Origin of the sequence: Paraburkholderia nodosa (assembly GCF_001718195.1) — a bacterium.
Taxonomy (GTDB): domain Bacteria; phylum Pseudomonadota; class Gammaproteobacteria; order Burkholderiales; family Burkholderiaceae; genus Paraburkholderia; species Paraburkholderia nodosa_A.
Window position 1 is genome coordinate 226,401 of the sequence record NZ_MCNV01000008.1, and the last position, 56,477, is coordinate 282,877.

At 66.9% G+C, this 56,477-nt stretch carries 51 protein-coding genes and 1 other RNA gene (2 of these 52 cut by a window edge); 25 read left to right on the forward strand and 27 right to left on the reverse strand.

Annotated features, from left to right (window positions below):
* The 3 genes from hemDX to BFD71_RS42180 form a co-directional block, all read right to left on the reverse strand.
* Positions 1-1,220, reverse strand: the 5' portion of a protein-coding gene (gene hemDX / locus BFD71_RS16695; protein ID WP_305120832.1) for a fused uroporphyrinogen-III synthase HemD/membrane protein HemX. Its footprint begins 982 nt before the window's first position; 1,220 of the gene's 2,202 nt are visible here — the first part of the coding sequence; it begins with the start codon at positions 1,218-1,220; its stop codon lies beyond the left edge, outside the window.
* Entirely contained in the window at positions 1,217-2,269 is a 1,053-nt protein-coding gene (gene hemC / locus BFD71_RS16700; protein WP_069265424.1) for a hydroxymethylbilane synthase, read from the reverse strand. Before hemC ends, hemDX begins: the two co-directional genes overlap by 4 nt.
* Positions 2,270-2,689: 420 nt before the next feature.
* Complete coding sequence (locus tag BFD71_RS42180) at positions 2,690-2,935, reverse strand: hypothetical protein (protein WP_256094746.1); 246 nt, start codon at positions 2,933-2,935, stop codon at positions 2,690-2,692.
* Between the two features lie 7 nt (positions 2,936-2,942).
* Between BFD71_RS42180 and ppc the strand changes: the two genes are divergently transcribed.
* Positions 2,943-5,804 carry a phosphoenolpyruvate carboxylase gene (gene ppc / locus BFD71_RS16705; protein ID WP_256094747.1) on the forward strand — a complete coding sequence of 954 codons (2,862 nt, stop codon included), beginning with the start codon at positions 2,943-2,945 and terminating at the stop codon, positions 5,802-5,804.
* A gap of 79 nt (positions 5,805-5,883) precedes the next feature.
* On the opposite strand, the gene BFD71_RS16710 is transcribed toward ppc, so the two are convergent.
* Positions 5,884-6,648 carry a class I SAM-dependent methyltransferase gene (locus BFD71_RS16710; protein WP_069265426.1) on the reverse strand — a complete coding sequence of 255 codons (765 nt, stop codon included), beginning with the start codon at positions 6,646-6,648 and terminating at the stop codon, positions 5,884-5,886.
* 200 nt (positions 6,649-6,848) lie between these two features.
* On the opposite strand from BFD71_RS16710, the gene BFD71_RS16715 reads away from it, so the two are divergent.
* The 3 genes from BFD71_RS16715 to BFD71_RS16725 all read left to right on the forward strand — a co-directional run bounded on the left by BFD71_RS16715 (position 6,849) and on the right by BFD71_RS16725 (position 10,410).
* Positions 6,849-7,679 carry a helix-turn-helix transcriptional regulator gene (locus tag BFD71_RS16715; RefSeq protein WP_069265427.1) on the forward strand — a complete coding sequence of 277 codons (831 nt, stop codon included), beginning with the start codon at positions 6,849-6,851 and terminating at the stop codon, positions 7,677-7,679.
* Positions 7,680-7,818: 139 nt separating this feature from the next.
* On the forward strand, positions 7,819-9,225 hold the full coding sequence (gene argH / locus BFD71_RS16720; protein WP_069265428.1) for an argininosuccinate lyase: 1,407 nt from the start codon (positions 7,819-7,821) through the stop codon (positions 9,223-9,225).
* A 255-nt stretch (positions 9,226-9,480) separates the two neighbouring features.
* Positions 9,481-10,410, forward strand: coding sequence for a bestrophin family protein (locus BFD71_RS16725; RefSeq protein ID WP_069265429.1), 930 nt, complete (start codon positions 9,481-9,483; stop codon positions 10,408-10,410).
* A 10-nt stretch (positions 10,411-10,420) separates the two neighbouring features.
* On the opposite strand, the gene BFD71_RS16730 is transcribed toward BFD71_RS16725, so the two are convergent.
* The 5 genes from BFD71_RS16730 to apbC form a co-directional block, all read right to left on the reverse strand.
* Complete coding sequence (locus BFD71_RS16730) at positions 10,421-11,146, reverse strand: lysozyme inhibitor LprI family protein (protein WP_069265430.1); 726 nt, start codon at positions 11,144-11,146, stop codon at positions 10,421-10,423.
* Positions 11,147-11,164: 18 nt separating this feature from the next.
* A complete protein-coding gene (locus tag BFD71_RS16735) occupies positions 11,165-13,444 on the reverse strand; it encodes an arginine/lysine/ornithine decarboxylase (protein ID WP_069265431.1) in 2,280 nt (759 codons plus the stop codon).
* An 88-nt stretch (positions 13,445-13,532) separates the two neighbouring features.
* A complete protein-coding gene (gene dcd, locus BFD71_RS16740) occupies positions 13,533-14,102 on the reverse strand; it encodes a dCTP deaminase (protein WP_028207739.1) in 570 nt (189 codons plus the stop codon).
* 143 nt (positions 14,103-14,245) lie between these two features.
* Complete coding sequence (locus tag BFD71_RS16745; protein ID WP_256094763.1) at positions 14,246-14,752, reverse strand: superoxide dismutase family protein; 507 nt, start codon at positions 14,750-14,752, stop codon at positions 14,246-14,248.
* Positions 14,753-14,948: 196 nt separating this feature from the next.
* Entirely contained in the window at positions 14,949-16,037 is a 1,089-nt protein-coding gene (apbC, locus tag BFD71_RS16750) for an iron-sulfur cluster carrier protein ApbC (RefSeq protein ID WP_069265433.1), read from the reverse strand.
* Positions 16,038-16,355: 318 nt separating this feature from the next.
* On the opposite strand from apbC, the gene BFD71_RS16755 reads away from it, so the two are divergent.
* Both BFD71_RS16755 and metG read left to right on the forward strand, forming a co-directional pair.
* Positions 16,356-17,009 (forward strand): OmpA family protein, encoded by a 654-nt coding sequence (locus BFD71_RS16755; protein WP_069265434.1) that lies wholly within the window; start codon positions 16,356-16,358, stop codon positions 17,007-17,009.
* 464 nt (positions 17,010-17,473) lie between these two features.
* Complete coding sequence (gene metG, locus BFD71_RS16760; RefSeq protein ID WP_069265435.1) at positions 17,474-19,627, forward strand: methionine--tRNA ligase; 2,154 nt, start codon at positions 17,474-17,476, stop codon at positions 19,625-19,627.
* Between the two features lie 538 nt (positions 19,628-20,165).
* Here the strand turns inward: metG and BFD71_RS40575 are convergent.
* The 4 genes from BFD71_RS40575 to BFD71_RS16785 form a co-directional block, all read right to left on the reverse strand.
* A complete protein-coding gene (locus BFD71_RS40575; RefSeq protein ID WP_176732897.1) occupies positions 20,166-20,975 on the reverse strand; it encodes a hypothetical protein in 810 nt (269 codons plus the stop codon).
* On the reverse strand, positions 20,972-21,802 hold the full coding sequence (locus BFD71_RS16775) for a nucleotidyl transferase AbiEii/AbiGii toxin family protein (protein WP_069265438.1): 831 nt from the start codon (positions 21,800-21,802) through the stop codon (positions 20,972-20,974). The genes BFD71_RS40575 and BFD71_RS16775 overlap by 4 nt, the downstream gene beginning before the upstream one ends.
* A gap of 382 nt (positions 21,803-22,184) precedes the next feature.
* Positions 22,185-26,654: a translocation/assembly module TamB domain-containing protein gene (locus BFD71_RS16780; protein ID WP_083245306.1), complete on the reverse strand. Its 4,470-nt coding sequence runs from the start codon at positions 26,652-26,654 to the stop codon at positions 22,185-22,187.
* A gap of 61 nt (positions 26,655-26,715) precedes the next feature.
* Positions 26,716-28,401, reverse strand: coding sequence for an autotransporter assembly complex protein TamA (locus BFD71_RS16785; RefSeq protein ID WP_083245310.1), 1,686 nt, complete (start codon positions 28,399-28,401; stop codon positions 26,716-26,718).
* A gap of 471 nt (positions 28,402-28,872) precedes the next feature.
* On the opposite strand from BFD71_RS16785, the gene BFD71_RS16790 reads away from it, so the two are divergent.
* The 4 genes from BFD71_RS16790 to panD all read left to right on the forward strand — a co-directional run bounded on the left by BFD71_RS16790 (position 28,873) and on the right by panD (position 31,604).
* Positions 28,873-29,058, forward strand: coding sequence for a DUF3460 family protein (locus BFD71_RS16790; RefSeq protein WP_069265440.1), 186 nt, complete (start codon positions 28,873-28,875; stop codon positions 29,056-29,058).
* On the forward strand, positions 29,058-29,972 hold the full coding sequence (locus BFD71_RS16795) for a segregation and condensation protein A (RefSeq protein WP_256094748.1): 915 nt from the start codon (positions 29,058-29,060) through the stop codon (positions 29,970-29,972). Before BFD71_RS16790 ends, BFD71_RS16795 begins: the two co-directional genes overlap by 1 nt.
* Positions 29,973-30,276: 304 nt before the next feature.
* Positions 30,277-31,119 (forward strand): pantoate--beta-alanine ligase, encoded by an 843-nt coding sequence (gene panC / locus BFD71_RS16800; protein WP_069265441.1) that lies wholly within the window; start codon positions 30,277-30,279, stop codon positions 31,117-31,119.
* 98 nt (positions 31,120-31,217) lie between these two features.
* On the forward strand, positions 31,218-31,604 hold the full coding sequence (panD, locus tag BFD71_RS16805; protein WP_069265442.1) for an aspartate 1-decarboxylase: 387 nt from the start codon (positions 31,218-31,220) through the stop codon (positions 31,602-31,604).
* 66 nt (positions 31,605-31,670) lie between these two features.
* Here the strand turns inward: panD and BFD71_RS16810 are convergent, their stop codons facing one another.
* On the reverse strand, positions 31,671-32,297 hold the full coding sequence (locus tag BFD71_RS16810; RefSeq protein ID WP_069265443.1) for a ParA family protein: 627 nt from the start codon (positions 32,295-32,297) through the stop codon (positions 31,671-31,673).
* A gap of 208 nt (positions 32,298-32,505) precedes the next feature.
* Between BFD71_RS16810 and BFD71_RS16815 the strand changes: the two genes are divergently transcribed.
* The gene (locus BFD71_RS16815) at positions 32,506-32,925 is read left to right on the forward strand and encodes a PaaI family thioesterase (protein ID WP_069265444.1); all 420 of its coding nucleotides are present in this window, start codon (positions 32,506-32,508) and stop codon (positions 32,923-32,925) included.
* Between the two features lie 29 nt (positions 32,926-32,954).
* Here the strand turns inward: BFD71_RS16815 and BFD71_RS16820 are convergent, their stop codons facing one another.
* Positions 32,955-34,490, reverse strand: coding sequence for a cobyric acid synthase (locus BFD71_RS16820; RefSeq protein ID WP_256094749.1), 1,536 nt, complete (start codon positions 34,488-34,490; stop codon positions 32,955-32,957).
* Between the two features lie 128 nt (positions 34,491-34,618).
* Here BFD71_RS16820 and cobU point away from each other — a divergent pair, with 128 nt between their 5' ends.
* The 4 genes from cobU to BFD71_RS16840 are packed head-to-tail and all read left to right on the forward strand — an operon-like array spanning position 34,619 to position 38,034.
* Complete coding sequence (gene cobU / locus BFD71_RS16825) at positions 34,619-35,173, forward strand: bifunctional adenosylcobinamide kinase/adenosylcobinamide-phosphate guanylyltransferase (protein ID WP_069265446.1); 555 nt, start codon at positions 34,619-34,621, stop codon at positions 35,171-35,173.
* The gene (gene cbiB, locus BFD71_RS16830; RefSeq protein ID WP_069265512.1) at positions 35,173-36,108 is read left to right on the forward strand and encodes an adenosylcobinamide-phosphate synthase CbiB; all 936 of its coding nucleotides are present in this window, start codon (positions 35,173-35,175) and stop codon (positions 36,106-36,108) included. Before cobU ends, cbiB begins: the two co-directional genes overlap by 1 nt.
* Positions 36,101-37,126: a threonine-phosphate decarboxylase CobD gene (cobD, locus tag BFD71_RS16835; RefSeq protein ID WP_069265447.1), complete on the forward strand. Its 1,026-nt coding sequence runs from the start codon at positions 36,101-36,103 to the stop codon at positions 37,124-37,126. The genes cbiB and cobD overlap by 8 nt, the downstream gene beginning before the upstream one ends.
* Entirely contained in the window at positions 37,126-38,034 is a 909-nt protein-coding gene (locus tag BFD71_RS16840; protein ID WP_069265448.1) for a cobalamin-binding protein, read from the forward strand. Before cobD ends, BFD71_RS16840 begins: the two co-directional genes overlap by 1 nt.
* Positions 38,035-38,055: 21 nt before the next feature.
* Here BFD71_RS16840 and cobC read toward each other — a convergent pair whose 3' ends face one another.
* Genes cobC through BFD71_RS16865 form a run of 5 tightly spaced genes read right to left on the reverse strand, consistent with a single transcriptional unit; the run spans position 38,056 to position 42,427 of the window.
* Positions 38,056-38,643, reverse strand: a complete 588-nt coding sequence (gene cobC / locus BFD71_RS16845; protein WP_069265449.1) for an alpha-ribazole phosphatase — start codon at positions 38,641-38,643, stop codon at positions 38,056-38,058.
* Entirely contained in the window at positions 38,628-39,404 is a 777-nt protein-coding gene (locus BFD71_RS16850; RefSeq protein WP_069265513.1) for an adenosylcobinamide-GDP ribazoletransferase, read from the reverse strand. Before BFD71_RS16850 ends, cobC begins: the two co-directional genes overlap by 16 nt.
* A gap of 10 nt (positions 39,405-39,414) precedes the next feature.
* Positions 39,415-40,479 carry a nicotinate-nucleotide--dimethylbenzimidazole phosphoribosyltransferase gene (gene cobT / locus BFD71_RS16855; RefSeq protein ID WP_069265450.1) on the reverse strand — a complete coding sequence of 355 codons (1,065 nt, stop codon included), beginning with the start codon at positions 40,477-40,479 and terminating at the stop codon, positions 39,415-39,417.
* 41 nt (positions 40,480-40,520) lie between these two features.
* On the reverse strand, positions 40,521-41,354 hold the full coding sequence (locus tag BFD71_RS16860) for an ABC transporter ATP-binding protein (protein WP_069265451.1): 834 nt from the start codon (positions 41,352-41,354) through the stop codon (positions 40,521-40,523).
* Positions 41,351-42,427 carry a FecCD family ABC transporter permease gene (locus tag BFD71_RS16865; RefSeq protein ID WP_069265452.1) on the reverse strand — a complete coding sequence of 359 codons (1,077 nt, stop codon included), beginning with the start codon at positions 42,425-42,427 and terminating at the stop codon, positions 41,351-41,353. The genes BFD71_RS16860 and BFD71_RS16865 overlap by 4 nt, the downstream gene beginning before the upstream one ends.
* 373 nt (positions 42,428-42,800) lie before the next feature.
* On the opposite strand from BFD71_RS16865, the gene BFD71_RS16870 reads away from it, so the two are divergent.
* The 5 genes from BFD71_RS16870 (at position 42,801) to BFD71_RS16890 (ending at position 45,205) form a co-directional block, all read left to right on the forward strand.
* Positions 42,801-43,154 (forward strand): ATPase, encoded by a 354-nt coding sequence (locus tag BFD71_RS16870; RefSeq protein ID WP_069265453.1) that lies wholly within the window; start codon positions 42,801-42,803, stop codon positions 43,152-43,154.
* Complete coding sequence (locus BFD71_RS16875) at positions 43,151-43,465, forward strand: cell division protein ZapA (RefSeq protein ID WP_042268772.1); 315 nt, start codon at positions 43,151-43,153, stop codon at positions 43,463-43,465. The genes BFD71_RS16870 and BFD71_RS16875 overlap by 4 nt, the downstream gene beginning before the upstream one ends.
* Before the next feature lie 128 nt (positions 43,466-43,593).
* Positions 43,594-43,775, forward strand: a non-coding RNA gene (ssrS, locus tag BFD71_RS16880) — 6S RNA.
* A 113-nt stretch (positions 43,776-43,888) separates the two neighbouring features.
* Entirely contained in the window at positions 43,889-44,347 is a 459-nt protein-coding gene (locus BFD71_RS16885; RefSeq protein WP_069265454.1) for an EVE domain-containing protein, read from the forward strand.
* Between the two features lie 123 nt (positions 44,348-44,470).
* Positions 44,471-45,205 (forward strand): SIMPL domain-containing protein, encoded by a 735-nt coding sequence (locus BFD71_RS16890; protein ID WP_069265514.1) that lies wholly within the window; start codon positions 44,471-44,473, stop codon positions 45,203-45,205.
* A 100-nt stretch (positions 45,206-45,305) separates the two neighbouring features.
* Here BFD71_RS16890 and lgt read toward each other — a convergent pair whose 3' ends face one another.
* Both lgt and BFD71_RS16900 read right to left on the reverse strand, forming a co-directional pair.
* Positions 45,306-46,229, reverse strand: coding sequence for a prolipoprotein diacylglyceryl transferase (lgt, locus tag BFD71_RS16895; protein ID WP_069265515.1), 924 nt, complete (start codon positions 46,227-46,229; stop codon positions 45,306-45,308).
* Between the two features lie 236 nt (positions 46,230-46,465).
* Positions 46,466-47,425: a LysR family transcriptional regulator gene (locus BFD71_RS16900; RefSeq protein ID WP_069265455.1), complete on the reverse strand. Its 960-nt coding sequence runs from the start codon at positions 47,423-47,425 to the stop codon at positions 46,466-46,468.
* 171 nt (positions 47,426-47,596) lie between these two features.
* On the opposite strand from BFD71_RS16900, the gene ilvD reads away from it, so the two are divergent.
* Together ilvD and BFD71_RS16910 are read left to right on the forward strand one after the other, a co-directional pair.
* Complete coding sequence (ilvD, locus tag BFD71_RS16905; RefSeq protein ID WP_069265456.1) at positions 47,597-49,270, forward strand: dihydroxy-acid dehydratase; 1,674 nt, start codon at positions 47,597-47,599, stop codon at positions 49,268-49,270.
* Between the two features lie 122 nt (positions 49,271-49,392).
* Positions 49,393-49,752 (forward strand): c-type cytochrome, encoded by a 360-nt coding sequence (locus BFD71_RS16910; protein ID WP_069265457.1) that lies wholly within the window; start codon positions 49,393-49,395, stop codon positions 49,750-49,752.
* 60 nt (positions 49,753-49,812) lie between these two features.
* Here the strand turns inward: BFD71_RS16910 and BFD71_RS16915 are convergent, their stop codons facing one another.
* The 3 genes from BFD71_RS16915 to BFD71_RS16925 are packed head-to-tail and all read right to left on the reverse strand — an operon-like array spanning position 49,813 to position 52,254.
* Positions 49,813-50,214, reverse strand: coding sequence for a DUF2486 family protein (locus tag BFD71_RS16915; protein ID WP_069265458.1), 402 nt, complete (start codon positions 50,212-50,214; stop codon positions 49,813-49,815).
* A gap of 59 nt (positions 50,215-50,273) precedes the next feature.
* On the reverse strand, positions 50,274-50,690 hold the full coding sequence (locus BFD71_RS16920) for a DNA polymerase III subunit chi (RefSeq protein ID WP_069265516.1): 417 nt from the start codon (positions 50,688-50,690) through the stop codon (positions 50,274-50,276).
* Between the two features lie 52 nt (positions 50,691-50,742).
* Positions 50,743-52,254 carry a leucyl aminopeptidase gene (locus tag BFD71_RS16925; RefSeq protein WP_069265459.1) on the reverse strand — a complete coding sequence of 504 codons (1,512 nt, stop codon included), beginning with the start codon at positions 52,252-52,254 and terminating at the stop codon, positions 50,743-50,745.
* Positions 52,255-52,388: 134 nt separating this feature from the next.
* Here BFD71_RS16925 and lptF point away from each other — a divergent pair, with 134 nt between their 5' ends.
* From lptF to BFD71_RS16940, 3 genes are read left to right on the forward strand one after another with little or no spacing between them, the layout of a single operon-like run.
* Positions 52,389-53,489, forward strand: a complete 1,101-nt coding sequence (lptF, locus tag BFD71_RS16930; protein WP_069265460.1) for an LPS export ABC transporter permease LptF — start codon at positions 52,389-52,391, stop codon at positions 53,487-53,489.
* Between the two features lie 15 nt (positions 53,490-53,504).
* Entirely contained in the window at positions 53,505-54,653 is a 1,149-nt protein-coding gene (gene lptG / locus BFD71_RS16935) for an LPS export ABC transporter permease LptG (protein ID WP_069265461.1), read from the forward strand.
* A 54-nt stretch (positions 54,654-54,707) separates the two neighbouring features.
* Complete coding sequence (locus BFD71_RS16940) at positions 54,708-55,085, forward strand: sirohydrochlorin chelatase (protein ID WP_069265462.1); 378 nt, start codon at positions 54,708-54,710, stop codon at positions 55,083-55,085.
* Between the two features lie 76 nt (positions 55,086-55,161).
* Here the strand turns inward: BFD71_RS16940 and cobA are convergent, their stop codons facing one another.
* Positions 55,162-55,935: a uroporphyrinogen-III C-methyltransferase gene (cobA, locus tag BFD71_RS16945; protein ID WP_069265463.1), complete on the reverse strand. Its 774-nt coding sequence runs from the start codon at positions 55,933-55,935 to the stop codon at positions 55,162-55,164.
* Between the two features lie 53 nt (positions 55,936-55,988).
* Positions 55,989-56,477, reverse strand: partial view of a sulfate adenylyltransferase subunit 1 gene (locus BFD71_RS16950; protein WP_069265464.1) — the final stretch only. 828 nt of this gene lie beyond the right edge of the window; 489 of the gene's 1,317 nt are visible here — the last part of the coding sequence; its start codon lies beyond the right edge, outside the window; the stop codon is at positions 55,989-55,991.

A 56,477-nucleotide genomic window follows, 5' to 3' on the forward strand; every position in this document is an offset into this window, starting at 1 on the left:
ACGAGCCACAGCAGCGCCGAGCCTGCGCCGCGCCGCCCGTTGCCCGCGCCCGGCGGTGGCGTCAGCGGCGCGGAAGAGCCCGCGCCCGACGACGCATACGAAGGCCGCGCCGATGCGCTGCCCGAAGCCGACGCGCTGCTGGAAGCGGCCGCGCCCGTGGCGAGGGCGCCCTGGTTTGTTGTGCTGCTTGAGTTGTTCGAATCTGTCATGCGTGGGTTGGCCGGCGCTTGGGCCGGAGTGTTCTGAACCGGTTGAACAACGGAAGAAGCGAGGCTTAGCAGCGTCTCGACGATGCGTTCGTCGCCCGCGCCGGACACCGTAATCCTATCAAAACCCATTGAGCGCGCCGTCTCGGCGATCCGCGGGTGCGGCGCGACAAGCGGCGCATGACGCAGCTCGACGATCTCGCCCGCCGTGAGGTGCTCGCGCGCGAGTTCGTCGAGGTTGCGCACGCCCTCGGAGCTCGTGACGAGCCACGCGTGCGGCGCGCCTTCGAGCAGCGCGTGCACCCGCGTCCAGGCGGCAATGGGCGGCTCGGGCACGACGCGGCGGTAGGCCGCCACGGTCTCGACCTCGGCGCCCGCTTCGCGCAGACGCTCGGCGAGCCACTCGCGGCCGCCGTCGCCGCGCACGATCAGGACGCGCTTGCCCGCGAAGGCATCCACGCCGAAGGTCTTTTCGAGCGCGGCGTAAAGCGACTCGGAATCGAAGCGCGCGGGCTCTTCCTCCCCCGCGCCCGCAGGGCTCACCACGCGATGCTCGGGGGCCGCCACGCCGTGCCGCTCGAGTGCGGCCACGCTCGCCGGGCCGACCACGGCCACGGGCAGCGCGGGCGGCCAGATCGACGAGACCGAGGCATAGCATGCGAACGCGCGATCGACGGCGTTCGGCGAAACGAACACGACGAGCGCATAGCGTTCGAGCGCGCCGAGCGCGGCGCGCAGCGGCGCTTCGTCGGTCACGGGCGCAATGGCGATGAGCGGAAAGTCGAGCGTGCGCATGCCGTGCTGCGCGAGTCGCCCCGCCAGGCCATCCGACTGACCGGCCGGCCGGGTCATGACGACGGTGAATGGCTTACCGTCGCCATTGCCGTTGCCACCATGGCTGTTATCGCCGCTTGCCGGTGACGCGCGCTTCGCGCCGGTAGAGGCGTCGCCCGGGCCGCCCCAGTCGTCGGGCTGGTCGGGGTTGCCGTATGGTTGCCTCGGGCCGGCCATCATCTGGAGGCCGGGCCTTCGCCCGCGCCGGTAGGGTTGTGGGCGGCGCCGCCGCTGGCGGGCGCCGCATTCGGACCATCGGCGGCCTGGGCCGCGTCCGCGAGTGCGCGCACGATCTCGAGCGCGCCTTGCGCGATAAGGTCGTCGGCAACGCGGCGGCCGAGCGCCATGGCATCGTCGAGCGTGGATGCCGCGGTGGCCTCCTGCGCCGCGAGCACCCGGCTCGCGTCGGGCATGGCGATCGTGCCGCGCAGCGCAAGCTTGCCATCGTGCCACTGCGCGTAGGCCGCGAGCGGCACCGTGCAGCTGCCGCCCAGTGCGCGCGAAACCATGCGCTCGGCTTCGACGGCCTTCGCGGTGGCGTCGTCGTGCAACGGCGCGAGCCATGCGGCAATATCGGCGCGATCGGCGCGGATCTCGATGCCGAGCGCGCCCTGCCCCGCCGCCGGCAGGCTGTCCTCGGGCTCGATGAGCGCGCGGATACGCGCGCCGAGGCCAAGGCGCTTCAAGCCCGCCGCCGCGAGAATGATGGCCGCGTAATCGCCGCGGTCGAGCTTGGCGAGGCGCGTGTCGAGATTGCCGCGCAACGGCTTCACGTCGAGATGCGGATAGCGCGCGCGGATCATCGACTCGCGGCGCAGGCTCGACGTGCCCACCACGCTGCCCGCCGGCAACGCGGCGAGCGAGTCGTAGTCGTTGGAGACGAACGCGTCGCGCGGGTCCTCGCGCTCCATGATGGCCGCGAGCGTGAAGCCTTCCGGAAGCTCCATCGGCACGTCCTTGAGCGAGTGCACGGCGAGATCGGCGCGGCCCTCGGCCAGCGCCTGCTCCAGTTCCTTGACGAAAAGACCCTTGCCGCCCACCTTCGAGAGCGTGCGGTCGAGAATTTGATCGCCGCGTGTCGTCATTCCAACAATTTTCACGTCGCAGGCTGGATATAATTTGTGCAGCGCAGCTTGCACATGCTCGGCCTGCCACATCGCGAGGCGGCTCTCCCGCGAAGCGATCACCAGGGTGCGGGGCATGGGCGCGGATAACGTCTCGGAGTTCATGGCAAGTACATCGAATGACGGGATGAAAAGCAGGATCGGATAACAGGCAATGTTAGCACGCGCCCTTTTTACCGCCTCCCCGCTGGGACAGGCTGACAGGGCGCGGGCGGCGGCAAGGAAGAGACTCAGGCGTTGCAGCGGCGCTTACTGTACCCATCGTAGGCAAACTGGCGCGCGTCTGGCATGCGGCTGGCACAAACGCGGCCCGCGCGGCCGCGGCGCCGCTTCGGCTTGCGCTCGCCCTCGCGAGCGGCGCACTCTCCAGCAAGGCCTGCACCCGGCGCACCGCCATTGGCGAGCCGCGCCGCCTCTGCCCTATCCGCACGGCTCGCACCGGGTGGCACCTTCCGCCCTCTCCAGGTTGCACCCGCAGTACACGGCCCGGCACGCGCCGCGGTCATGCAGTTGGCAGTTCTCCGACTAACCTGCCCATATCCTGGCAAGCCTCAAGGAAAACATCGTGAAGTCTTCCGGCTCGGCGCGCGCAGAGCGCCGCAACACCGCATCGCAGAACGCAACTTCGAAGGCCGCATCGGCCGCGCCGTCCACGAAACCGGCGAAAACGACGAAGACCACGAAGACCACGAAATCCGCGACGACGAAACCGGCCGCCGAGGCTGTCAAGGCGGCGAAGAAGCCGAAGGCCGAAAAAGCGACGAAGGCCACGAAGGCGGTGAAGGCTCCGAAAACGCCCGCCGGCGCTTCGCGCAATGGTCGCGCGCGCGACGACAAGGACCAGCCGCTCTTCGAAGACATCCGCTACCTGGGCCGCCTGCTCGGCGAAGTGCTGCGCGAGCAGGAAGGCGACGCGGTATTCGACGTCGTGGAATCCATTCGTCAGACCGCCGTGCGCTTTCGCCGCGAGGACGACAGCGCCGACGCGCTCGCGCTGGAAAAGCAGTTGCGCGCGCTCTCGCCCGAGCAAACCGTGAGCGTCGTGCGCGCGTTCAGCTACTTCTCGCATCTCGCGAACATCGCTGAAGATCGCCACCGCAACCGCCGCCGCCGCATTCACGACCTCGCGGGCTCGGCGCCGCAGGCGGGCACCATCGCGCATTCGCTCGAACGTCTCGCACTGGCGGGCGCGGCCGCGACGCCGGTGCTCCAGCAGTTCTTCAACGACGCGCTGATCGTCCCCGTGCTCACCGCGCACCCCACGGAAGTGCAGCGCAAGAGCACGCTCGACTCGCAGCACGACATCGCGCGCCTGCTCGCCGAGCGCGACCAGCCGCTCACGCATCGCGAGCTCGAGCACAACGAGTCGCTCCTGCGCGCGCGCGTGACCTCGCTCTGGCAAACGCGCATGCTGCGCGAGTCGCGCCTGACCGTGGGCGACGAAATCGAGAACGCGCTTTCGTATTACCACACGACCTTCCTCACCGAGATCCCGGCGCTTTACAGCGAGATCGAAACGCAGCTAAAGGAGCACGGCCTTTCGGCGCGCCTGCCCGCGTTCTTCCAGATGGGCAGCTGGATCGGCGGCGACCGCGACGGCAACCCGAACGTCACGGCCGCCACGCTCGAAGAAGCGAGCGAGCGCCAGGCGCAGGTGATCCTGCAGCATTACCTCGACGAAGTGCACCGACTCGGCGCCGAGCTTTCGGTGTCGAACCTGCTCGCGGGCGCAAGCGAAGAACTGAAGGCGCTCGCCGAAGCCTCGCCCGACCAGTCGCCGCACCGAGTGGACGAGCCGTATCGCCGCGCGCTGATCGGCGTATATACGCGCCTCGCCGCGAGCGCGCGCGTGCGTCTGGGCGAAGGCGTGGTGGCCGTGCGCAGCGCGGGCCGCAACGCCGCGCCCGTGCGCGCCAAGCCCTATGCCGATGCCGACGAGTTCTCGCGCGACCTGCATATCCTGATGGATTCGCTCGCCGAGCATCACGGCGCGTCGCTCGCCACCACGCGGCTTGCGCCGCTCATGCGCGCCGTCGACGTGTTCGGCTTCCATCTCGCCTCGATCGATCTGCGCCAGAGTTCGGACATCCACGAAGCCGTGATTACGGAGCTGCTCGCGCGCGCCGGTGTCGAAGCCGACTACGCGGCGCTTTCCGAAGAAGACAAGCAGATCGTGCTGCTCGCGCAGCTCGCCGATCCGCGCACGCTGCGCTCGCCGTACCTCGACTATTCCGAGCTCGTGAAAAGCGAGCTGGGCGTACTGGAAATGGCGCGCGTGACGCGCGAGAAGTTCGGCGCGCGCGCCGTGCGCAACTACATCATCTCGCACACCGAAACGGTTTCCGACCTGCTCGAAGTGATGCTGCTGCAGAAGGAAACCGGCCTCATGAGCGGGCGCCTCGGCCACGCGGAAGACCCCGCGAAGGCCGCGCTGATGGTGATCCCCCTTTTCGAGACGATTCCCGACTTGCGCCACGCGCCGGGCATCATGCGCGACCTGCTCGCGCTGCCCGGCATCGACGCCATCGTCGAGCACCAGGGCAACGAGCAGGAAATCATGCTCGGCTACTCGGACAGCAACAAGGACGGCGGCTTCCTCACCTCGAACTGGGAGCTGTACCGTGCGGAACTGGCGCTCGTCGCGCTATACAAGCAGCGCGGCATCACGCTGCGTCTGTTCCACGGCCGCGGCGGCACGGTGGGCCGCGGCGGCGGCCCGACCTACAACGCGATCCTCTCGCAGCCGCCGGGCACGGTCGAAGGCCAGATCCGCCTGACCGAGCAGGGCGAAGTCATCGCGAGCAAGTTCGGCAATCCGGAGATCGGCCGCCGCAACCTCGAAACGGTGATCGCCGCGACGCTCGAAGCGACGCTGCTGCCGATGGGCGGGGCGAGCAACGCGCCCGACCAGCTGCCCGCGTTCGAGCAGACGATGCAGTCGCTCTCCGACGCCGCGATGGCCGCGTACCGCTCGCTCGTCTACGAGACGCCCGGCTTCACCGACTACTTCTTCGCCTCCACGCCGATCACGGAAATCGCCGAGCTGAACATCGGCAGCCGCCCGGCCTCGCGCAAGCTGCAGGACCCGAAGAACCGCAAGATCGACGATCTGCGCGCGATTCCGTGGGGCTTCTCGTGGGGCCAGTGCCGCCTGCTGCTCACGGGCTGGTACGGCTTTGGCAGCGCGGTGGCCTCGTATCTCGACGATGCGGGCAGCGACGCCGAGCGCGCGCGCCGTCTCGCGATGTTCAAGAAGATGTACAAGACCTGGCCGTTCTTCTCGAACCTGCTCTCGAACATGGACATGACGCTCGCGAAGACCGACCTCGCGGTGGCCTCGCGCTACGCGCAACTCGTCGCGGACAAGAAGCTGCGCAAGCTCGTATTCGAGCGCATCGTGGCCGAATGGGAGCGCACGACGAAGGTGCTCGGTGAGATCACGGGCGCCCCCGGACGACTCGCCGACAACCCGCTGCTCGCGCGTTCGATCAAGAACCGCTTCCCGTATCTCGATCCGTTGAATCACTTGCAGGTGGAGCTGATCAAGCGCTATCGCGCCGGCGACCCGAGCCCGCGCGTGCGGCGCGGTATTCATCTGACGATCAACGGGATTGCGGCGGGGCTGCGCAATACGGGTTGAGCGTTCGCGCTGTGCTCCGGTGCAAACGGCGTCGTGCCCTCGCGGTCACGACGCCGTTTTTTATTGCCTCAGGCGAACTTCAATCGCGCCGCGTCGCGTCGATCATCAGTGCATCGAGCTTGAACGACATATCGCTCTGCACATCGAAGTATTGGCGCACTTCATCGGGCGCGCGCTCCCACATCGAGCGGATCGCCGTCACGCGCTCCGGCGGCGTGCGCATGCGCGCGACCCACGAATCGAAGTCGAGCGCGATGCGCCACCGCTCGCTCACCTTCGCGTCGAAGCCGGCGGCGTCGAGCATCGCGATCCACTCGTCGGCGCGGTAGTCGCGAATGTGCGACGCATCGCGCAACAGTTCGATCGCCTGAATATGCGTGTCGTAAAGCGGATCGTCGATGCCCGCGATGTCGATGAACTTCAGCCGTCCGCCCGGCTTGAGTACGCGGTGCACTTCGGCAAGCGCGCGCGGCACGTCGCGCCAGTGGTGCGCGCTCATGCGGCTCACGGCCCAGTTGAAGCTCGCGTCGGCGAACGGCAGCGTTTCCGCCGCGCCCTGCTGCGTGCGCACGGTCGTCAAGCCGCGCTCCTTCGCGGCGGCTTCGACCGTGGCGAGCATCTGCGGAGCGATGTCGTAGGCCACGACTTCGCGCACGTGCGGCGCCACGGCGAAGCTCGCGTGGCCCGCGCCGCAGCCCATGTCCAGCACCGTCGCATTGCCGCAGGTGGCCGCGAAGGTCGCGGCGAGGTTCTCCAGATCCGCGCCGCTCGCGTGGACCTGGCTCGTGAGGTAGGCGGCGGCGGTCGAGCCGAACGCGTCGGCGACCTGATCGTGATGCTTCATCGCATGCTCCTTTTGCGGGTTCTTATGCGGTGCTTTATGTGGGGCGCGAAGCGGCGAGCGCCGCGCGCCGAGGGTTCTGCAATCTCCGGGCTGGCTGACGTGGCGGCCCGTCGCCGCGTCAAACGCTACAATAGAGTCCGTTTTGTACCAGTACAAGTTAAGCGATTATTCTGGTATCGCTGCCACTAGCCCCACGCCCAATGAGCCTCGATACGCCCTCCCCGGCTTCACCCGCCGCCGCCGGCAAAACCCTCGACGCAACGCCCGCCCGCGCGCTGGGCGAATTCGTCCGCGCCCATCGCGAGCGTCTTTCGCCCGCGGAGGTCGGCCTGCCGCCCGGCCCGCGCCGCCGCACGCCTGGCCTGCGCCGCGAGGAAGTCGCACAGCTGTGCGGCGTGAGCCCGACCTGGTACACGTGGATCGAGCAGGGCCGCCCCGTTTCGGCTTCGGCGGACGCGCTCGCGCGCATCGCCGTCGCACTGCGGCTCTCGCGCGCCGAGCGCGCCTATCTGTTCGAGCTGGCCGCGCAGCGCGACCCCGCCGAGCCCGATCCGGCCACCGCCGCGGACGCGCCCGCCACGCTGCTGCAAACGGTGAAGCTCGTGGACGCCCCCGCGTACGTGCTCGACCGCCAGTGGACGGCGCTCGCCTGGAACGCGCATGCGGCGGACCTCTTCACGGGCTGGCTCGACGGCGAGCACGACCGCAACCTGCTGCGCTTCACGTTCACCGAGCCGCTCGGGCACGAGCTGATCGTGGACTGGGAAACGCGCGCGCGGCGCCTGGCCGCCGAGTTCCGCGCCGACTCCATCCGCCACCTCAACGACGCGCCCACGCGCGCGCTGATCGACTCGCTGATCGCCGCGAGCGACGACTTCGCGCGCTTCTGGGCCTCGCAGGACGTGTTCGAGCGCGAGGGCGGCCGGCGCGAGTTCAACCATCCGCGCCACGGCCGCATCGCCTGCGACCAGATCACCTTCAAGCCCGCGCATCGCGAAGATCTCAAGCTCGTGGTGCTGGTGCGGCTCTGAGCGGCGCGGGCCGCCTGGCGGCGTTGCGGCAGACCGCCAATGTTAAAATCGTGATCTTTCCCGCCGTGCTTGACGCAATGCAGCGCAATGCGCCGCGCGGCACGCCTTCTCACCGCTTGCTCGTTCACGCCCCATCACCATGACGTCCCAACTGCACAAAAAAGGCGAAGCCTGGTCGGCTCGCTTCTCCGAACCCATGTCGGAGCTGGTCAAGCGCTACACGTCGTCGGTCTTCTTCGACAAGCGCCTCGCGCTCGTCGATATCGAGGGCTCGCTCGCACACGCGTCGATGCTGGCCGCGCAGAAGATCATCTCCGCCGACGACCTCGCCGCCATCGAGGGCGGCATGGCGAAGATCAAGGGCGAGATCGAGCGCGGCGAATTCGAATGGCTGCTCGACCTCGAAGACGTGCACCTGAACATCGAAGCGCGCCTGACCGCCCTGATCGGCGATGCGGGCAAGCGGCTGCACACGGGCCGCTCGCGCAACGACCAGGTCGCGACCGACATCCGCCTCTGGCTGCGCGGCGAGATCGACCGCATCGGCGGCCTGCTCGGCGACCTGCGCGGCGCGCTGCTCGACCTGGCCGAACAGCACTCGGGCACGATCATGCCGGGCTTCACGCACCTGCAAGTGGCGCAGCCGGTCACCTTCGGCCATCACCTGCTCGCCTATGTGGAAATGTTCACGCGGGACGCCGAGCGCATGGTGGACTGCCGCAAGCGCGTGAACCGTCTGCCGCTCGGTGCGGCGGCGCTCGCGGGCACGAGCTTTTCCGTAGACCGCTTCGCCGTGGCGAAGACGCTGGGCTTCGACGGCATCTGCGCAAACTCGCTCGACGCCGTGTCCGACCGCGACTTCGCCATCGAATTCACGGCGGCGGCCGCGCTGGTGATGACGCACGTCTCGCGCTTCTCGGAAGAGCTGGTGCTGTGGATGAGCCCGCGCGTGGGCTTCATCGATCTGGCCGACCGCTTCTGCACGGGCTCGTCGATCATGCCGCAAAAGAAGAACCCGGACGTGCCGGAACTCGCGCGCGGCAAGACCGGCCGCGTCAACGGCCATCTCATGGCGCTCCTCACGCTCATGAAGGGCCAGCCGCTCGCCTACAACAAGGACAACCAGGAAGACAAGGAGCCGCTGTTCGACACGGTCGATACCGTGGCAGACACGCTGCGCATCTTCGCGGAGATGGTCGCGGGCATCACGGTCAAGGAGCAGGCGATGCGCGCGGCGGCGCTGCAGGGCTTCTCCACGGCCACGGATCTGGCCGACTACCTCGTCAAGAAGGGCCTGCCGTTCCGCGACGCGCACGAAGCCGTGGCGCACGCGGTGCGGATCTGCGTGGACCGCAACTGCGATCTGGCCGACCTCACGCTCGACGAGATGCGCCGCGAACTGCCGGCCGTGTCGAACCTGCTGGCCGAAGACGTGTTCGCAGTGCTGACGCTCGAAGGCTCGGTCTCGGCGCGCAACCATCCGGGCGGCACCGCGCCCGAGCAGGTGCGTGCGGCCATCGCGGCGGCGCGCGCGGCGCTCAAGTAAGCGCAGCGCAACGGGCGGAAAACGCCCGCACTCTAAAGCCCAACCGGGCGCGCGACGGACAACGTCGCGCGCCCGGTTTGCTTTTGGGCGGCGCACAAGGTGACCATGCCCATGAGGACACACATGACAGCGCGCTGTACCCGCAGCAAAATGCCGGAAGTGTGCGCCCGGCAGCCGCGCGTCATGGCCTACGATCCCGCGCCATACTGACGACTTGCTCCGTCAGGTTTCGTCTTCGCCCCCAACACCTGCCCCATGATCGTCCGCCCTCACCTCCACTGGTTCCGCATGCTGCTCGCGTGGCGCGGCTCCGTGCTGCCGCAACTTCTGCCGCGCCTTTTCATCGTGCTGGTACTGTCGATCATCGCAGTGGCCGCGCACGATCACATCCTCAAGCTCACGGTCAACCTGAGCACCGTGCCGTTCTCGCTGATCGGTATTGCGCTCGCGGTGTTTCTCGGCTTTCGCAACAGCGCGAGCTACGACCGGTACTGGGAAGGCCGCAAGCTCTGGGGGCAAATGCTCAATGAGACGCGCTCGCTGGTGCGCCAGGCGCTGACGCTCCCGCGCAGCGGCGACGAAACCGCCACGCGCGAGCGGGCCCGCGAACTCACGAGTCTGCTCGCTGCGCTGCCGCATGCGCTGCGCCATCAACTGCGCAACACCGACCCGCGCGCCGATCTCGAGTCGCGCCTGGCGCCCGCGCTGTTCGCGCGCGTGATGGCGGCGCGCTACCGCCCGGCCACGCTCCTGCTGTGCGCTTCGGAATGGGTCCAGCGCGAGACGCGCGAAGGCCGCCTCGACGGCTACGCGGTGCTCGCGTTCGAACATAATCTCAATGGCATTTCGGATGTGATCGGCGGGTGCGAGCGCATCGTCTCCACGCCGCTGCCGTTCGCCTATACGGTGATGATTCATCGCACCGTGTACTTCTTCTGCGCGATGCTGCCGTTCGGCCTCGTCGACAGCATCGGCGGTTTGACGCCGATCTTCGCCGTGTTCGTGGCCTACGCGTTCATGGCCCACGAGGCGATCGCCTCGCAGCTCGAAGACCCGTTCGGCACCGAAGACAACGACCTCGCGCTCAACCTGATGTCGACCGGCATCGAGGTCGCGTTGCACGACCTGATGGGCGAGCCGACTGCGCTGCCGGCGCGCGCGCCGGAGCAGTTCATCCTCGACTGAAGGCGCAGCCTCAGTGGTTGTTCACCGTTTCGGCGAGGCGCTTCAAGGTCGCGAGGCGCCCGCCTAGCAGATCGAGCCGCGCATGCTCGTCGATGAGCGGCGTGGTCGCGTCGCGATACGCGCGCCATTCGCTTTGTGCGCGTGCAACCGTAGGCCGGGCGTGCTTCGGCATGCGCGCATAGAGCTGACGGTAGTAGCGATTGAGGTCATAGCTCACGTGCTCGCAGCGCGCATCGGCGCTGCAGGCGCGCACCTTTGGCGCGTCGCCGTCGTACGTCGTCGCCTGGTTGCGCAGCGCGAGCGCGCGATCGCGCACCGGCTGCAGGCGCATGTCCGCCTCGTAGAGCTGGTAGGTGCTGCCGCTCGTGGTCGCGAACGCGGCGCCGAGCATGGTGTCCTCGGCGTCGCGCCAGGCCACCCACTTCTGCTGGCTCAGTTGCCAGCGCTTTTGCTGCGCGGCCGGCAGCTTCGCGAGCAGTTGCGCGAGCGCGTTGTCGGCGGCCTTGCGCCATGCGGTGCGCGCGTCGTCCATGCACTGGATCTGGCCAGCCGTCGACGACCGGTCCGCGCGCGCGAGACAGGTGCGCATGGCCGTATCGATCGGATCGGCCGCCGCGACCTCGGCGCGCGCCGCCGGTGCCACGGCGAACAGCACCGTGGCGGTCGAAATCACCGACAGCGTCGACACCATCGCAGCAAAATAACGCGCTAGCCGCGCCGAAGAACCCCCCAACATTCCCCTCCCCTCGCGCGTTCAGTCGCGCACGCAATCCACGAAATACTCGATGCGGCCGTTGATGGTCTCGCCCACGAGCCCGTGGATGTCGGTATGGAAGCCCGGGAAGCGCTCGTTGAACTCGCGCGCGAACTTCAGATAATTCACGATCGTCTTGTTGAAGCGCTCGCCCGGAATCAGCAGCGGAATACCCGGCGGATACGGCGTGAGCAGGATCGACGTGACGCGGCCTTCGAGTTCGTCGACAGGCACGCGGTCGATCTCGCGGTGGGCGAGCTTCGCGAACGCATCCGACGGCTTCATCGCAGGCTCCATGCTCGAGAGGTACATCTCGGTCGTGAGGCGCGCGATATCGTTGGCACGGTAGACGCTGTGGATCTGCTGGCACAGGTCGCGCAGGCCCACGCGCTCGTACATCGGATGCTGCGCGACGAATTCGGGCAGCACGCGCCAGAGCGGCTGGTTGTTGTCGTAGTCGTCCTTGAACTGCTGGAGCTCGGTCACCATCGAGTTCCAGCGGCCCTTCGTGATGCCGATCGTGAACATGATGAAGAACGAGTACAGCCCCGTCTTCTCGACGATGATGCCGTGCTCGGCCAGGTACTTCGTCACGATCGCGGCCGGAATGCCGGTTTCGCCGAATTCGCCGTCCACGTCCAGGCCCGGCGTGACGATGGTCGCCTTGATCGGGTCCAGCATGTTGAAGCCTTCCGCCAGCGCGCCGAAGCCGTGCCAGTGGTCGTTCGGGCGCAGCATCCAGTCTTCGCGCGAGCCGATGCCTTCTTCGGCCAGCTCGTCCGGGCCCCAGACCTGGAAGAACCAGTCGTCGCCGTACTCGGCGTCCACCTTGCGCATGGCGCGGCGGAAGTCGAGCGCTTCGGCGATCGACTCTTCCACCAGTGCCGGGCCGCCCGGCGCTTCCATCATCGCGGCGGCCACGTCGCACGACGCGATGATCGCGTATTGCGGCGACGTGGACGTGTGCATCAGATACGCCTCGTTGAAGCGGTGGCGGTCGAACGCGCTGTCTTCCGAATCCTGCACGACGATCTGCGAGGCCTGCGAGATGCCGGCGAGCAGCTTGTGCGTGGAGTGCGTCGCGAACACCAGCGCCTTGGTGCGCGGACGGCCCGCGCCGATCGCGTGCATGTCCTGATAGAACTCGTGGAATTCGGCGTGCGGCAGCCAGGCTTCGTCGAAGTGCAGCGTGTCGAGCATGTCGCCGAGCAGATCCTTGATCATCTCGACGTTGTAGACCACGCCGTCGTACGTGCTCTGCGTGATCGTCAGAATGCGCGGCTTCACGTTCGGATTCTTCGCGAGCGCCTCGCGGGCGAACGGATTCGCCTCGATCTTCTTGCGGATGTTCTCCGGCTTGAACTCGTCGCGCGGAATCGGGCCGATGATGCCGAAGTTGTTGCGCGTCGGCGTGAGGAACACGGGAATCGCGCCCGTCATCGTGATCGCGTGCAGGATCGACTTGTGGCAGTTGCGGTCGACCAGCACGATGTCGCCGGGCGCGACCGTTGCGTGCCAGACGATCTTGTTCGACGTGGACGTGCCGTTGGTCACGAAGAACACGTGATCCGCGCTGAAGATGCGCGCCGCGTTGCGCTCCGAGGCCGCGACCGGGCCGGTGTGATCGAGCAGCTGGCCGAGTTCCTCGACCGCATTGCAGACGTCGGCGCGCAGCATGTTTTCGCCGAAGAACTGGTGGAACATCTGGCCGAGCGGATTCTTCAGGAAAGCGACGCCGCCCGAGTGACCCGGGCAGTGCCACGAGTACGAACCTTCGTCGGCGTACTTGACGAGTTCCTTGAAGAACGGCGGCGCGAGCGCGTCGAGATACACGCGCGCTTCGCGAATCACGTGGCGCGCGACAAACTCCGGCGTGTCCTCGAACATGTGGATGAAGCCGTGCAGCTCGCGCAGGATGTCGTTGGGCAGATGGCGCGAGGTACGCGTCTCGCCGTACAGGAAAATGGGGATGTCCGAGTTGCGCTTGCGCACCGCTTCCATGAACGCGCGCAGCGCGACGATGGCGGGCGCGTGCTCGGGCGCTTCCTCGTCCGAGCCTTCGACGTAGGGCAGCAGCTCGTCGTCGTCGATCGAGAGGATGAAGCACGCGGCGCGGCTCGACTGCTGCGCGAACGACGTGAGGTCGCCGTAGCTCGTCAGCCCGAGGACTTCCGCGCCCTCTTTCTCGATGGCTTCGGCGAGCGCGCGGATGCCGGAACCCGAGATGTTCTCGGAGCGAAAGTCTTCGTCGATGATGACGACGGGAAAACGAAACTTCATGGGCGATTCTCCAAAAGAAACGACCGCTGCATATGACGCGCAGCGGTCCCCGTATGTCGTTGAATCCGGTAGTGTTGTGCGCTGGAACTCAGGTCTTCGGCAGGGTGACGCCGTGCTGGCCTTGATACTTGCCGCCGCGATCCGCGTACGAGACCTCGCAGATCTCGTCGCTTTCGAAGAACAGCACTTGCGCCACCCCTTCGTTCGCGTAGATTTTCGCAGGCAAAGGTGTCGTATTTGAGAATTCGAGCGTGACATACCCTTCCCACTCGGGCTCGAACGGCGTGACGTTCACGATGATCCCGCAGCGCGCGTAGGTCGACTTGCCCAGACACACCGTCAGGACGTTGCGCGGAATGCGGAAATACTCGACCGTGCGCGCGAGCGCGAACGAATTGGGCGGGATGATACAGACGTCGCCCTTGAAGTCAACGAACGACTTTTCGTCGAAGTTCTTCGGATCGACGATGGTCGAATTGATGTTCGTGAAGATCTTGAATTCGTCGGCGCAGCGGATGTCGTAGCCGTAGCTCGAGGTGCCGTAGCTCACGATCTTGCGGCCGTCTTCCGACATACGGACCTGATCGCGCACGAACGGCTCGATCATCTTCTGCTCTTCGGCCATGCGCCGGATCCACTTGTCGGACTTGATTGCCATGTTCGCTACTTGACGAGAAATTCGGGTCGGGAAAGCATGCGGACGGACCCACCGGGCGCGCGCCGCGTGCGAAAGGCGCCTATTTTACGCGATGTGGATCGCCATGCCTGGAACTGCGTTTCGCGCCGGCGCCAACGCCGCGCTCACTGGGCGCGGATCAGGCCGCAGGCGAGCGCCGGGCCCGTGCCGCGCTGCGGGTACGCGTAGGGGTCGATGGCGTCCCGGTGCACGATCACCGCGCGTTGCAGGACGGAGCGCACGCCGTCGAGCGAGACGTCGGGGGCGACGATAAAGCCCGACGCCACGCCGTTCGAATCCGCATGGATATTGCCGAGGTCGCCTTCCACGCGCGCGCCGGGCTTCAGGCGCTCCGCGGCGGGCGCGAACACGGCGCCGGCGCTCGAGGCGTCGGTGGCGTTGCAGTCGCCGCGCTCGTGCACCTGCAATGCGTGATCGCTGTCGGGCTGCAGGCCCGCGAGGTTGTAGCTCACCTGCACGCCGTCCGAATGTTCGACGAACGAAACCGTGCCGCGCACCTGGCTGCCGACAGTGGGCAGCAACTGGGCGACCGCGCGCTTTTCCTGCTGCCCCATGAAGCTCGTGCAGCCCGCCATCAGCGCGCAGCCGCAGAGCGTGACGAGGGCGATCATCCTGACGACCTGCGCATTCCCCGCTTGCCTGTCGTGTCCTTTATCCATGCGATCCTCTTGCCGGGCGGCGGCAGCCCCGTTGCTGCCGCCATACCGGACCCGATGAAGCCCACATGATACCGCGCAGGCGGCGCGGCGCGCGCCTATCTGTCCCCATGCGCGGGGCGCCGCACGAGCGCTGCGGCCGCACCGGCGCTCAGGTGTTCTGCACGACGATGGTCGGGAACTTCGAGGTCATGTCGCGGGCGCGCTCGGCGATCTGGATCGCCACGCGCCGCGCAATCGCGCGATAGGTTGCCGCCACCGGCCCCTCGGGTGCGGCCACCACGGTGGGGTTGCCCGAATCGGCCTGCTCGCGAATGGCGATGTCGAGCGGCAGGCTGCCGAGCACTTCCACGCCGTACTCCTTGGCCATGCGCTCGCCGCCGCCCGCGCCGAAAATATGCTCGGCGTGGCCGCAGTTCGAGCAGATATGCACGGCCATGTTCTCGACGATGCCGAGAATCGGAATGCCCACCTTCTCGAACATCTTGAGGCCCTTCTTCGCGTCGAGCAGCGCGATGTCCTGCGGCGTCGTGACGATCACGGCGCCCGTGACGGGCACGCGCTGCGAGAGCGTGAGCTGGATGTCGCCGGTGCCCGGGGGCATGTCGACCACGAGATAGTCGAGCTCGCGCCAGTTGGTCTGACGCAGCAGCTGCTCGAGCGCGGAAGTGGCCATCGGGCCGCGCCAGACCATCGGGTTGTCCTGCTCGATCAGAAAGCCGATCGAGTTGGCCTGCACGCCGTGGCCTTCGAGCGGATTCATCGACTGCCCGTCGGGCGATTCGGGGCGGCCTTCGATACCGAGCATCATCGGCAGCGAAGGGCCATAGATGTCCGCGTCGAGCACGCCGACCGAAGCGCCTTCGGCGGCGAGCGCGAGCGCGAGATTCACGGCGGTCGTGCTCTTGCCCACGCCGCCCTTGCCCGAGGCGACGGCGACGATGTTCTTCACGTTGGGCAGCAGTTTCACGCCGCGTTGCACCGTATGCGCGGTAATCTCGCTTCTGACCGCGACGCGGCTCGCCTTCACGCCCGGCACGGCGGCAAGCGCCGCTTCGACCTGCGCGCGCACCGCGTCGAACTGGCTCTTCGCCGGATAGCCGAGCACGATCTCGACGCCGACCGTATCGCCATCGACGGTCACGTTGCGCACGCCCTTGGCCACCGTGTAGGGATGGCCCGTGTTCGCGTCCGTCAAGGCCGCGAGCGCGGCGTCGACCAAAGCCCGATCTATGCTCATTGAAACTCCGTGGGGAGAATGCCGGTCTGCGTTAGCGCCGATCCGAGTGAGGACTGATCGCCTACGCGCCGGAAATCGAAAGAAATTGTTAAGCTGCATTGCGCAAAATTGCCCGAAAGGGCACGCTTCGCGGCAGCATCGATTTTGTATGCCGACCAGGCGGTCTCGAAGCCGCGACCCAGCGGCCTTTCGCCTGGCGGCGCAAACCTCAAGGCGTCATTGTAGTAGCTGCCGCCGCGCACCGTTCGAAGACCCTGTTCGCAAGCGGGGCCGCGAACGCCGCAGGCAGCGTCCGTTCCACTCAAGAAAGGAAAGCAAATGAACACAAGAATCCTGACTCGCCTGTCCGTCTTCGCCATCGCCGGCGCGCTCGTCGCCGGCTGCGCGACGCAGCAGGGCACCAACACGGCTGTCGGCACCGGTGTCGGCGCAGGCACGGGCGCGGCGATCGGCGCCATCTTCGGCGGCGGCAAGGGCGCGGCAATCGGCGCGGGCGCGGGCGCACTGGTCGGCGGCATCACCGGCTACAACTGGCAAAACATCCACAACAAGCTCTCGGGCGCCACCAAGGGCACCGGCACGAAGATCACCGAGCAGCCGGACGGCTCGCTCAAGCTCGACATCCCGAGCAATGTGACGTTCGACACCAGCAGCTACGCGATCAAGCCGTCGTTCGCGCCGGTGCTCGACCAGGTCGCGCAGACCCTCCAGCAGAACCCGGAAGTGGTTGCGCAGGTGGTCGGCCATACGGATAACACGGGCTCCGCCGCCTACAACCAGACGCTGTCGGTCAACCGCGCACAGAGCGTCGTGAACTACCTCGCGTCTCGCGGCATTCAGATGCAGCGCATGGCGGCGGAGGGACGCGGCGATACGCAACCGATCGCCGACAACAACACCGAAGCGGGCCGCGCCGCCAACCGCCGCGTGGAAATGTACCTGCGCGCGACGTCGCAGCACCAGGGCGGTTAAGCTCGCCCGACGCAGTCGCCGGGAACGCAGTGCCGGCGACTGCGCAGAAAAAACAGCGACACATTGACGGGGCGGCAGTCATGCCGCCCCGTTTGCATTTGGAGTTGCTCGAACACGCGCTCCGATACCCTTGCTGGACGGCCCTCTCAAGCCTGCTTCAATGCGCTTGCAGAGAATCGAAAAAATTTTCGAACTCTCGGGAAGCCGTGCTGTCTGTCTTTACGGTACGTGTGCGGCAGTGCCGCCGCGTCACCATTCTCCTCTTGTCGTTGTTGCTCCGGGGCCAATCTTGCCCCGGTTTTTTTTTGGCCGCAATTTGTGCGTCGCAGCATCCCCGCGACTCACGCAGCCCGCGCCCCATCCAGGCATTGCGCATACGAGCGTCCACCGGCTCGCCGAACGGCGCTGCGCCTGCCCTGCTAAAATCGCGCTTTCCCCCCGCAACATCGGACTTCCCCTCACTTATGTCAGCACCCGCCACCGACCTCGCAGCAGCCGGCGCGCATGCCAATGAAAGCGGCCGCCGCCAGATTCTCGTTACGTCTGCTCTGCCGTACGCCAACGGTCAGATCCACATCGGCCACCTGGTCGAGTACATCCAGACGGACATCTGGGTTCGCGCGCTGCGAATGCATGGTCACGAGGTTTACTACGTCGGTGCCGACGACACGCACGGCACGCCCGTCATGCTGCGCGCGGAGAAGGAAGGCCTCACGCCGCAGCAGCTGATCGCGCGCGTGTGGCAGGAGCACAAGCGCGACTTCGACAGCTTCGGCGTGTCGTTCGACAATTACTACTCGACGGACTCCGAAGAGAACCGTGTGCTCTCCGAGTCGGTGTATCTGGCGCTCAAGGAAGCGGGTTTCATCGAGACGCGCGACATCGAGCAGGCCTACGACCCGGTCAAGAACATGTTCCTGCCGGACCGCTTCATCAAGGGCGAGTGCCCGAAGTGCGGCGCGAAGGACCAGTACGGCGACAGCTGCGAAGTATGCGGCTCGACTTACGCGCCCACTGACCTGAAGAATCCGTACTCGGTGGTCTCGGGCGCGACGCCGATCCGCAAGACCTCGACGCACTACTTCTTCCGTCTCTCGGACCCGCGCTGCGAAGACTTCCTGCGCGGCTGGGTGAGCGGCCTCGCGCAACCGGAAGCGACCAACAAGATGCGCGAGTGGCTGGGCGAATCGGGCGAATCGAAGCTCGCCGACTGGGACATCTCGCGCGACGCCCCCTACTTCGGCTTCGAGATTCCGGGCGCGCCCGGCAAGTACTTCTACGTGTGGCTCGATGCGCCCGTGGGCTATTACGCGAGCTTCAAGAACCTGTGCGAAAAGCGCGGCCTCGATTTCGAGGCATGGGTGAAGGCCGGCTCGAAGACCGAGCAGTACCACTTCATCGGCAAGGACATCCTGTACTTCCATACGCTGTTCTGGCCGGCGATGCTGCAGTTCTCGGGCCACCGCACGCCGACCAACGTCTTCGCACACGGCTTTTTGACCGTGGACGGCGCGAAGATGTCGAAGTCGCGCGGCACGTTCATCACGGCGGAAAGCTATGTGACCATGGGCCTGAACCCCGAGTGGCTGCGCTACTACTTCGCCGCGAAGCTCAACAGCACGATGGAAGACCTCGACCTGAACCTCGAAGACTTCCAGGCGCGCGTGAACAGCGACCTCGTCGGCAAGTACATCAACATCGCAAGCCGCGCGGCGGGCTTCCTGATCAAGCGCTTCGACGGTCGCGTGCAGGACAGCGCGATGCACCATCCGCTGCTCGAGCAACTGCGCGGCGCGATTGCGCAAATCGCTGCGCACTACGAAGCACGCGAATACAGCCGCGCGCTGCGCCAGACGATGGAACTCGCCGACGCCGTGAATGGCTACGTCGACACGGCCAAGCCGTGGGAACAGGCCAAGGATTCGGCCAACCCGGTGGCGCTGCACGAGACCTGCAGCGTGAGCCTCGAGGCGTTCCGCCTGCTTTCGCTTGCGCTGAAGCCGGTGCTGCCCACGCTCGCAGAAGGGGTGGAACAGTTCCTCGCGATCGAGCCGCTGACCTGGGCCGATGCCGGCAAGGCGCTTTCGTCGCAACAGCCGATCAACGCGTACAAGCACCTGATGACGCGCGTCGATCCGAAGCAGATCGAAGCGCTGCTTGCCGCCAACCGCGATTCGCTGCAGGCAACCGATGCACCCGCCGCTGCGGCTGCGGATGCGAACAAGAAGTCGAAGGCTGCCAAGGAAGCGAAGAAGCCTGCCGCCGATGAAACGCCGGAAGTCATCTCCATCGACGACTTCGCGAAGATCGACCTGCGCGTGGCGCTGATCGTCGACTGCCACTTCGTCGAAGGGTCGGACAAGCTGCTGCAGCTCACGCTCGACGTGGGCGAGGAAAAAACCCGCAACGTGTTCTCGGGTATCCGTTCGGCGTACAAGCCGGAGGACCTCAAGGGCAAGCTCACGGTGATGGTCGCGAACCTCGCGCCGCGCAAGATGAAGTTCGGCATGTCCGAAGGCATGGTGCTCGCGGCGTCTTCGGCCGACGAGAAGGCCGAACCGGGTCTGTACATTCTCGAGCCGCATAGCGGCGCGAAGCCGGGCATGCGCGTGCGTTAATGCGACACAAGCGCAAACGCCATGGCGTTGCACCACTCGCAAAAAGGCACACCCCGGAGGTGTGCTTTTTTTATGGCGCCGACGCTACGGCATCAGCACGTGGGGCCATACAAACGCCGGAGAGCGGCACTATCGGTAGCGTCGCGCCGGCTGCCCCAGGACCTTCACCGGGCTCACGCGAATCACATTCGCATTCATCCATGGCAAGGTAATCCTGCTGGAAAACGCGTGCATGAAGTCGTTGATGTTTGTCCGGGACGTCGCAGACGAACCGGGCGTTCACCGCAACGCCGCGTTTCGTTATCCTCACCGGATGATGCCGATGCTGGAGACGAACCCGCGCGATGAGCTCCCAGGTCAACTTCTGCCCAATTCGCCGATGTGGCGGGCCTTCGGCCGCGCTGCGTTTGAGAAGCGTCCATATCGGCGCAAAGGCACGCCGACGGTGGAGGGTGACTGCAGCGTCACCCGCTTGGATAAAAACGACCCAGGATTCCAGTGCGGGTTCTGCGAGAGATTGCGCCGCGCATCTGGGGGTTCAGGTAGTGTTGGGCTTGCGCCTTGCCATGAGCCGCTGACGCGCCGCAAGGCCGCGTTGCCGATGTGCTTCCGAGACCGGAGCGATTGTCTGAGAGGGCTCCTGAATGTCGCCAGCCAGGTTAATCTTCTCTTTCCATTCCTCGAGCGCATGTGAGAGTTCCCACCGCCATGCGAGGTCCCTGAGAAGCTCGGCATCCAAAACACTGAAATCCACATCCTGCGGCGGCATCCGCATCGAGCTGCGGGGCGACAAAGCCAGATGCAACCAGTGCAAAGCTGCTACCTCAGGTCTAACCACCGGACAGTGGCGGCCGGCTTGGAGCAGCAGGCGCGTCTCCTCCTGGGAGGACGGGAAGAATCGAGGTGGCAGGGCGTTGAATCGAAGCACCTGTCCGCCACTGGTCTTGACGGAACCAACACGGGGGACGGAGTCGGGGCGTTGCGGCACCACAGCCGTCACAATAGCTGGCGGGTTATTTAGAAAACCGCACTCTCCAAGCACCGATTCGAGTGAGACAACGGCACCTTGTCGAATATGCTGTGCAGCTTCGGCTACTTCAACAGCAGGCCGACTGCGACGATTCAAATAGAGCCCGCGACTCACCTTTTGCAGGGCACCCGCCTTCATCAGGCCGCCAATAGCTTTGTGGACTGTATCGGCGTTGGCGCGCGGCCGTACGCGACGAACCAGACGCGCCAGCTCTTCCGTGGTGCAAACGCGAGGTGCTTCGTTTGACTCGAGAAGTCCCAGGAGTTCATATCTCCACTCAGTGCGAGCGCGCTCGTAATCGAAACCTATATCCATCATTTGGCTCCCGGTCGTTCCGGCTTGACGTCCGCAACCCCTTCTTCTTTCTGGAGCGCGCGCGCGTCCTCTAGCCATTGTTCAACGTTCGTACCGACGTTGACCTGCATTTCTTCGTAGACTTCTTCGGTTACCGCTGCTGCTGTCTCTGGCGGCAGGTACGGCACTACGTCCGTTTTGAAACGCTCGTAGTCCATGCTTTCGACTTTTGCCCACAGTTCGGTGAGCGCCTGCTCGAGCCGGTCGGGAGATTGACTGGCCAGCAGCTGAGCCGGGGCATCGAGCTCTGTCTCGAGCAACACACTCAAGTCGAAGAGGTCACGCGGTGCATCGCGTTTGGGGTCTGTCAGAGCGAGCACTTTGCACACAGCCAGGGCCTGCGCGTCGAGCGTCAGCACGCGACCTCGCGCCGCACCTCCGGCGAATTCCTTGTTCAGCTCAAGCTGTTCGGTGCGAAATGGTGCGACCCATTCGCGGCGGGATACTTCGACCGTCAAAGAAATAGGGCGTGCTGTTCCCGGCGCGCGGCCATTGACTTTCCACCGCAGGGTTGTCTCTGTCTGCTTGGGCTCAGAAACCCGAGGGTCCTCGATTAGACCATGCTGCTTGACAACTCTGTCAATGGAGCGGCGAACGATGCCCTGAATTCGGCTGACGGAGGCTGGCATCACCGCGTCCAGGTCAATGTCGGCCGTATACCGGGTGCTCCCGAGCACAGCTCGCATGGCCAAGCCGCCCTTGAGCACAAGCTCGTTCTGAATCGCCTGGCTCATGAGCTCGATCAGAAGCTTGGCTTGAAGCAACTCCCGACTGTAAGCGACCTCATCCATGTAGTACCTTAATCACTGTATATCGCAACTATGGAACTATGTTAATAGTCCGTTAGTCACTCAATTTTATGACTACCATTCTATATTTCAAGGGAGGCACGGTCAATTGCCGGAGGAAGAGCACCCGCTGGCGTCCTACTGGAATTCGCGCCGGGATGTAACGCCGCGCTCGAATGAACCCTTATCCCACGAGGCCCCTGCATCAACACGTTAAGTGACGGGCTGGGCGGCCTGCCCCCGGCTGGCTTCATCTTTTCGAGGCTTCGAGCAGTCCGCCAACTCCACGCCTGTTCTTTCCAGACGCGTTTAGCATGCCAGTTACCAGCACGATTTAGCGACAGCGCCATTTCTTTGCTGCTGCTTATTGTTGGTTTCTGATTGCCTACCGGCGAAGCCGATCGAAACGCCGCGTATAGAGAATATCGGCGCCGTTGAAGGTGCCGCCGTACACCACCAGCGACCAGTAGCGCGAGAGGTTGATCGTCGCCTTCACCGCGTTCGACGCCGACTGCAGGCCCTGCTCATAGCCGATCACGAGACGCTGGTTGATGGCCTTCGCGATCATGACGACCTCGGTGTCGGTCAGGCCCACCTCGCTGCGCCCGATCGAAAATTCGTCGAGGCCGATGCTCTGCGCAATGCGCTTGCCTTGCGCGCTGCCGAGCAGGGCGAGCGCCGTCGTCATCGCGCTCTGCTGGCCCAGGTTGTTGCCCTGGTCGGTGCCGTGGCCGAACAGCAGCCAGGAGAGCTTTTCGTTATCGGGCACGTTGGGCTCGGAAACGAGCCGCACCGACGGCGCCTGCACGGTGCCGGTGACCTGCACGCCCGCCTCGACCTGCTGGTTGCGCCGCATGGCGAGAATGTTGATGCCCGGATTGCCCACCGGCCCGTTGAACGTGAAGAAGCCGTTTTCGATATTGAGCTTGGTGCCGAACGCCGTGTACGTGGAGCCTTCGGTCACGCGCACGTTGCCGACCGCGCGCAGCGGGACGTCCGGCGCGCTGTTGACCGTAATCGTGCCCGCCAGGCCCAGATCCGCGCCCTGCCCGCGGAAACGGAAGTCGTGGCCGAGATCGATGTCGACGTTCGCGCGCGGGGCAAAGCGTGGCGCGGGCCTGGTCGACGCCGTTTCTTCGATGGGCGGCCTGCCGCCCACCGTCGTGCCGTCGGGACGCACGATCACGACGTCGTCGCCGAGCGACGGCGCAGGTAACGCGGGCATGTCGAAGAGCGCGTGATCGACGGTGAACTTGCCGTCGATCTGCATGCCGCCCAGATGCCCGCCGTTGGCGATGCTCGCGCTGCCGGACAGCGACAGCTTGCGGTCGGGCGAAGCGAAAAGCTCGAGCTTGTCGGCGACGATGCTCGCACTGAGATCGGGCTCGGCGTTGTCGAGCCGCACCTGGCCTTTTGCGCGCAGCGTGCCGCTCGTCGCGCCGTGGAACTCCACCTGCTGGAAGTCGACCAGGTTCTGCGAGAGCGCGATGCGTATCACGCCGTCCTTCAACTCCACGCCCTGGTCGACCACGGTGGCCGAGATGCCGTCGCCGACCAGCGAGCCCGTGAGATTCGGCTTCGCGACCGTGCCGCCGAGCGCAAGCTGCAGCGCGAGATGGCCGTCGAGCAGGTAAGTCGGGCCGAGCATGCCGCCCGTGTTCCGGAGCGAGGGCACGTTCGCCTTGATGGTGCCGCCGATCGGCGCCTCGTCCGCGACGGTGAGGATGCCGTCGCGCGGCATGAGCGTCGTGTAGGCGTCGATGTCGAGCACGCCCACGCGGTTCGCCTGCGCATGCGCCGTGAGGGTGAGGCGGTTGCCACCGCTGAAGGCCGCGCGCACGTTGAGGTCGCCCACGCCGAGCGAGGCAAAGCCGCGGCCGACCTCGGTCGTGATGTCGCCCGAGCGGCGCTTGATCTGCACATAGCCGGTGGCCGTCGGGCCGACGGAAAAGTCCCAGTCGCCGTCGAAGATCAGGTCGGTCCTGAGCGTGGACGGCACGCCCGTAAACTGCTGCCGGATTTGCATGATGCGTGCAAGCGACACGTTGGTGAGCGTGCCCGCCGAGCGGATGCGGCCATGGTCGAGGTCGAACGATTTCAGGTCGAGCGACGCGCCTTCCCCCGTGATACGCGTCGCGCCGAGCGTGACCTTGCCGGGGCCCGCGCTCACGGTGAGAGGCGACTGCAGCTTCACGCCGGGCACGCCGCGGTTTTCGAGTTGCGTCACCGTGCCGTTCCAGCGCGTGCCCTCGCGCGTGTCCTGGAGGCCGCCGTTGGCCGCCGCCACGAAGTCGATCGGCTGGCCCTGCACCTTGCCCTTCGCGCTCGCGGTGAGGGTGTGCTTCGCGCGCGTGCCGTCGAGGCGCGCGGTGAGCGTCGTGATATCGACGCCCGCCACGGCGATGTCGCTCGCGTCGGTGCTGAAGGCGAGCGCGCCGTTCGCGCCGTCGCGCGCGAGCGCCCGGCCCTCGGCATGGCCGACGCGGTTATCGCCGAACACCACGTGGTCGGCCTTGTAGTCGAGCGAGACATCGGGGTGCGCGAAGGTGCCGGTCACGTCGCCGTTCGCCGCGAGCTGGCCCGCGATGCCAAAGCCGAGCCGGTCGAGCTGCGGCGCATCCACGCGAAAGCGCAAGCGGTCGCCACGCGCGCCGAAGCTGCCTTGCAGATCCACGGTATTGCCCGCGACCGAGAGGTTCGCGCGGCTTGGCAGAATCCGCGAGCCCGCCAACTGGATGAGGCCCTCGCCCGTGAGCGGCAAGTCGTCGTAGACGCTCGGGCCGAGCTTGAACTCGGCCCGCGTCGTGAAGGTGGGCGCGAGCGTGCCGCTCGCATTGAGCGTGCCGTTCACGCGCGCTTCGATGCGCCGGGCCGCGGGACGCGTGGCGGCTCGCGGCTTCGCCTCGTGCTGGGCCGCCCCGCCCCGCTCGGTCTGCTTGGCGTTCTCCACGCGCTTTTGCTCGGCGGCCTGCTCGCCCGATTGCGCGGGATTGAGCGACGGGTTCAGCGCCGGATTGAGCGCGAGATTGCGTTGCGGGTTGAGCGCGTCGGCGGCGGGTTGGGCTGCAGGGCGCGGCCGGTCGGCCGGTGCTGGAATTTTCGCGGCCGTGCGCGCCGGTGTTTGCGACGTGAGCGACAGCGGATCGAAATTGGTCAGCACCGCCTTGAGTTGATAGGTCGAACTGGCGTCGTGCTTGAGCGCGCCCGACAGGTCGATGCGCCCCGCGCCGGAAGTCAGCCGCACGTCGTTGAGCGACAGGCGCGCGGGGTCCTGCGTGATCTTGCCCTGCACGCGCAGCGCCGCCTTGGGGTCGGCGAGATCGAGCGTGACGCTTTGGACGTCGCCATTCAGCCGCACGCCGACCGGCCCCGCGAATTGCGTGGCGCGCACGCTCGACTGGATCGCGTTGAGGTCGAGCCCGGCCACCTTCAGGTCGAAACGCCCGTCGCGCCCGCTGATCGTGCCGCCGCCGGTGATCGTCGCGTTCTTCACGAGACGCACGGCAAGCCTCGGAATGCGCTGCGTCTTCGCGTCGAGCACGACGTCGGCGTGGGCGTCGATGAGCGGCAGCAGCTTTTCGTCGATGGCGCCCGGCTTCGCGTTCACAATCGAGACCGCGCCCGCCACCGTGAAGCCCGCCACATTACTGCGCGCGCGCGCCGCGTCGGCCGCCGCCGAGGCTGCAGCCGCAGCGTCGGGCTTCGCGCCGCCGGCCGGCGCCGATACCGGCGCCGGCACGGAAGCCGGCGTCACGCCCGACACCGCAGCCGCCCCCGAAGCCACCGCCGCGAGCGCCGCCGGCACGCCCGCCGCGCCGCCCGGCACCGGCTGCAACTGCGCACGCACGGCGAGGTCGGCGAACGGCGCGCCCGGCGCGAACGCCTGCGGATTGACATGATCGAACGCGAGCGTGACCCGCTGCAGCGGCACGGCAGCGAACGGCGTGGCCTCCACATGCGCGCGGCCGGTGAGCTTCATGCCGCTCGCGTCGACATCGGCCGTGAGCGCCTCGAGCGAGCCGGCGAGGTTTGCGCTCACCTGCACGTCTTCGCCGTTTACCTTGCCGGAGTAACCCAGGTCGCCCGTGAGCGCGAACGGCCGCACGCCGTCGAGCTTCGCCTCGGCGCTCACTGCGCCAAAGGGCGTGTCGAGACGCTCGATGGCGGCCTCGTGATGGCGGCCGTCGCTGCGGCCGTGGAACTGGAAGTGCGAGAACTCGTTGGTCGAGGTGCCTTCGTGCACCGTGAGCTTGTCCACCTGCAGGTCGCGGATCTCGAGCCCGAGCGGCAGCTGCAGGTTTTCCGGCAGCTTCATGGGCGAGGAAGGCTCGTGCGACGGCACGACGCGCATCTCGATGTCGCCGGCATGCAGGTAGTCCACCACGAAGCGCCACGGTTGCTGGCCGAAGCCCTGCAGCTCCCATTGGCCGCCGATGCGGTCGACCTTGAGGGTGATGCCGTCCGTGCCGCGCCAGCTCACGTTGGAAAAGCGCACACCGCTCGCGAGCGTGCCGCCTTCGAACCGGCCCGCGAGCTTGCCGTCGAGCAGCCTGACCGCCGCGCGCCACGCGTAGGCCGTGCCGCGCTCGGTGGTCAGCACGCCATAGAGCAAGCCGGCGACGAGCCCGACGAGCAGCACCGGCACAATGATCGCCCAGGCAAGCGCCTTCCAGAGCCGCGGCCCGCGGCGGCGCGGCGGCGCACCGTCGCCGCCCGCGCCGCCGTCGCCGCCATGGCCTCCATGGCCGCCGGCTTCGCTGCGCGCTTCATCGTCCGGGCTGCGGCCAGCTTCTCCCGGCGGCACCGCAAACGTAGCGGGCAGCCATGCCACCGCGACAAAACGGCGCGCGCTCATGCGGCCCCCTCGCCGTGCGGCGCAGGAGGCGTTGCGAAGCGGAGCAGCGAGCACGTCACCATCAGAAGGCGATCCCGAGTGTCAGATAAGGCCGCACGCTGTGAGTGCGAAACCCATAGGCGAGATCGAGGTTGACCGGCCCGACGGGGCTGCGCCAGCGCGCGCCGATACCCGCGCCCGGATCGAACTCCTTTTCGCCCCAGGTGTCGGTGGCGGTGCCGATGTCGAAGAACGCCGCGCCGCCCCAGTCGTGGCTGAACCAGTGCTGGTACTCGGCCGAGCCGGTGACGAGATACTTGGTCGGCAGGATCGAGCCCGACTGGTCGTTACCGATGCTCTGGAACGAGTAGCCGCGCACCGAGTTCGAGCCGCCCGCACGGAACAGCAGCGACGCGGGGATGCCGCTCGACGGGCCGCCCGTGAACACGCCGCCCAGTTCCGCGCGGAACACCATGATGTCGCTGTGGCCGATCGGCAGGTACTGCTGTCCGCGCATGTAGGCGCGAAAGAAGCTTTGCTCGGCGCCCGCGTTCTTGAGCGCGAGGCCCGCCTCCACGCGGATGATGTTGCCCGAGCGCGGAAAGAGCGGGTCGTCGACGTTACGGCGGGTCCAGCCCCAGGTCGGCACGAGCGCATAGGCCCGCGAGGACGGCCCCACGTTCTGCGTAAGTCGGTCGTCGTAGAACATCAGCGCGTACGCATAGTCGATGTTCTGCGAGGTGCGCGTGCGCTGCACCCCGACGCGCGCGCTATAGATGTTGGTGTCCGAGACGTCGGTGGTCGTGTAGGACGCGACGAGGCTGTTGGTCCAGGCGCGCGGACCCGGTGGCATCGAAAGCTGGACCTGACCGAACTTCTGGATCTGGTCGAGCCGCCCCTGCACCTGGAACGGCCACGCCGCGCCGAACGTGTTCAGGTAGGTGTAGGAGCCCTGTACATGCGCGCCGGTATCGGTCGAATAACCCACGCCGCCGCGGAAGTTGTTGTACGGGAACTCGCTCACCTTCACGTGCACGGGCGTCTCGAGCGGCTTTTGCGTGTTCGCGTCGACGTCGATCGCCACGCTCGCGTAGTACGGCGTGTTCTGCACCTGGCGCTGCAGTTCGGCCACGCGCTTGAGGTCGTAGATTTCGCCCGGCGAAAGCGGATTCACATTGTCGATGATGTAGCCCGGATAGCGCCGCGGCCCCGAAACATCGAGCTTGCCCAGCGTAAAGGTCGGCCCGCTGTCGAACGTTACGGAAAGTTGCGCGTCGTGCCTGAGCGGATCGACCCGCGCCTCCGAAAACGTAATCTTCGCGCCAAGGTAGCGGCGCGCCTGCAGCGCCTTGAGCGAGCCGTTCTTGGCGTCGTCCCAGCCCGACTGCGTAAAGGCGTCGCCTTCGTGCAGCGAGAACGCGAAGCGCGCGGTGTTCTCCTGCGCCGGGTCTTCCGTGAGGACCGGACCGCGAAACACGAGTTTCACCGACGAAATCGTCGTGCGCGGCCCCGGATCGACGCTCACCCGCACGTGCCGCCTGCCGTCGATCGTGCGCACATCGGTGCGCACGACCGGCGTGAAATAGCCCGCCGTCGAGGCGAGGTCGCGCACCTGTTGCGGCGTCGCGGTCACGAGAAACTCGAACTGGTCCTCGTTCACGTCGGCGCGCGTGGCGAAGCGCGCAATGTCGAGGTGCGCCTCGAGCAGCTTGCGCAGATCGCGCGGGGTGGCCTGGATATCGACGTCGTAGTAGGTGCGCGGGCGCATCCACGGCAGGAGGGTGGTCAGGATGTCGGCCCGGGCGGGCGGTGCCACAGCGGAGCACACGGCGAGGCACACGATCAGGCACGCGGCGAGCCGTGGCCGCGCCGCCCGCGAGGGGCGCCGCCGTGCGCTCAATGCTTCGATCACCCATCCCGCCAAACGCCACCTCCTGCCGTCGTAGAACTGGTTGCCACCGGTTGCACCGCTCGCGCGCAGGGCGGCACGGGAAGCGGCAACGGGCGCAAACGCGTTATTTCACCACATCGGCGCGTCAAAACCCCAGGAGGAGGTGCAAAGCGTGCCACAACGGCGGGCGCGGCCGGACCTATGGCGCGCGCGGGGCGGCCGAGGGGATGGCCAACGCGTTGCGCCCGGGCGGATGTTCCGCGGCGTTGGCTTGCGGTAAAATTGCCGCCGACAGAATTAGCGGCGCGGCGCAATCAGGCGCCCCGCCTTACTGGACGGACGTCAGCCATGTATCAATCGGACATCACGCAGTTCATCAACCAGCTCAAGCAGCAAAAGCCGCAGCTCGAAGAACAGCAACGCAAGGGCCGCGCGCTCCTGTGGGACAAGCAGCCGATCGACCTCGACGAGCGCGAGCGCCAGCAGGCTTCGCGCGTGAAGCAGACGTCTTACGTCTACTACCAGAACTTCTGATGGCCGAGGCCGACGGGGCCGGCGCGCCGCCAGCGGGCGAGCACGCGGCCAGTCACGCGGGCCACGCTGCCGGGCAAACGCCCGGTGAGGCGCTGACCACACCCGCAACCGACTCGACGCCCGACACGGTCGACGGCGTCGCGTTTGCACGCCTTTACGGCGAGCCGCTCTTCAAGCTCCCGCAGGACCTCTACATCCCGCCGGACGCGCTCGAAGTCTTCCTCGAGACCTTCGAAGGTCCGCTCGACCTGCTGCTGTACCTCATCCGCAAGCAGAACTTCAACGTCCTCGACATCCCGATGGCGGAGGTCACGACCCAGTACCTCGGCTATGTCGAGCAACTGCGCAAGACCAACCTCGAACTCGCGGCCGAATATCTGTTGATGGCGGCCATGCTCATCGAGATCAAGTCGCGCATGCTGCTGCCGGTCAAGAAGGCCGACACCGGCGAGGAAGCCGAGGACCCGCGCGCCGAACTCGTGCGCCGCCTGCTCGAATACGAGCAGATGAAGCTCGCCGCCCAGCGCCTGGACCAGTTGCCGCAGCTCGGGCGCGACTTCCTGCGCGCCGAGGTCTACATCGAGCAGAGCATCACGCCGCGCTTCCCCGACGTGGACAGCAACGACCTGCGCGCCGCGTGGGCCGACGTCATCAAGCGCGCGAAGCTCGTCCAGCATCACAAGATCTCGCGCGAGGAGCTCTCGGTGCGCGAGCACATGAGCATCATCCTGCGCCGGCTCCAGGGCGAGCGCTTCATGGAATTTTCCGAGCTGTTCGACACTACGCGCGGCGTGCCCGTCGTGGTCGTGAACTTCATCGCCATGCTGGAGCTGTCGCGCGAATCGCTCATCGAGATCACCCAGCCCGAACCGTTCGCGCCGATTTACGTGCGGCTCGCGTATTTGCCCGCCTGATCCCCGACCGGCCTTGCCCGGGTCCGCGCGCAGCGAAGGCAGTAAATAGGACCGCATCGCGCGGGAACCTCCAAAGGGCCGCACAGCGGAACGTCAGGACAAGCCCCTACGCGAGGCGGGTGCGCCGCATTCACAAATCCACTACAATCGCCCGCGCCTGCCCGGTCTCGTCCCACATACGGGGCACCGCGCCACTCGCGCGGACCGGGCGCGCAACGTCCGCTCGCGGCCCTTCGTCCGGGTCTCTGGCTTGCGGCCGTGCAACCCAAGTCTTGCCCCCGCGCGAGGCATAAAGCATCCGACCATGAAAGTCATCAGCTCGATTCAGGAATTGCGCGACCAGTTGCGCGGCCAAAACCGCACGGCGTTCGTGCCGACCATGGGCAACCTGCACGAAGGCCATCTCTCGCTGATGCGCCTCGCACGCCAGCACGGCGACCCGGTCGTGGCGAGTATCTTCGTCAACCGGCTGCAGTTCGGCCCGAACGAGGACTTCGACAAGTATCCGCGCACGCTTCAGGACGACATCGAAAAGCTGCAGAAGGAAAACGTCTACGTGCTGTTCGCGCCCACCGAGCGCGACATGTATCCGCAGCCGCAGGAGTACCGCGTGCGCCCGCCGCACGATCTGGGCGACATTCTGGAAGGCGAGTTCCGCCCCGGTTTCTTCGAAGGCGTGTGCACTGTCGTCATGAAGCTGATGTCGTGCGTGCAGCCGCGCGTGGCCGTGTTCGGCAAGAAGGACTACCAGCAGCTCATGATCGTGCGCGCGATGTGCAACCAGTTCGCGCTGCCGACCGAAGTGATCGCCGCCGAAACCGTGCGCGACACCGACGGCCTCGCGCTCAGCTCGCGCAACCGCTACCTTACGGAAGCCGAGCGCGCCGAGGCGCCGCAACTGGCGGGCGTGCTGCGCGCGATCCGCGAGTCGGTGCTGTCGGGCCGCCGCGACTTCCAGCAGCTCGAACTCGACGCCATGGCGACGCTCGCCGCGCGCGGCTGGAAGCCCGACTACATCGCGATCCGCAAGCGCGCGAACCTGCTGCCGCCCGCGCCGGGCGTGGCCGGCGACGCCGAGTCGCCGCTCGTCGTGCTGGCCGCCGCGAAGCTCGGCGCGACGCGCCTGATCGACAACCTCGAAATCTGAAAGCCGCGAGCGGCCGCGCCGTCCCGCTTTCACCCGATCCCCCCAGATTCCGCTTACCCGCGGCGGGCCGCGCGCCCGCTCGCCTGAGGAGACCCTCCATGCAACGCCATATGCTCAAGTCGAAGATCCACCGCGTCGCGGTCACGCACTGCGAGCTGCACTACGAAGGCTCGTGCGCCATCGACGAAAACCTGCTCGAAGCGGCGAACATCGTCGAAAACGAGCGCATCGACATCTGGAACATCAACAATGGCGAGCGCTTCACGACCTACGCGATCAAGGGCGAGCGCGGCAGCGGCATGATCTCGCTGAACGGCTCGGCCGCGCGCCGCGCGCAACTGGGCGACCTCGTGATCATCGCGGCCTTCGCGAACGTGGAAGAGGAAGAGCTCAAGGCCGGCTGGAAACCGGACCTCGTGTTCGTGGACGAGAACAACCGCATCAAGGGCAGCCGCGACCACGTGCCCACGCAAGCCTGGAGCTAAACCGCGGGGCTGGCGGGCGCGGCTCATCGGGCCCGCGCCGCCGCGCTTGCCCGCCTTTTGGCGTGCTTATTTGCCGTCGACCCAGCCGATGATCGACTGCCACTGGTCGAGGTCCTTCTCGACCCGGCTCTTCGCGACGTCCCACAGCGTGAGGCCGTGCGCGGCGAGCTGCACGTAGTTCTGCGTGTCGCGCAGATAGCCCAGCACCGGTAGTTCGAGGCCCTCGACGAAGCGCTGCAGCTGCTCGGCCGAGCGCGTGCGCGCATCCACCCGCATGCCCACCACGCCCACCTGGATCGCCCCCTTGCGCACGGACTTTTCCTTGGCGAGGCGGTTGAGGAAGTCCTGGGTGGCAAGAATGTCGAACATCGAGGGCTGCAGCGGCACGATCACCTTGTCCGCCAGCTCGATGATCGCCTGGAGCCGGTTGCCGTGCAGGCCGGCGGGCGTGTCGATGACTGCGTGCTCGAGTCCCTTGGGCGGCTTGGCCGGGTTGTCCAGATCGACCTGCCAGCTTTCGATCGCCGGCAGCGTCGCGGGCCGCAGATCGAGCCATGCGTGCGAGGACTGCTGCCGGTCGAGGTCCGCGAGCGCTACCCACTCGCCTTGTGCGGCGAAATAGCCGGCCAGATTGGTGGACAGCGTGCTCTTTCCCACGCCGCCCTTGGGATTCGCCACCACGATTACCGTCATGAATGCTCCCGTCAGGATGGCTGGCGCAAGGCCAGCCGGATTGCCGTGATTTTGCGTGATGCGTGTTTCGATACCTTGCGAGGCGACTTGCGGACGAGCCGGCGCCCCGAATCAACCGTCCGATATTATCGGCAAATTGCGCGCCGCCGAAGCCCCCCACGAGCGCGCACCCGCAATGTTCATATCAAATCAAGGAGACTGAGCGACCATGAGCACGCTACGCCACGACATCACGATCGAATCCCTGCTCGAGAGGCAGCGCGGCCGCCTGCCCGATTTGCTGGGCTTTCGGCCGCTGGTCCTCGAGCAAGGCCTGCTGCGCGCCGAACTTGACGTGCGCAGCGACCTGCTCGCCCCCAATGGCTTCCTGCACGCCGCCACGGTGATCGGTCTCGCCGACACGGCCTGCGGCTACGCGTGCCTCGCGCACCTGCCGCCCAACGCGAAAAACTTCACGACCATCGAGATCAAGAGCAATCATCTCGGCACCGCGCGCGAAGGCACGATCTCGGCCGTGGCCAAGGGCGTGCACCTCGGGCGCAGCACCCAGGTCTGGGACGCCACCGTGAGCGGCCCGGACGGCAAGACCATCGCGCTGTTCCGCTGTACGCAGATGGTGCTTTACTGAGCCGGGCAGCCGCGCTTTTAGCTGCGCTGTCAGCGGATTACGCCGAACACCTTCTCCAGATCGAGGCTCGCCGCGAGCGTGTCCGCCAGCCGCTCCAGCGACGCCTCGCGCAACGCCGGATAGTCCACCGCGCGCGCCTGCGCGAGCCCGGCCCAGCGCAAGAGCGCCGCGCAGGCTTGCGGCGTGTCGAGGAGGCCGTGCACGTAGGTCGCGAGAATCTGGCCGTCCGCCGAGCGCGCACCATCGGGGCGCGTCGCCCCCTCGTCTCCCTCAGCGAGCCACAGCGCGGGCGACGCTAGCGCCCGCCCGCGCGTCTCGCCCATATGAATTTCGTAGCCCGCCACGCGCGCCGGGCCCGCGTCCGCATGCCCGTTAGCGCCTTCCAGCGCGAGCGCGCCCGTCACGTTCTTCAAGGTCTTTTCGCGCGTGAGCACGGTCTCGTAGTCGAGCCAGCCGAAACCCTCGACCGCGCCCGGCTCGCCCTCCACGCCGTGCGGATCGGCAATCGCGCGCCCGAGCATCTGCATGCCGCCGCAAATACCGATCACGCGGCCGCCATAGCGCAGATGCCGCGCGAGCGCCGTCTCCCAGCCCTGGGCGCGCAGCCACGCGAGGTCGTCGCGCACGTTCTTCGAGCCCGGCAGGATCACGAGATCGGCGGCGGGCGGCGCTTCGCCCGTGCGCACATAGGTGAAATCGACCTGCGGATGGGCGCGCAGCGCGTCGAAGTCGGTGTGGTTGCTGATGTGCGGCAGCGCCGGCACCACCACGCGCAGCGTCTCGCCGGCGGCCTGCGCGCCGCTGTGGACCGCGCCGGGCAGCATGTCCTCGGCGTCGAGCGTGAGGCCGTGCAGATACGGCACGACGCCCAGCACCGGCTTGCCCGTCTGCTGCTCGAGCCAGGCGAGGCCCGGTTCCAGCAGCGTGCGGTCGCCGCGAAAACGGTTGATGACGAAACCTTTGACGCGCGCGCGCTCGCTCTGGGAAAGACAGGCCAGCGTGCCGATCAGATGCGCGAATACGCCGCCCCGGTCGATGTCGGCCACGAGCACGACCGGGCAATCGACCGCCTCGGCGAAACCCATGTTGGCGATGTCGTTGGCGCGCAGGTTGACTTCGGCGGGGCTGCCCGCGCCCTCCACGAACACCGTGTCGTAGCGCGCGCGCAGACGCGCGTAGGACGCCAGCACGGCCTCGCGCGCGAGCGGCTTGTAGTCCTGGTACGCGCGCGCGTTGAGATTCATACGCGCCTTGCCGTGGATGATGACCTGCGAGCCGAGGTCGCTATTGGGCTTGAGCAGCACCGGATTGAGGTCGGTGTGCGCCTCGATGCCGGCGGCGACAGCCTGCAGCGCCTGGGCGCGGCCGATCTCGCCGCCATCCACGGTCACGGCGCTGTTGAGCGCCATGTTCTGCGGTTTGAACGGCGCGACGCGTACACCCGCGCGGCGCGCGAGGCAGCACAGGCCGGCGACGAGCGTGCTCTTGCCGGCATCGGAGGTCGTGCCCTGGATCATCAGCGTGCCGGTGGGTACGCGGGGCATGGCGGGTAGCGTGGCGGTCATGAAGCGCATGGGGGGCAGCGAAGGCGAACGCGCATTATCCCATCGCGCCGCCGCCCGATGCAGGACCACGGCGCGACATTGACCGATGGGACAACAGCGAGCCTGGGTGCAGCCGTTACAATCACGCGATGAATTCGCGCGATCTCACCTTCATCGTCGGCGGCGCGCGCTCGGGCAAGAGCGCGCACGCCGAACGGCTCGCTGCCGCGAGCGGCCTGCCCGTCACCTATATCGCCACCGCGCGCGTGACGGACGACACCGAGTTCGCCGAGCGCATCGGCCACCATCGCGCGCGGCGGCCCGCGCACTGGGCGCTCGCCGAGGCGCCGCTCGATCTCGCGGGCGCACTCGACGCAGCCGCGGGGCCCGGCCAGTGCGTGCTGATCGACTGCCTCACGCTGTGGCTCGCGAACCTGCTTTGCCCCGCCGACTCCGAAGCGCCGCTGCCCGACTGGCGCGAGCGCCTCGACGCCTTCGCTGCCGCCTGCGAGCGCGCACAGGGCACGGTGCTCGTGGTGAGCAACGAGATCGGCATGGGCGTCGTGCCGATGGGCGCGGCCACGCGCCGTTACGTGGACGAACTCGGCCGCCTCAATCAGCGCATCGCGGCGCTCGCCGATCAGGCGACGCTTGTCGCCGCGGGCCTGCCTTTGGTGCTCAAAGCGCCGCGCGGGACCTCATGATGCTCTCGCTACCCGTCACCGCCGCGCTCGCCGTGGCCGGCGTCGCCGTGGACCGCTGGCTCGGCGAACCGCGCCGTGCACACCCGCTCGTCGCCTTCGGCAAATACGCGAACCAGATCGAAGCGCGCCTGAACACGGGCCGCCGTGGCCGTCCGCTCGGCCTCGTCGCATGGCTCGCCGCCGTCGCACCGCCCGTCGTCGTCGCCGCGCTGCTGTGCGCCCTGCTACCCTGGCCGCTCGCCTGGGCACTGCACGTCGCGCTGCTGTGGTTCGCGCTCGGCGCCCGCAGCCTCACGGAGCACATCGCGCCGATCGGCGCCGCGCTCGCCCGGCGCGACCTCGCCGCCGCGCGCGAATTGACCGGCCGCATCGTCTCGCGCGACACAGCAGGGGCGGACGCCACCGCGCTCTCGCGCGCGGCCGTCGAATCGGCGCTCGAAAACGGCAACGACGCGATCTTCGGCGCGCTGTTCTGGTTCGCGATCGCGGGCGGCCCCGGCGCCCTCGCGTTCCGTCTCGCCAACACGCTCGATGCCATGTGGGGCTATCGCACCCCGCGCTTCCTGCGCTTCGGCTGGGCGGCCGCGCGCATCGACGACGTGCTCAACTGGATTCCCGCGCGCCTCACGGCCGCGAGCTACGCGCTGCTCGGCGACACGCGCGTGGCGCTGCGCTGTTGGCGCGAACAGGCGCATCGCTGGGAGAGCCCGAACGCGGGTCCCGTCATGGCCTCCGGCGCGGGCAGCCTGAACGTGCTGCTGGGCGGCGCGGCCGTGTATCACGGCATGCTGGAGGAGCGCCCGGCGCTCGGCGCGGGCTCGCCGCCGCGCGCGCAGCACGTGGGCGCGGCCTTGCGGCTCGTCGAGCGCACCACCATTTTGTGGCTCGCCGCGCTGCTCGCGCTGGCCTTCGTGAGCGTGGCGAGCCATGTCTGAACAACCAGCCGCACTCGTCGCGCACGGCGGCAATCTGCACGAAGCCGCGCAGCGTTACGGCATCGCCTGGGACGCGTGGATCGACCTCTCCACCGGCATCAATCCGCACGGCTACCCTGTGCCGCCGGTGCCATCCGCGGCATGGCGGCGCCTGCCCGACGACGGGGACGGCTTCGCTGCGAGCGCCGCGCACTACTACGGCGCGCCCGACGCCCGCCACGTGTTGGCGGTGGCGGGCAGCCAGGCCGCGATCCGCGCGCTGCCCGCGTTGTTGCCGCGCGCGCGTGTAGCAATCGCTCCGCTCACTTACGGGGAGTACGCACCGGCATTCGCGCGCGCGGGCCATGAGATCGTGCCGCTCGATGTCATGCAGGACACGCTGCCCGATACCGTCACGCATGCCGTCGTGGTGAATCCGAACAATCCGACGGCTACGCATCTTGCTGCCGACCGCCTGCTGCGTTGGCATGCGCAACTCGCGGCGCGCGGCGGCACGCTGATCGTCGACGAAGCTTTTGCCGATGCGTTCGGCCATGAGCGCTCCGAAACGCTTGCGCACGCAACCCGCCGCGCAGGACTCGTCGTGCTGCGCTCGCCGGGCAAGTTCTTCGGGCTCGCGGGCGCGCGCTGCGGATTCGCGCTCGGCGCGCCTGCCCTGCTGGCCGCGTTGCGCGCGCATCTGGGCGCGTGGACCGTGAGCGGGCCGGCGCGCCACGCGGTCACCCATGCGTTCGAAGACAGCGCGTGGCAGAACGAAACGCGCATTCGGCTCGCCGCCGAAAGCGCGCGCCTCGTCGCGCTGCTGCGCGCTCACGGCTTCACGCCGCACGCCACGCCGCTGTTCGCGTGGCTCGCGGACCCACGCGCGCCGGTGCTGCAGGACGCACTCGCGCGCCACGCCGTATGGACGCGCCGCTTCGACGCACCGGCCAGCCTGCGCTTTGGCCTGCCCGCGTCAGAAAGCGAATGGCAGCGCTTCGAAAGCGCACTCGGACAAGCCATGCGGGCGATCGGCTGATGCGCACAGTCGTCATTGTGTTGGCGCTGCTGGCCGCGACGCTCCTGCCGTGCGCCGCGCATGCGACCGTCACCGCCATCGACGACGCGGGCAACACCGTCACCCTCCCCGCGCCAGCGCAGCGCGTAGTGAGCCTCGCGCCCCACGTGACCGAGCTGCTCTACGCCGCAGGCGGCGGCGTGAAAGTGGTCGGCGCCGTGGCCTACAGCGACTACCCGCCCGAAGCGCAAAAAGTGCCGCGCGTGGGCGACAATCGCGCGCTCGACCTCGAGCGCATCGCCGCGCTCAAGCCCGACCTCATCGTGGTCTGGCGTCACGGCAACGCTCAGCAACAGCTCGATCGTCTGCGCGCGCTGCACGTCCCCCTCTTTTTCAGCGAGCCACACAAGCTCGACGATGTCGCGACCTCGCTCACGCGCCTCGGCGTGCTGCTCGGCACCGAAGACGCTGCGCAGGCCGCCGCGAATGCTTACCGCCGCGACATCGCGCAGCTGCACGCGCGCTATGCGCAGCGCGCATCCGTGAGCGTGTTCTACGAAGTCTGGGATCAGCCGCTGATGACCATCAACGGCTCGCACATGATCAGCGACGTGATCGCGCTCTGCGGCGGCCGCAACGTGTTCGCGGCCCTCGAACCGCTCGTGCCGACGGTATCGACGGAAGCCGTTCTCGCGGCCAATCCCGATGCGATCGTCACCGCGTCGCAAGGCGCGACGTCGCCGGACCGCCCGCTGCCGGGCCTCGAGCGCTGGCGCGCCTGGCCAGCGCTAGCCGCCGTCGCGCGCGGCAATCTCTTCGCCATCGACGGCGATCTGCTCACGCGCCCCGCGCCGCGCATCGCCCAGGGCGCGGCGCAGTTGTGCGAGGATCTCGACCTCGCCCGCTCGCGCAACGCCGTGGCACATTGATTCGGTCTCCGCAGCGACCCGCTAGGCGTTCCAGCGCGCGAGCAGCCAAACAGCGCTCGTCGAGTCGTATTGCAAATGCACGATGGCGCCCATCTCCAGCGGCCAGCGCACGCAACGCGCGAGCGGCATGCCGAGCGCGCGCGCCGTGACGGTGCGGATCACGCCCGCATGCGTAACGGCCCAAACGGTGCACTTCTCGCGCGCGTCGAGCGTATCGAACCAGCTGCTCACGCGCGCATCGAACTGCGCGACGCTCTCGCCGCCATGCTCGCGCGCGTGCTCGAAATTCGCGGCCCATGCGTCGATCTGCGCGCGTTCGATCGCGTCCCAGCGCTGCATCTCCCACGCGCCGAAATCCATCTCAGCGAGGCGTGCTTCGGCTTGCGGCGTATGGCCGCGCAGACGGCCGAGCGCCGCCGCCACGCTCGCGCAGCGCGTGAGCGGGCTCGTTTCGATACGCTGCGGTTCGCGCACGCCGAGCGCCGCGATCCGCTCAGCGAGCGACGCGGCCTGCTGCGTCGCGTCGCCCGCGAGCGGCACATCGCTCGCGCCGTAGCAGACGCCCGCATCCACCGCCACGGCGGGATGACGGATCAGAACGAGATCCATGCGAGTCCCACGAGGTAGATGGCGATCTCGAACACCTGTTGCGCCAAGCCGAGACAATCGCCCGTATAGCCGCCGATGCGCCGCACGAAGTAACGCCCCAGTGCATAGCGCAACACGGCGAGCACGCCGAGCGTCGCGACGCCCGCGCGCCAGTCGGGCGCACCGGACCACACCGGCCAGAACAGCCACGGCAAGCCGAACACGCACGCGCACAGCCACGCGGGCATGCTCATGCGCTGCGCGACGGGCTTGGCCTTGCCCTCGGCACGCACATACTCGAGCGAGACGAGATAGCTGATCGCGCAAGCGCGGCTCGCGGCATGGCCGGCGATCATCAGCATCGCGGCGCGTGCCGGCGGCAGCGCCGCGAGCGTCTGCCACTTGAGCGCGAGGGCCACCACGAGACCGATCGCGCCAAATGCGCCGATGCGCGAATCGTGCATGATGCGCAGCACGTCTTCGCGGGCGTACGCGCCGCCGAATGCGTCGAGGCAGTCGGCGAGACCGTCTTCGTGAAAGGCGCCCGTCGCGAGGAGCGTGACGGCCATCGACAGCAGCACGGCCACGTTCGCCGGAAACACGCGCAACGCGGCGAGATAGACGAGCGCCGCGAGCGCGCCGATCAACGCGCCGACGAACGGAAAGTAACGCGCCGCCGCGTTGAGCCAGGCGGGCTCGAAGCCCACCCAGCGCGGCACCGGCACGCGCGTGAAATAGCCGAGCGCCGTGAAGAAATAACGCAGCTCCGCAAGCGGATTCATCGCGCGACGCTCAGGCGTGGCGATCACTGCGATTGTCGACGCCGGCCGACTCGAAGCTCGCCATGTCGTTGAGGAACGCGACCGCCGCGCGCAGCAGCGGCACCGCCAGCGCCGCGCCCGTGCCCTCGCCCAGACGCAGGTCGAGCGTAAGCAGTTCGCGCGCGCCGAAGTGATCGAGCATGCGACGGTGCCCCGCTTCGTTCGATGCGTGCGCAAACACGCAGTAGTCGCGCACGTTCGGCGCGAGCGAGTCGGCCACGAGCAGCGCCGAGGTGGCGATGAAGCCGTCGACGAGAATCGCCATGCGCGAGCGCGCCGCTTCGAGATATGCGCCCGCCATCATCGCGATTTCGAAGCCGCCGAACGCGGCGAGCACGTCGAGCGGCTCGCGCGCATCGGCGTGATGCGCGAGCGCCGCCGCGAGCACATTGCGCTTTTTCGCGAGGCCCGCATTGTCGAGGCCCGTGCCGCGCCCGACGCATTCATCGATCGGCACGCCGCACAACCGGCTCATCAGGCACGCGGCCGACGACGTGTTCGCAATGCCCATTTCGCCAAAGCCGATCACGTTCGTGCCGAGCGCCGCGTGATGACGCACGCGCTCGGCGCCCGCCGCAAGCGCGGCGAGGGCTTCGTCGCGCGTCATGGCGCGCTCGTGCGCAAAGTTGCGCGTGCCGGCCGCGATGGGCACATCGACGAGTGTCGGCGACGGCGGCAGCGGCGACGCCACGCCCGCGTTGACGACTTCGAGCGTGAGTCCCGCCACGCTGCTGAACACGTTGATCGCCGCGCCCCCTGCCACGAAGTTCGCGACCATCTGCGCGGTCACGGCCTGCGGGTAAGGGCTCACGCCTTCGGCGGCGATGCCGTGGTCGCCTGCGAAGACGATCATCACGGGACGCTCGACGCTCGGGCGCGTCGTGCCCTGGATCATGCCGAGCTGGCGCGCCAGGGTTTCGAGGCGGCCGAGACTGCCGGGCGGTTTGGTCTTCGTGTCGATGAGGCGTTGCAGTTCGTCGCGCAACGAGAGATCGAGCGGTTCGACGGCGAGCAGTTCGGTAAGCGATGACGTCATGGTGTATTTCGTTTCAAAGTGATGCGGGCGACAGCGGCGCACTAGTGCACGCCGTTCGATCCCGGCGAATGCGGTGATGAAGATGTCGGTACGAGTGCTGGTACAAGCGCCTCGTGCGCGCCCTCGCGTATCAGCACGAGCGGATGTCCGAATGCGGCGCTCGCGCGTTCCGGCGTGAGCACATCGCGCACGGGGCCCGCGTGAAAACCGCCGCGGCCGTCGAGCAGGAGCGCGTGCGTCGCGAAGCGCCGCGCAAGATTGAGATCGTGGCACGAAAACAGCACGGCGCGCGCCTCACTGCGCACCCAGTGCGAGAGCGCTTCGAGACACGCAATCTGATGATGCAGGTCCAGATGGGCGAGCGGCTCGTCGAGCAGCAGGAGCGGCGCGCCCTGACACAGCGCGGCGGCAAGCGCGACGCGCTGGCGCTCGCCGCCAGAGAGCGACAGCACATCGCGCGCCGCGAACGCTTCGAGGCCGAGCGTGGCGAGCGCGGCGTGCGCGGCGGCGCGATCGGCATCGGCTTCCCAACCCCAGCCGGAAAGATGCGGGTAGCGATTGAGCAGCACGGTGTCGATCACGCTCGCGCTGAAGGCGTCGCGCTGGTCCTGCGGCATCAGCGCGCGACGCTGCGCGAGGCGCACCGGCGGCCACTGTGCGAGCGCGATGCCCTCGACTTCGACACGTCCCGCCGAGGGCTCGCCAAGGCCCGCGAGCGCGCCGATCAGTGTGGTCTTGCCCGCGCCATTTGCGCCCGCCACACACCAGATTTCGCCGGCGGCAAACTTTTGCGTGAGCGATTCCACGAGCGTGCGCGCGCCCGCGCGCAACGTGAGCGCGTGGACCGCGAGCAGGGGGGGATGCGCATCGCTCATCGTCCGCGCCTCGCGAGCAGCATCCACAGGAATACCGGCACGCCCGCGAGCGCGGTCACAACGCCCACCGGCAACTGCGCGGGCGCCGCCACCGTACGCGCGACGAGGTCCGCGCCCATCACGGCCACGCCGCCCGCGAGCGCGGCGGCCGGCACGAGCATGCGCTGGTCGTTGCCGAACGCGAGGCGCAGCATGTGGGGCACGACGAGCCCCACGAAGCCGATGGTGCCGCCCGTCGTCACGGCAGCGGCCGCCGCGAGCGACGCGGCAAGATAAATGCCCACGCGCAGACGCAGCACCGGCACACCGAGCGCCTGCGCGGCAGCGTCGCCGCGCAGCAGCACGTTGAGCATTGGCGCGGCGGGCACGATGCACGCAAGGACCACGCCAAGCGTTGCGAGCGCGGGCCATGGCATGCCCGCGCCATTGAGGTCGCCCGTGAGCCAGAACAGCATGCCGCGCAGGCGCGTGTCGGGCGCGAGCGTGAGCAGCAGTGTGATCAATGCGCCCCAGCCTGCCGCCGTCACCGCGCCCGTCAGGAGCAGCCGCGGCGAGCTGTCTTGCGGCTCGCCGCGCCACAACTCGCGGCGCGCGAGGCCGAGCACGAGCAGGATCGAAACGAACGCACCCGCACACGCGCTCGCCTGCACGCCCCACCACGCCACGCCAGCGATCATCGCCACGAGTGCGAATGCGGCAGCGCCGCCAGACACACCGAGCACGTAGGGCTCCGCAAGCGGATTGCGCAGCAGCACCTGCAGCAGCGCGCCCGCCAGCGCGAGCAGGCCGCCGCATGCAAACCCCGCCAACGCGCGCGGCAAGCGCAGCGTACGCACGATTTCGATCGCCACGTCCGGCGCGCCGTGCACGTCATGCGTGGGAGCGAGCGCCGCCAGCGCCTGCGCAAACGTCACGCTCACGCTGCCGGTTGCGAGCGATGCAGCGAACACCACGAGCGCCACGGCTGCGAGCGCGGCCCAGATCATGCATGCACGGCGCGCGCTCATCGAGCGGCGCGGCAGCGCGTGTATCGGCGGCACGGGCGGCACAGCATGGGACTCATCGCGGCTCATGGAACGCATCGGGGAACTCGGCAGCGGATTTCAATCAAGCTCGCACAAAAAGACAGCAGGGGTATAGCAGGCCACGACAGAGCGCAGTATTTTGGTCGCCAGGGATTCTGCATGACGTGGCATAAGCCGTTCGCGAAAGCACTGGCAAAAGACCATGAATCCGTGATGTTATAACGCGCAGACCACGATCGAGACGATGCGCTGCGCGCGCGGCCTTGGCAAATTACGTTCCTGCCCAGCGTATGCAACACACGTAGCGAGGGTTTCGGGCCTGATTCCGGTAAGAAGCCGGGTTGTTACGTCTGGAAACGACACAATTATCAAAATACGCGTTAATCCGCGCTAGAATGCCTGTCTTTAGAGGACGCAGCACATGCTCAACGAACTCGAAACACTCTCACAAAACATCGGGCGGCTGATCGAGATTAATCAGCGCCAACACGAAGCACGCCTCGCACTCGAAGAGCAACTCGCGCAGCTGCGTGCGCAATGCGACGAAACACGCACCGAACTCGAACAGGTCCGCGAGGAGCGCGCCGCGCTGCAGGCAGAGCGCGATGCACTCTCGGCCAAGATCGACGATGCGCAGGTGCGTCTGAACGCGATCCTCGAAAAGCTGCCACGCGCACGCGCAGGTAACGAGCGCGACAACCAGCTCGATCTGCTCGAGCCGTCGCAGAGCACCGACGACGACAGCAACGCGGCCCGCCACGGAGAAAATGCATGACCACCAAGCAGATCGAAGCGACGATACTCGGCCAAACCTATCGCCTCGTCTGTTCGCCGGAAACGGAACAGGCACTGCTCGAAGCCGTGGCGCGCGTGGACGCCGAAATGTCGAAGATCCGCAATCACAGCAACGTGCGCGGCACCGATCGCATCGCCGTCATGGCGGCGCTCTCGCTCGCCTCGGAACTGCTGCGCCTGCAAACCAGCGTGCGTCACGGGGAAGCATTCCCAGCCGAAGAAATCCGTCGTACAATGCGCCAAATGAACGAACAACTCGGCGCTGTCATTCATCAGTACGGTGTGCAATAAGCGCTGATGTACACCGCGGTTGTAAGCCGCAGTATTACGCAGCAACGTGCGGTATGATGTTGTTCAAAGGTAGCGTTGATTTGTTTAGAAACGCGCGTTTCTAAACACGCTGCCAACCAGTTTAGTCAGCTTCCCTGCCTGGTTCGCCAAGGTCATATATTCCTTGAACCAATGCCATGTGCACGGTTGCGGAAATTTGTAGCACGGGCGTGCGCGTCACACAGTCTGATGTACCCGAAGTGCTGCTAACTGCGACCAATTCTGAACCCTCGGTTCAGGATGCCGGCCTAGCGGCTATGGCGGGGACCTATTCAAACGGCATCGGACCACAGTCCGATGCCGTTTTCCTTTGTGCGGCGTGCATTGGCGACTTTCGCGGCATGCACGCTCGCCCCTCCCCCCTTTCGACGTGAACTTCGACTCATGCGCTACTGGCTGATGAAGTCCGAACCCGACGAAGCAAGCATCGACGACCTCGCAAACGCGCCGCAGCGCACGCTGCCCTGGACCGGCGTCCGAAACTACCAGGCGCGCAATTTCATGCGCGACACCATGCAGCAAGGCGACGGCGTGCTGTTCTACCACTCGAGCTGCCCCGAGCCCGGCATCGCAGGCATCGCGCAGGTGTCGTCCACGGCCTACCCCGATCCCACGCAGTTCGATCCGAAAAGCCCTTACTACGACGCGAAATCGACGCACGAGAATCCGCGCTGGATGCTCGTCGACGTCGTATTCAAGAAGAAGTGCCCGCTGATTTCTCTCGCCGCCTTGCGCGAGCACGAGGAACTCGCGGACATGCGCGTGCTCGCCAAGGGCAACCGCCTCTCGATCACGCCGGTCACCACGGCCGAGTGGAACTTCATCACGAAACATCTGATGTGATGCGGTTCGGCCTCGATGGCCGGCACGCATACAGCATTCGTGCGCGACTTCAAGCACAATCGCGCACAGTCGCGCGTCACAACAGATGCCTCGCGCGCGACGCCAGTTCTGCAAGGAGCCTCAATGAACCGAAAAACCGTCGTCACGCTCGCCGCCGCATTGGCTGCCGCCCTCCCCCTCGCCCTGACGCTCGCACCCGGCGCCGCGTTCGCACAGAGCGACGCGCGCTTGCAGCAGCCCTCGGGCGTGCTTTCGCTGTCCGCGCAGGCGAGCGCCGAAGTGCCTCAGGACGTCGTCAACATTACGCTGTTCTACGAACAGGAAGCGAACGATCCCGCCTCGCTCACCGCGACGCTCAATCAGCGCGCCGACTCCGCGCTTCAACGGGCCAGAGGCGTCGCGGGCGTGACCGCGCACTCGGGCCAGTTCTCGATCTTCCCTTCGACGGATCGCGACGGGCGCATCTCCGCCTGGCGCGGCCGCACGGAAGTCGTCCTCGAGTCGCATGATTTCGCGGCGGCATCGAAGCTCGCCGGCGATCTCTCGTCGATCATGCAGGTGGGCAACGTGCAATTCTCGCTGTCCCCCGAAGCGCAGCGCGCCGCCGAGCAAAAACTTTCGGGCCAGGCCATTGCCTCGTTCCGCGACCAGGCCCTCTCGGCCACGCGCGCGTTCGGCTACAGCAGCTACTCGATTCGCGACGTGAACGTGGGGCACTCGGGCGTGATGCCGCGCCCCATGATGATGATGAGCGCACGCGCGGCTTCGGCTGACGCGAAGATGTCGTCGCCCGTGCCGCTCGAAGGCGGCACGTCCACGGTGACGGTCAACGTTTCCGGCTCGGTGCAGATGAAGTAAGGCGCGCCATACGAGCCACGCAAGCACGCAAGTAAAAAGGCCACGGTGAAAACCGTGGCCTTTTTCATGGGCTAAAACGCGAGGTGCGTTCGCGCGCGTGTCAGCTCTTCGCGCCCGCTACCTGCGCGCGGTCGTTGCCGTCCTTGCCACGTTTGGCGCGGCGATACGCCCACGCCATCAGGCCAATACCCACGATGATCATCGGCAGCGAGAGCCACTGGCCCATCGAGAGGCCGAGCGCAAGCAGGCCGAGGAAGTCATCGGGTTCGCGTGCGAACTCGACCGTGAAGCGCGCGAGACCATAGCCGATCAGGAACATCGCCGAGATCGCGCCGACGGGGCGCGGCTTGCGCGCGAACAGAATCAGCACGATGAAGAGCGCAATGCCTTCCAGCGCGATTTCATACAGTTCCGAAGGATGGCGCGGCAGCAGATGGTACTGCGCGAACACTTCGTTCAGGTGCCACTGCGCGGCCAGTTGCGGATGCGCGGCGAGCCACGCGGCGTCGTCGTTTGCGGCGCCGGGAAACAGCATGGCCCACGGCGAATCGGGCGAGGTCACTCGGCCCCACAGCTCGCCGTTGATGAAGTTGCCGAGACGGCCAAAGGCGAGCCCCGTGGGCACCATCGGCGCGACGAAGTCCGTGACCTGCAGCCAGGTGCGCCCGCGTTGCCACGCGAACAGGATCATCGCGAACGTCACGCCGAGGAAGCCGCCGTGAAACGACATGCCGCCTTCCCACACCTTGAAGATGTCGAGCGGATGCGCGAAATACCAGCTCGCCTTGTAGAACAGCACGTAGCCCAGGCGCCCGCCCAGGATCGTGCCGAGCACGCCGTAGAACAGCATGTCGTCGATGTCTTTCGCGGACCAGCCTTGCGCCGCCACGTACGGCAGACGCAGACGAAGACGGCCGATCACGATCGCCAGAATGAAGCCGACGAGATACATGAGGCCGTACCAGCGCACGGCGAGCGGCCCCAGATGAATGGCGACGGGGTCGAAGTTCGGGTGGATGAGCATCGTGGATGAAGTCTTGTCGGCGATATCGAATGAAATCGGGTTTGTAAGCAGTCGCGCGCCGCTCACACAAGCGGGCAAAGCGCGTTGGACGTTTGCAAGGCGGCGAGGTTCGCCGCCCGCGCGTCACGGCGTGACATTATCGCCGACGCGAGGGGGCGCAAACCAAAATGCACGTTTGGCGATGCGCGGCGAGTGTCACGGTGACAGATGACGCGCGCGGCACACCCAGCTTCAGACTAGCCCTCGCGCGCCGGGCCACCCGCCGTCGCCGCGTGCGCGCGCACGATCTCGATGAACGCCGCGAGCACCGGGCTCACCTCGGCCGAGCGCCAGACGAGGCCCGTTTCGATGGCCGGCACCGCCCCGGCGAGCGGCCGGTACACGACGCCCGTGCGCCGCAGATGGCGCAGCGACCGCGGCACGAGCGCCACGCCCATGCCCGCCGAGACGAGGCTCACGATTGTCTGCATCTGGATCGCTTCCTGGCCGATGAGGGGCACGAGGCCGGCCGCGCCGTAGCAGTCCATGATGGTGTCGTAGAAGCCGGGGGCCAGATGGCGCGGGAAGACGACGAGCGGCACATCGGCGAGATCGCGCAAGCTCACGGGCTCGTCGTGCCAGTCGTCGGCTGAAGGGCCGCCAAGGCGCACCGACAGTGCCGAGGGCATGGCGACCACGAGCGGTTCGCGCGTGACAGGCTGGTAAGCAAGCTGAGCCGCGTGGCGCGGCGGCACGGGCGCGATCACGAGGCCGGCGTCGATGCGCCCCGCCACCAGTTCTTCCACCTGCACGTCGCTCGTGGCTTCGGCGAGCTGCAGGCGCACGCGCGGATAGCGCGCGCCGAACTCGCGCAGCAGAAGCGGCAGCAAGCCGTAGTCGGCGGTCGAAACGAAGGCCAGCGCGAGCACGCCCGCCTCGCCACGCGCGAGGCTCTGGGCGAGCGGCCGCAACGCTTCCGCGCTCGCCAGCAGGCGCCTGACCTCCGGCAGCAGATCGGCGCCCACGGCCGTCAATTCGACCGAACGACGCGTGCGCGCGAACAGCTCCACCCCCAGCGTCTCCTCGAGCGCGCGAATGGCCTGCGAGAGCGGCGGCTGCGTCATCGACAGGCGCGCCGCAGCGCGGCCGAAATGCTGCTCCTCGGCCACGGCGACAAAATAGCGAAGCTGGCGCAGATCGGGGATCGTCGGATTCATCGGCGGCGGTCTCGCGCTGTTGTCATGTTGATATGTTTTTCGACTCAATAGACCACGAATAATATATTGGACAGCGTTCTCGCGAAATCGCATGCTTCGATAGACGTGCCGGCGCGCCCCCAAAACAGAACCCACTCCCGGCATCCGAGACAAATTCCACCGGAGGTCCCCATGCCCTATAACCGTCGTTCGAAGCACATCACGCAAGGCGTCGCCCGTTCGCCCAACCGTTCGATGTATTACGCGCTCGGCTACGAGAAAGCCGACTTCGACAAGCCGATGATCGGCGTCGCCAATGGTCATTCGACCATCACGCCGTGCAACGCCGGCCTGCAGCGCCTGACCGACGCGGCCGTCGACGCCATCAAGCGCGCCGACGCGAACCCGCAGACCTTTGGCACGCCCACGATCTCGGACGGCATGTCGATGGGCACCGAGGGCATGAAATACTCGCTCGTCTCGCGCGAAGTCATCGCGGACTGCATCGAGACCTGCGTGCAAGGCCAGTGGATGGACGGCGTAGTCGTGATCGGCGGCTGCGACAAGAACATGCCCGGCGGCATGATCGCGCTCGCGCGCATCAACGTGCCCGGCATTTACGTGTATGGCGGCACGATCCGCCCGGGCAACTGGAAGGGAAAGGCGCTCACCATCGTCTCGGCGTTCGAGGCCGTGGGCGAATTCACCGCGGGGCGCATGACCGAAGAAGATTTCGAAGGCGTCGAGAAAAACGCCTGCCCGTCCACGGGTTCGTGCGGCGGCATGTACACCGCGAACACGATGAGCTCGTCGTTCGAGGCGCTCGGCATGTCGCTCATGTATTCGTCGACGATGGCCAACCCCGACGAGGAGAAAGTCGACTCGGCGGCGCAATCGGCGCGCGTGCTGGTCGAGGCCGTCAAGCAGGACCTCAAGCCGCGCGACATCATCACGAAGAAGTCGATCGAGAACGCCGTGGCGCTGATCATGGCGACGGGCGGTTCGACCAACGCCGTGTTGCACTATCTCGCCATCGCGCATGCCGCGGAAATCGAATGGACCATCGACGACTTCGAGCGCATGCGCAAGAAGGTGCCGGTGATCTGCGACCTGAAGCCTTCGGGGCAATACGTCGCCACCGACCTGCACGAGGCCGGCGGCATTCCGCAGGTGCTCAGGATCCTGCTCGATGCGGGCCTCCTGCATGGCGACTGCATCACCATCACGGGCAAAACCATCGCGGAAGAACTCAAGGACGTGCCGTCCGCGCCGCGCGCGGACCAGAAGGTGATCTTCCCTATCAGCCAGGCGTTGTACAAGGAAGGCCATCTGGCGATCCTCAAGGGCAACCTCGCGACGCACGGCGCGGTCGCCAAGATCACCGGTCTGAAGAATCCGGTGATTACGGGCCCCGCGCGCGTGTTCGACGACGAGCAGAGCGCGATGGAAGCCATCCTCGCAGACAAGATCAAGGCCGGCGACGTCGTCGTGCTGCGCTACCTCGGCCCGAAGGGCGGCCCCGGCATGCCGGAAATGCTCGCGCCGACTTCGGCGATCATCGGCAAGGGGCTTGGGGAGTCGGTTGGGCTCATCACCGATGGGCGCTTCTCGGGCGGCACCTGGGGCATGGTAGTGGGTCACGTCGCGCCGGAAGCGTTCGAAGGCGGCACGATCGCGCTCGTGCAGGAAGGCGACTCGATTACCATCGACGCTCACGCGCTGCTGCTGCAACTGAACGTGGACGACGCCGAACTCGCGCGCCGGCGCGCGGCCTGGAAGCAGCCCGCGCCGCGTTACACGCGCGGCGTGATGGCGAAGTACGCGGCGCTCGCGCGCCCCGCGAACCAGGGCGCGGTGACGGGCTAGGCGGAGCCTGGCGTCATTCGAATCTCGACCTGCAGTCAAGCAAAGGGCGCACGTCCAGGACGTGCGCCCTTTGCTTTTATAATGCGACGACACAGCCGGCGCACACGCGGGCGGAGACCAGTATGAAACGGAAGTCGCAAGCGAAGAACAAGATAGCGACGCTCGCCGCCGCGCTCGCCATCGGCCTTGCCGGCGTACTCGGGTCGGCCCCGGCCCGCGCGCAGCATGGCCCCACCGGCCTCGCGCTCGCCCAGCAGCAGAACTGCATGAGCTGCCACTCGGTGACCCGCAATTTCATGGGTCCCGCCCTGCGCGATGTCGCCGCGAAGTACGCGGGCAAGCCCGACGCGCAGACCTATCTCACCCACAAGATTCTGGAAGGCGGCAGCGGCGTGTGGGGCACCGTGCCCATGCCGGCCAACACGCAGTTGAACCCCGCACAGGCGGCGCAACTCGCGAGCTGGATCCTCACGCTCAAGTGAAGCGGACGATGTGACGGCGGGGCCACGAAGTGGCCGCTCGCCGCCGCGCGCCCAACTGAATCAGGCCGAAGGCGGTCGCCCCGCGCGCGCCGCCAGTTCTTCGCGCACGGCGGCCTTCACCCAGTTCGTGAGTTCCGTTTCGAGCGCAAGACCGATTTCACGCGACACCTGACCCACGAGCCAGTTCGTATGTTCCTGCATCGCGGCGCTGCAGCGCGCCTCGATCACGGCACGGCCTTCGCCGGTGAGCCAGGTCAGGCAACGGCCGCGCAGCCGCTCGACGAGCGCGTCGGCGTCGTGCGCGAACAGGCCCTCCTCGCGCTCGGCCACGGCGGCCTGGACGGCAGCGGCCGTCGCGCTCTTCGCCTCTTCGACGTTGTGCGCGCGCAGCGGATTGCCGCTCACCATCACCTCGTTCAAGAGCGGAATCGCACTATCTTCCGAGTCGTGCATGCCGGACATGTTTACCTCCATCGATCGGGGCAGTCGGCCTTGCGCCGGTACGCCTCGCGCGTCCGGCCTCAGCCGCCCTGCTTGTAGTTGTTGAGCGCGTAACCACGGTCGCGGTAGAAACGATAGCGCTCACGGCCCGACGCGAGTTCGTCGGGCGCATCGCCAACCACTTCGAGCAGGCGCTCGAAGCGTGCGAACTGCGGCGGGACCTCGGCGCCGAGATTGAGCAGCACACGATGATGCGGTGCACGCTCGAGATCCGTTGCCAGCACGATGGGCGATTCGCCCGCTTGAGGGCTCTCGGCCATGCAGTGCGGCACGAAATCGAGCGGCGAAAAGGTCCACAACATTTCGTCGAACGCGCGCAGGCGCGCGGGGTCGGCCAGCACGACCGCCTGCTGGCCCGCCTGATACGCCTTGCGCACGAGGCGGCACGCATACAGCAGCGAGTCGCCGACGTTCGTGTGGAAATCGATGCGCGTCATGCCCACACCACTCTACACACCGTCAGGTGGGCAGCAATCTCCATTCCTGCCCTCATTGCCCGGCACGATCGATCAGGAACTGGGCGAGCAGCGGCACCGGACGGCCCGTTGCCCCCTTGGCCGCGCCGCTCTTCCACGCCGTGCCGGCGATGTCGAGGTGCGCCCACGGGTAGTTTTCGGTGAAACGCGACAGGAAGCACGCCGCCGTCACGCTGCCCGCCGGACGCCCGCCGATGTTGGCGAGGTCGGCGAAGTTCGACTTGAGCTGGTCCTGATACTCGTCGTCGAGCGGCAGGCGCCAGGCCGGATCGTTCGCTTCGCGCGAGGCGTCGAGCAGCTCGCCCGCGAGCGCGTCGTCCTTCGAGAAGAGGCCGCTGTTGTGATGGCCGAGCGCGATGATGCAGGCGCCCGTGAGCGTGGCGATGTCGACCACGGCGGCCGGCTTGAAGCGCTCGGCATAGGTGAGCGCATCGCACAGGATCAGGCGGCCTTCGGCGTCGGTGTTGAGCACTTCGACCGTGAGGCCCGCCATCGTCGTGACGATGTCGCCCGGCTTCGTGGCGTTGCCGGCGGGCATGTTCTCGCAGGTCGGGATGATGCCGATCACGTTGAGCTTGAGCCCCATTTCGGCGACCGCGCGGATCGTGCCGAGCACCGAGCCCGCGCCGCACATGTCGTACTTCATCTCGTCCATGCCCTCGCCGGGCTTGAGCGAAATGCCGCCCGTGTCGAACGTGATGCCTTTGCCGACCAGCACGATGGGCGCGGCCTTGGCGCTGGCGCCCTGATAGTGCAGCACGATGAACTGCGGCGGCTCGACCGAGCCCTTTGTTACCGAAAGAAACGAACCCATCTTGAGCGTCTCAATCTGGCGCTGGCCGAGCACCTCGACCTTGAGCTTCCAGTCGCGCGCGAGCTTCTTGGCCGTGGCGGCGAGATAGGTCGGCGTGCAGACGTTGCCCGGCAGATTGCCGAGGTCGCGGGTGAGGTCCATGCCGTTGGCGAGCGCGACGGACTGCTTCGCCGCAAGCTTCGCGGCCTTCTCTTCGGCGGCGTCGATGCTGAAGACCACGCGCTTGAGGGCCCGCTGCGACACGTCGGGCTTGCTCTTCATCTGCGTGAAGCGATAGGTCTCGTTGCGCAGCGCGAGAATGGCGGTGCGCACGCCCCAGTCGCCCGTGCGCTCCTTCACCGGCAATTGCGCGAGCGTGAAGGTGACCTGTGCGATCTTCGTGCCGAGGATCGCGCGCCAGGCGGCCTTGACCGCGTCGCCATAAGCCTTCTGGCCGAACGCGTCCTGCTTGCCGAGACCCACGAGCAGCACGCGCGAGGCGCCGATGCCGCTCACTTCCGGCAGGAACAGCGTGGAGCCGGCCTTGCCGTCGATGTCGCCGGCCTTGACGACGCGCGCGATTGCGCCGCCAATGGCGCTGTCGATGGCGAACGCCGCGCCCGAGAGGGTTTGCGCCTCGAACACGCCGACCACGACACAATCCGACTTGCCGGTCAGGAAGGGGCCGTCCCCGCCTTTGCTCCAGTCACAGGCTTTTATGCTAAAGTCCATCGCGCTTGTCCTCGGATAAAATCAGGGCTTAGGATGAAAGCCGCAATTATCCGCTATTTTTCCCGCGGCGGCTCCTGGGCGGTTGCGCGAGCTGCGCGCCTCCCGGCAAGGTCCGCCTGCCCTGCCCATCAAGAATGATCTTCGAACGTTCCCTGCAGCGCGAACTCGCGTACACGGCCGGCGCCGTGTTCATGGTTCTGCTCACGATCATGCTGACGACGATGATGATCCGCATCGTCGGCTTCGCCGCGTCCGGTCAGATCGACCCGCGCGACGTGCTGGTGCTGATCGGACTCACCGTGATCGGCTACATGGCCGTCATGCTCATCGTCACGCTGTTCGTGTCGATCCTGTTCGTCCTCACGCGCTGGTACAAGGATTCCGAAATGGTCGTGTGGCTCTCCTCCGGGGTGAGCCTCACGCGCCTGATCAAACCGGTCGCCACCTTTGCCGCGCCGATCATCCTGCTCATCGTGTTCTTCGCGTTCATCGGCTGGCCGTGGTCGAATGCGCAAAGCAAGCTGATTCGCGCGCGCTTCCAGCAGCGCGATGAAGTGTCGCTGCTCGCGCCCGGCCAGTTCCGCGAATCGCCCACCACGCACCGCGTGTTCTTCATCGAGAGCATGAGCCCCGACCAGGGCCGCGTGGAGAACGTGTTCGTCACGAGCACGGAAAACGGCAAGGTGAGCGTCATCGTCTCGAAGACGGGCCACACCGAGACCATGAAGGGCGGCGACCGTTTCGTCGTGCTCGAAAACGGCCGCCGCTACGACGGCGAGCCCGGCCACCCGGACTTTCGCATCAGCGAATTCCAGCGTTACGGCGTGAAGATCACGAGCCAGCCGCTCGTGAACACGCCTTCGGCGAGCACCACGTCCACGCCGGGCCTTTTGCGCCACCCGACCAACGACAACCTGGGCGAACTCGCCTGGCGCGCCGGCCTGCCGCTCATCGCGATCAACCTGATGCTGCTCGGCATTCCGCTCGCCTACCAGAACCCGCGCCGCAGCCGCACGATCAATCTCGTGATGGCGGTGCTGATCTACCTCACCTATTCGAACCTGCTCAACGTCGTGCAGTCGCAGATCGAGCAAGGCAAGATGCCCTTCGGCGTCGGTCTCGTCCTGCTGCACGCCGTGGTGCTCGCGCTCGTCGTGTTCATCTTCTGGATACGCGTGCGCAACCGGCCGCTCTTTACACGTGCGATGTTCCGGCGCGCCTCTCCTGGCAACTGAGAGGGAAACTGACCGATGCGCATCTACGAAAAATACTTCGCTCGCCAGGTCTACCTGACGTTCATCTTCATCCTGTTCGCCTTCTCCGGCCTGTTCTTCTTCTTCGACCTCATCAACGAGCTGAACTCGGTCGGCCACGGCAACTACAAATTCCAGTACGCGGTGCTGCGCGTGGCGCTCCAGGCGCCCTCGCGGCTCTACGAGATCATCCCGGTCGCGGCGCTCATTGCCGCGATCTACGTGTTCGCGCAAATGGCCGCGAACTCCGAATACACGATCTTTCGTGTGTCGGGTCTCGCCACCAACCAGGCGCTGCGCTCGCTGCTCAAGATCGGCGTGCCGCTCGTGCTGCTCACCTACCTGATCGGCGAAGTGGTCGGCCCTTACACCGACCAGCTCTCCGAGCGCGTGCGTCTCGAGGCGTTGGGCTCGGCCGTGTCGAGCAACTTCCAGTCGGGTGTGTGGGTGAAGGACACGCTCTCCGCACGCGCCGACGGCGAACAGGTCACGCGTTTCGTGAACGTCGGCGAACTGCTGCCCGATGCGACCATCACGAACGTGCGCATCTACGAATTCGACTCGCAGTTCCGGCTCTCGAACGTGCGCCTCGCGAAGAGCGGCACGTTCCAGCCGCCGGGCCACTGGCTGCTCAAGGACGTGACCGATACGCAACTGATCGGCGTGCCGCCGCCGCAGAACCAGCCGGTCGACGCGCTCAATCCGGTCTATCGCGCCGAGCAGACTTCGGCGCCCGAATACTCGCTGCGCTCGGAGCTCACGCCGAACATTCTCTCGGTGCTGCTCGTTTCGCCCGACCGCATGTCGATGTTCAACCTGTTCCGCTACATCCAGCATCTGACCGAGAACCATCAGGACGCGCAGCGCTACCAGATCGCGTTCTGGCGCAAGCTGCTCTACCCGTTCGCCGTGTTCGTGATGCTCGTACTCTCGCTGCCGTTCGCGTATCTGCATACGCGCGCCGGCGTGGTGGGCATGAAGGTGTTCGGCGGGATCATGCTCGGCATGAGCTTCCAGCTCGTCAACACGCTGTTCTCACACGTGGGTACACTGAACACCTGGCCCGCGCCGCTCACGGCGGCGACACCGGGGCTCATCTATCTCGCGGTCGGGCTGATCGGGCTCAAATGGGTCGACCGGCATTGATGCCGGTAGCGTTCAGCCGATAGTTCGGCCACTAATTCGCACAGGCTCGCAAGCATGGGCACGCACGGCATGATTCTCTTCGGCCACGGCGCGCGCGACGCGCGCTGGCAGGAGCCGTTCCAGCGGCTCGCCGCGAAGCTTTGCGCCACGCGCGGCGATGCGGGTCCGGTCGGCCTCGCCTTTCTCGAACTCATGACGCCGAGCCTGCCGGATGCGATCGCCGGCCAGGTCGCGGCAGGCTGTGACACGATCACGGTCGTGCCCGTGTTCTTTGGTCAGGGCGGCCACGTGCGCCGCGATCTGCCCGCGCTGATCGCGCAATGTCAGAGCGAGCATCCGGATGTGCGCCTGCGTTGTGCCGGCGCCGTCGGCGAGGACGATGCGGTGCTCGATGCGATCGTGCGGTACTGCATCGAAAACGACCGCGACTAGAACCGCTCACGCATAAAAAAACGGGCTCGCTTTTCAGCGAGCCCGTTTTGCTTTGCTGCCCTCTTTCGCGTGGCGCTCAGGCCGCTGCGCGACGGCCTCGATGGTCGTCCTGCGCTTCGTCCTCGCGTTGCGCCTGCCCCGAGCGTTCGGCGAACGCATCGCCGATCATCAGCAGGCTCGGCTGCGCCGGGTCGAGCCAGTCCTGCGCCTCGCCCGCTGCGAGGCTCGCCAGCGTCAGCGTCAGCGTGCGCTCACGCGCCGTGCTGCAGGCTTCGACGATCGCCACCGGCGTGGCGCCCGCGCGGCCCGCCTCGATCAGCTGGCGCGCGATCTCGGGCGCGCTGTCGCGGCCCATGTAGAACACGAGCGAATCGGCGGTGACCTGCTCGCGAATCTCCTCGCTGCCCGCCGCGCGCGAATACGTGGCAAGCGCCACGCTGCGCGCCACACCGCGCAGGGTGAGCGAGCGTTGCAGCGTCGCCGCGCTCGCCAGCGCCGCCGTAATGCCCGGCACGACTTCGAACGCGATGCCGGCCGCTTCGAGCGCGCGCATTTCCTCGTCGGCACGGCCGAACAGCATCGGATCGCCGCCCTTCAGGCGCACGACCACGGCGTGCTCGCGCGCCGCATCGACGAGTTGCTTGTTGATGAAGTGCTGCGCCGTGGAGCGCTGCCCGCAGCGCTTGCCGACCGCGATGAACTTCGCGGTCGGCGGCGCGTACTCGAGCATGGCCGGCTCGACGAGCGCGTCGTGCAGCACGACGTCGGCGCTCGCGAGCAGGCGTGCGCCGCGCACCGTGATGAGGTCCGCTGCGCCCGGTCCCGCGCCGATCAGATATACCTTGCCCATATGCTTCCAATCCATTATTGCGGCCGCGCGCGGCCGCAATCTCGCGCAGCGCCTTACGCCGAGAACGCGCGGATCATGCCCGCGGCCACCGTGTGATGCGTCGCTTCGTCGATCAGCACGAATGCGCCGGTGCCAGGATTCGCATCATACAGGTCGCAGACGAGCGGCTTCTGCAGCGAGAGCGCCACGCGGCCGATATCGTTCATCGCGAGTTCGTGGCGGTCGGTCGCGTGCGACAGCGTATGCACGTCGAGCACCTGCTTGACCGCGCCGATCTTCGCGAACACCGTGCTCGTGGTCTGCTTGAGCAGGTACTTGCGCTGCGGCGAGAGCGGCTCGTCGTCGAACCAGCACAGGTCCGCTTCGAGCTTCTTCGCGGGTTGCGCGGCATCGGCCGCCGGCACGAAGGTGTCGCCGCGCGAAACGTCCACGTCTTCCGTGAGACGGATCGTGACGGTCTGACCCGCGAATGCGCGATCCACCTGCGCCGTGCCGCCCGGCACCGGCGCGATGATTTCGGCCACCGTTGCGCTGCGGCCCGC

Coding starts and splice junctions, on each gene's coding strand:
- hemC (WP_069265424.1), bottom strand. CDS start 2,269: ATGAACTCCGAGACGTTATCCGCGCCCATGCCCCGCACCCTGGTGATC.
- BFD71_RS16710 (WP_069265426.1), bottom strand. CDS start 6,648: ATGAAGCATCACGATCAGGTCGCCGACGCGTTCGGCTCGACCGCCGCC.
- BFD71_RS16715 (WP_069265427.1), top strand. CDS start 6,849: ATGAGCCTCGATACGCCCTCCCCGGCTTCACCCGCCGCCGCCGGCAAA.
- argH (WP_069265428.1), top strand. CDS start 7,819: ATGACGTCCCAACTGCACAAAAAAGGCGAAGCCTGGTCGGCTCGCTTC.
- BFD71_RS16725 (WP_069265429.1), top strand. CDS start 9,481: ATGATCGTCCGCCCTCACCTCCACTGGTTCCGCATGCTGCTCGCGTGG.
- BFD71_RS16730 (WP_069265430.1), bottom strand. CDS start 11,146: ATGTTGGGGGGTTCTTCGGCGCGGCTAGCGCGTTATTTTGCTGCGATG.
- BFD71_RS16735 (WP_069265431.1), bottom strand. CDS start 13,444: ATGAAGTTTCGTTTTCCCGTCGTCATCATCGACGAAGACTTTCGCTCC.
- dcd (WP_028207739.1), bottom strand. CDS start 14,102: ATGGCAATCAAGTCCGACAAGTGGATCCGGCGCATGGCCGAAGAGCAG.
- BFD71_RS16745 (WP_256094763.1), bottom strand. CDS start 14,752: ATGATCGCCCTCGTCACGCTCTGCGGCTGCGCGCTGATGGCGGGCTGC.
- apbC (WP_069265433.1), bottom strand. CDS start 16,037: ATGAGCATAGATCGGGCTTTGGTCGACGCCGCGCTCGCGGCCTTGACG.
- BFD71_RS16755 (WP_069265434.1), top strand. CDS start 16,356: ATGAACACAAGAATCCTGACTCGCCTGTCCGTCTTCGCCATCGCCGGC.
- metG (WP_069265435.1), top strand. CDS start 17,474: ATGTCAGCACCCGCCACCGACCTCGCAGCAGCCGGCGCGCATGCCAAT.
- BFD71_RS40575 (WP_176732897.1), bottom strand. CDS start 20,975: ATGATGGATATAGGTTTCGATTACGAGCGCGCTCGCACTGAGTGGAGA.
- BFD71_RS16775 (WP_069265438.1), bottom strand. CDS start 21,802: ATGGATGAGGTCGCTTACAGTCGGGAGTTGCTTCAAGCCAAGCTTCTG.
- BFD71_RS16780 (WP_083245306.1), bottom strand. CDS start 26,654: ATGAGCGCGCGCCGTTTTGTCGCGGTGGCATGGCTGCCCGCTACGTTT.
- BFD71_RS16785 (WP_083245310.1), bottom strand. CDS start 28,401: ATGCGCCCGCGCACCTACTACGACGTCGATATCCAGGCCACCCCGCGC.
- BFD71_RS16790 (WP_069265440.1), top strand. CDS start 28,873: ATGTATCAATCGGACATCACGCAGTTCATCAACCAGCTCAAGCAGCAA.
- BFD71_RS16795 (WP_256094748.1), top strand. CDS start 29,058: ATGGCCGAGGCCGACGGGGCCGGCGCGCCGCCAGCGGGCGAGCACGCG.
- panC (WP_069265441.1), top strand. CDS start 30,277: ATGAAAGTCATCAGCTCGATTCAGGAATTGCGCGACCAGTTGCGCGGC.
- panD (WP_069265442.1), top strand. CDS start 31,218: ATGCAACGCCATATGCTCAAGTCGAAGATCCACCGCGTCGCGGTCACG.
- BFD71_RS16810 (WP_069265443.1), bottom strand. CDS start 32,297: ATGACGGTAATCGTGGTGGCGAATCCCAAGGGCGGCGTGGGAAAGAGC.
- BFD71_RS16815 (WP_069265444.1), top strand. CDS start 32,506: ATGAGCACGCTACGCCACGACATCACGATCGAATCCCTGCTCGAGAGG.
- BFD71_RS16820 (WP_256094749.1), bottom strand. CDS start 34,490: ATGACCGCCACGCTACCCGCCATGCCCCGCGTACCCACCGGCACGCTG.
- cobU (WP_069265446.1), top strand. CDS start 34,619: ATGAATTCGCGCGATCTCACCTTCATCGTCGGCGGCGCGCGCTCGGGC.
- cbiB (WP_069265512.1), top strand. CDS start 35,173: ATGCTCTCGCTACCCGTCACCGCCGCGCTCGCCGTGGCCGGCGTCGCC.
- cobD (WP_069265447.1), top strand. CDS start 36,101: ATGTCTGAACAACCAGCCGCACTCGTCGCGCACGGCGGCAATCTGCAC.
- BFD71_RS16840 (WP_069265448.1), top strand. CDS start 37,126: ATGCGCACAGTCGTCATTGTGTTGGCGCTGCTGGCCGCGACGCTCCTG.
- cobC (WP_069265449.1), bottom strand. CDS start 38,643: ATGGATCTCGTTCTGATCCGTCATCCCGCCGTGGCGGTGGATGCGGGC.
- BFD71_RS16850 (WP_069265513.1), bottom strand. CDS start 39,404: ATGAATCCGCTTGCGGAGCTGCGTTATTTCTTCACGGCGCTCGGCTAT.
- cobT (WP_069265450.1), bottom strand. CDS start 40,479: ATGACGTCATCGCTTACCGAACTGCTCGCCGTCGAACCGCTCGATCTC.
- BFD71_RS16860 (WP_069265451.1), bottom strand. CDS start 41,354: ATGAGCGATGCGCATCCCCCCCTGCTCGCGGTCCACGCGCTCACGTTG.
- BFD71_RS16865 (WP_069265452.1), bottom strand. CDS start 42,427: ATGAGCCGCGATGAGTCCCATGCTGTGCCGCCCGTGCCGCCGATACAC.
- BFD71_RS16870 (WP_069265453.1), top strand. CDS start 42,801: ATGCTCAACGAACTCGAAACACTCTCACAAAACATCGGGCGGCTGATC.
- BFD71_RS16875 (WP_042268772.1), top strand. CDS start 43,151: ATGACCACCAAGCAGATCGAAGCGACGATACTCGGCCAAACCTATCGC.
- BFD71_RS16885 (WP_069265454.1), top strand. CDS start 43,889: ATGCGCTACTGGCTGATGAAGTCCGAACCCGACGAAGCAAGCATCGAC.
- BFD71_RS16890 (WP_069265514.1), top strand. CDS start 44,471: ATGAACCGAAAAACCGTCGTCACGCTCGCCGCCGCATTGGCTGCCGCC.
- lgt (WP_069265515.1), bottom strand. CDS start 46,229: ATGCTCATCCACCCGAACTTCGACCCCGTCGCCATTCATCTGGGGCCG.
- BFD71_RS16900 (WP_069265455.1), bottom strand. CDS start 47,425: ATGAATCCGACGATCCCCGATCTGCGCCAGCTTCGCTATTTTGTCGCC.
- ilvD (WP_069265456.1), top strand. CDS start 47,597: ATGCCCTATAACCGTCGTTCGAAGCACATCACGCAAGGCGTCGCCCGT.
- BFD71_RS16910 (WP_069265457.1), top strand. CDS start 49,393: ATGAAACGGAAGTCGCAAGCGAAGAACAAGATAGCGACGCTCGCCGCC.
- BFD71_RS16915 (WP_069265458.1), bottom strand. CDS start 50,214: ATGTCCGGCATGCACGACTCGGAAGATAGTGCGATTCCGCTCTTGAAC.
- BFD71_RS16920 (WP_069265516.1), bottom strand. CDS start 50,690: ATGACGCGCATCGATTTCCACACGAACGTCGGCGACTCGCTGCTGTAT.
- BFD71_RS16925 (WP_069265459.1), bottom strand. CDS start 52,254: ATGGACTTTAGCATAAAAGCCTGTGACTGGAGCAAAGGCGGGGACGGC.
- lptF (WP_069265460.1), top strand. CDS start 52,389: ATGATCTTCGAACGTTCCCTGCAGCGCGAACTCGCGTACACGGCCGGC.
- lptG (WP_069265461.1), top strand. CDS start 53,505: ATGCGCATCTACGAAAAATACTTCGCTCGCCAGGTCTACCTGACGTTC.
- BFD71_RS16940 (WP_069265462.1), top strand. CDS start 54,708: ATGGGCACGCACGGCATGATTCTCTTCGGCCACGGCGCGCGCGACGCG.
- cobA (WP_069265463.1), bottom strand. CDS start 55,935: ATGGGCAAGGTATATCTGATCGGCGCGGGACCGGGCGCAGCGGACCTC.